Genomic DNA, 57,671 nt, shown 5'->3' with positions numbered 1-57,671 from the left:
CGACCAGCCCGATCGCGCCGTGCACCCGCCGCCAGCCGAGCGGCTCGACGGTGCCCGGCTCCCCCGGGGCCACGGCCAGGCCGAGTGCCGAGTCCAGCGCCACCGGGCCGCCCTGGAACACCACGGCGGGCGGCCCGACCAGCCGGCCCCAGCCGTCCAGCACGCTGCCCACCTCGACCGGCGTCGGTCTGTTCAGGACGACACCGAGCGCCCCCTCGGCGTCGTGGTCGAGGAGGAGCACCACCGCCCGCGCGAAGTTCGGGTCGGTGAGCACGGGGGTCGCGACGAGCAAACGGCCGGTGTGGGACCGGCCTCCGTGCGAATGGGCCGCCGTCATGCCTCACATGATCCCGCAGAACCCCCGGGGGCGGACACCGCAACACGAAGGCCGCCCGGACGGCCGCCGCCGCGCCCCGCGAACACCCGTACGGACGCACCGGCGGGCGGGACACCACCCCGAGAGAGCACCATCACGGGAGAGGCTCACGGGAACCACCGGGACGCCCACTACCATCTACTGATGGTGGACGCCCTTATGCGGTGCCGACTCGGTCACGCCGGGGGCCCGAACGCGCCCGTACGACCGGCCCACCGCCCGGCTCCCGACCCGGAGCCCCACCCACTCCTCTGGCACCCCGGATTGCGAGAACGATGACCGACGACGTCCTGCTGGTCCACGGCGGAAACCCGCTCGAAGGCGAGATCCGGGTCCGTGGTGCGAAGAACCTGGTCCCCAAGGCCATGGTCGCCGCCCTGCTCGGGCAGGGCCCCAGCAGACTGCGCAACGTCCCGGACATCCGCGACGTCAAGGTGGTCCGCGGCCTGCTCCAGCTGCACGGCGTGACGGTCCGCACCGGCGACGAGGACGGCGAGCTGATCCTCGACCCCTCGCACGTGGAGAGCGCCAACGTCGCGGACATCGACGCGCACGCCGGCTCCTCGCGGATCCCGATCCTGTTCTGCGGCCCGCTGCTGCACCGCCTCGGCCACGCCTTCATCCCGGGCCTCGGCGGCTGCGACATCGGCGGCCGCCCGGTCGACTTCCACTTCGAGGTGCTCCGCCAGTTCGGCGCCACCATCGAGAAGCACCCGCAGGGCACCTACCTGGTCGCCCCGCAGCGGCTGCGCGGCACCAAGATCGAGCTGCCGTACCCGTCGGTCGGCGCCACCGAGCAGGTGCTGCTCACCGCCGTCCTCGCCGAGGGCGTCACCGAGCTGCGCAACGCGGCCGTCGAGCCGGAGATCGTCGACCTGATCTGCGTCCTGCAGAAGATGGGCGCGATCATCACCATGGGCACCGACCGGACCATCCTGATCACCGGTGTCGACGAGCTGGGCGGCTACACCCACCGCGCGCTGCCGGACCGCCTGGAGTCCGCCTCCTGGGCCTGCGCGGCGCTGGCCACCAAGGGCGACATCTACGTCCGCGGTGCCCGTCAGCTGGAGATGATGACCTTCCTGAACACCTTCCGGAAGGTCGGCGGCGCCTTCGAGGTGGACGACGAGGGCATCCGCTTCTGGCACCCGGGCGGCGAGCTCAAGGCGATCGCCCTGGAGACCGACGTGCACCCGGGCTTCCAGACCGACTGGCAGCAGCCGCTGGTGGTCGCGCTGACCCAGGCGACCGGCCTGTCCATCGTGCACGAGACGGTGTACGAGTCGCGGCTCGGCTTCACCGGCGCGCTGAACCAGATGGGCGCCCACATCCAGCTCTACCGCGAGTGCCTGGGCGCCACCCCGTGCCGCTTCGGTGCCCGCAACTTCCTGCACTCCGCGGTGGTCTCCGGCCCGTCCAAGCTGATCGGCTCCGAGCTGGTCATCCCGGACCTGCGCGGCGGCTTCTCGTACCTGATCGCGGCGCTGGCGGCCGAGGGCACCTCGACCGTGCACGGCATCGACCTGATCAACCGCGGCTACGAGAACTTCATGGACAAGCTGCGCGACCTCGGCGCCCACGTCGAGCTGCCCAGCGAGCGCCTGATCACCGCCTGACCGGCGCACCGGCGACGGCGAGAGGCCGGGCCCCCCTGACGGGGAGCCCGGCCTCTCGGGCGTTCAAGGGGTGGTTCAGGCGCCCTTGGCGGCTTCCTTCAGCTTGGAGCCGGCGCTCACCTTGGCGCTGTAGCCGGCCGCGATCTGGATCGGCTCACCGGTCTGCGGGTTGCGGGCGGTGCGGGCAGCGCGGTGGGTGCGCTCGAAGGTCAGGAAACCGGGGATGGTGACCTTCTCGTCGCCCTTGGCGACGACCTCGCCGACGATCTCGGCGAAGGCGGCCAGAACGGCGTCGGCGTCCTTGCGGGTCACCTCGGCGCGCTCGGACAGCGCGGCCACCAGCTCACTGCGGTTCATGTGTACTCCTGTGGTCTGTTCGCTTGCGGTGTGCGGGGGCCCATCGGTGCTCCCTCCGGGGGGCACCCGGATAGGCCGCAGGTCCGCACACAGTGCTCATTCAGGCAATGCGTGGTCGCGGGCCGGGTTCGTACCCCGCGCCGCGACGCCGGTGCCGTCGAAGGCCCGCCTGCCTGCCCGGATACGAATCCTGCCCCGACCGGCCCCGAGAAAGCCAATCGGGCCCCGGCCGCGCCTCCCGAACAACGCCCGCCCGCCGGAGGTGTGACGCTCCGTCGGCTCCGGTGGTCCGGGTGCGGGCGGCGGCCGGGACGACACGCCGGAAGACCAGGGGGACGTTCCGTACTTGTCGGACACGCCTGCCCCGTGCAGGGCTACCGTACGCCCTAGGCACGACAAGCCCAAACACGCCCCTCGCCCTTGTGTCGCAAGGGTTCGGGGCGGGCTTGGGTGGGTAAGACCGGTATTCGGTCATTTGACCGATCCGCGACACGAGCCGCGCCGGTGCCGTCAGAGCTTGACGGCGGGGAAGGAAGCGGTGTCGAGCGTGCCGACGATGCCGGGGGTCGGACGGGCCTGCACGGGCGCCTCCTGAGCACCCGCCAGCGCGGCCTCGCGCACGGCGGCGGCCACCGTCTTGGCGACGTCCTTGTGGAACACGCTGGGGATGATGTAGTTCGCGTTCAGCTCGTCGTCGGCGACGGTGGTGGCCAGCGCCCGGGCGGCGGCGATCATCATCTCGGTGTTGACCGTCCGGCTCTGCGCGTCCAGCAGGCCGCGGAAGACGCCCGGGAAGACCAGCACGTTGTTGATCTGGTTCGGGAAGTCGCTGCGGCCGGTGGCGACCACCGCGGCGGTCTGCCGGGCCACCGCCGGGTCGACCTCCGGGTCCGGATTGGCGAGCGCGAACACGATCGCGCCCTCCGCCATGGCGGCGATGTCATCGCCGTCCAGCACGTTCGGGGCGGAGACGCCGATGAACACGTCGGCGCCCGCGACGGCCTCCTTGAGGCTGCCGGTGCGGCCCGAGCGGTTGGTGTGCTCGGCGATCCAGCGCAGCGAGTCGTTGAGGTCGTCGCGGCCCTCGTGGACCACGCCCTTCACGTCCGCGACGGTGGCGTGCTCGACGCCGGCCGCCAGCAGCAGCTTGAGGATCGCGGTACCGGCGGCGCCGGCGCCCGACATCACGACCCGGATGTCGCCGATCGCCTTGCCGACCACCTTGAGCGCGTTGGTGAGCGCCGCCAGCACCACGATCGCGGTGCCGTGCTGGTCGTCGTGGAACACCGGGATGTCCAGGGCCTCGCGCAGCCGGGCCTCGATCTCGAAGCAGCGCGGCGCGGAGATGTCCTCCAGGTTGATGCCGGCGAAGCCCGGGGCGATCGCCTTGACGATGGCCACGATCTCGTCGGTGTCCTGGGTGTCCAGGCAGATCGGCCAGGCGTCGATGCCGGCGAACCGCTTGAACAGGGCCGCCTTGCCCTCCATCACCGGCAGCGCGGCCGCCGGGCCGATGTTGCCCAGGCCGAGCACCGCGGAGCCGTCGGTGACCACGGCGACGCTGTTGCGCTTGATGGTGAGGCGGCGGGCGTCCTCGGGGTTCTCGGCGATCGCCATGCAGACCCGGGCGACACCCGGGGTGTAGATCATGCTCAGGTCGTCACGGTTGCGGATCGGCAGCTTCGAGGACATCTCGATCTTGCCGCCGAGGTGCATCAGGAAGGTGCGGTCCGAGACCTTGCCGATCGACACGCCGTCGATCGCGCGCAGCTTCTCGACGATCTCCTCGCCGTGGGCGACCGAGGACGCGGCCACGGTCACGTCGATCCGCAGCGCCTCCAGGCCGGAGGCGGTGACGTCGAGGCCGGTGACCGATCCGCCGGAGGACTCGACCGCCGTGGTGATCGCACTGACGGCGTTGCCCCGGGCCGGGACCTCCAGCCGCACCGTGATCGAGTTCGAGACACTGGGCACCGTCGCCATCGACGTCCTTCTTCCGTCCACTGAGGGTGTCTGCGCACCGGGCATCTCTTCAACAACTTGTTGAAGCGGCACGCAGCGCATGCTAGACCTCGATCGTCGCACCTGCCAGGGGAAAGTCAGAAATAACGTTCATTGAGTGTGCGGATCCGACAAGACCGCCCGGCTCTTCTTGCCCCCGGGGGGCGATGCGTTACATTGGACGGGACACCGGCTCGATCCAAGCCCCCGGGCCCAACCTTCGTCCCTTCGAGGGACCACTTGCCGCGAGGCGAGCATGGCGGGTCGGTGTCATCTAACGACTGAAGGCCCCTCACCTCCGGGTGAGGGGCCTTCGTGCTGCCGACGCTCCGTCAGCCGTGCAGCAGCGCGGGCACTCCCGCGGCGTCGGGCAGGTCGTCCGGGCCGGAGAGCACGGTCAGCCGCTGGGTCGCCCGGGTCAGCGCCACGTAGAGCACCCGCAGGCCGGCCTCCGACTCGCCGGCGATCCCGGTCGGGTCGGCCACCACGGTCGCGTCGTACTCCAGGCCCTTGGCCTCCAGGCTGCCCAGCGCCACCGCGCGCTCCCCCAGGCCCGCGATCCAGCCGGCCGCCTCGGCCCGGCGGTCCATCGGCACGACGACCGCCACGGTGCCGTCCACCTCCGCCAGCAGCCGCTCCAGCTCGGCCCGGGCCGCCGCGCCGAAGGCCTCCGGCGCCGGGTCCAGGACGGCCGCGAACCGCGGCTCCACGCCGACGTGGCGCACCGCGCTCGGCGACGGCGTGCCCGGCGCGGCCAGCGCCAGCACCTTGGCCGCCACCTCGGCGATCTCGGCCGGGTTCCGGTAGTTCACCGTCAGCGTGTAGCGCCGGCGCGGCTTGCCGGACAGCACCTCGTCCAACGCGGCCTGCGCCTCCTCCGGGAACGGCCAGGAGGACTGCGCCGGGTCGCCGACGATCGTCCAGGTGGCCGTCCGGGCCCGGCGGCCGATCATCCGCCACTGCATCGGGGTGAGGTCCTGCGCCTCGTCCACGATGATGTGCGCGTACTCGGTGCGCTCCACCGGCACCCTCCCCCAGCCTCCGGCCGGGGGTACCCCCACGCGTCGTCCGGCGGAGCGGTCGGCGAAGGTGGTGACCTCGTCCAGGCCGGACAGCAGGTCCACCGCGTCCACCTCGCGGACCTTCGGGCGGGCCGGCTCGCCGAGCAGCACCTGGAGCTCGTCCACCAGTGCCACGTCGTGCGCGGACAGCGCCCCCTCGCCGCGCTCGTTCAGCTGCCGCCAGGACGCCGCCAGCACCCTGGCCTCGTCCGGGGTGACGGCGCGGCGGGCGATCCGGTTGGTGTGCCGGCTCTGCTTCAGGGTGCCGAGCACCCGGCGCGGGGTCACCGCGGGCCACCAGGCGTCCAGGAAGTCCAGGAACGGCGGCTCGTCCGAGACGTACTCGTCGAACGCCTCCTTCTCCTCCTGGCGCTGCTCGCGGGCGTAGTGGTCGGCGGGCTTCGGCAGGTGCCGGGTGGCCTCCTGCCAGAGCGCGTCCAGCAGCAGCCGGCGGGCGCGCGGACGGAGCAGGTTCAGCGGGGTGCCGCCGGAGCCGATCACGTTGCCGCGCACGGCCTTCAGCCGGCCCGCGTCGAGCCGCAGCACCTCGCCGCGGGCGACCACCTTCAGCTCCTGCGGGGCGCCCAGCTCCAGCGCGGCCCGGGCGGCCCGGCGCAGCAGCTGCACCATCCGGGCCGAGCCCTTGATCCGGGCCGCCTCCGGGGTGTCGTAGGTGCCCGCCTCGATGCCGTCCACCAGGGAGCCGACCGCGCGGATCGCGACCTGGCCCTCCTCGCCGAGCGAGGGCAGCACGCCCTCGGTGTACGAGACCAGCAGCGGGGTCGGGGAGACCACCAGGATGCCCCCGGCGTAGCGGCGGCGGTCCTGGTAGAGCAGGAACGCGGCGCGGTGCAGGGCGACGGCGGTCTTGCCGGTGCCGGGGCCGCCGGTGACCAGGGTGGCCCCGGCCGCGGCGGCCCGGATCACCTCGTCCTGCTCCTTCTGGATGGAGGAGACGATGTCCCGCATCGAGTGGCTGCGGGCCCGGCCGAGCGAGGCCATCAGCGCGCCGTCGCCGACCACCGCCAGCTCCCGGCCGTCCAGGGTGGGGGTGAGGTCGGGGCGGAGCAGGTCGTCCTCGACGCCGATCACCTTGCGGCCCTTGGAGCGGATCACCCGGCGGCGGATGACCCGGCCGGGCTCCAGCGGGGTGGACCGGTAGAACGGCGCGGCGGCCGGTGCCCGCCAGTCGATCACCAGCGGGCCGTACTCGGCGTCCAGCACCCCGAGCCGGCCGATGTGCAGGGTCTCGGCGACGGCCGGGTCGGCCGGGTCGAGCGGGGTGTTGGAGGGGATGCCGTGCTCCTCCGGCGCGTCGGCCCGCTGGAGGTCTATCCGGCCGAAGAGGAAGTCCTCGAACTCGTTGTTGAGCCGCTGGAGGTGGGCGCCGGCCCGGTACACCTGGGCGTCGCGCTCGGCGAGCGCGCCGGGGGTGCCGACCTGTACGCGCTTGGCGGCGTCCTCCAGGATGTACTCGGCCTCGGCGAGCTTCTCCTCCAGGCGGTGGTACACCGTGTCGAGGTGGTGCTGCTCCCCGGCGATCTCGCGCTCGCGGACGGTCTCGTGATCGGCGGCGGTGGTGTCCGTGTTGCTCTGCTTGCTCTGCATGGCCTCGGTGGTAGCGGCGGGAGTCCGGCTCTGGGAAACGAGCGGACGGAAGATCCTACGCCCCCACCCCCGCACCGCGCCGCACCGGGACGGGAAGACGTGAAGGCCGCCCCCCGCTGAGCGGTGGACGGCCTTCACTGTGAACATGGGGTGGTGGAGATGCCGGGAATCGAACCCGGGTCCAGTGGAGTTAATTCAGGGCTTCTCCGAGCGCAGTCCGCTGTGCTTTTCTCGGCCCTGGCGGTCACACGGACAAGCCGCCAACAGGCCCAGCTGCTGTTTGATTTCCCATCCGCCCTCGCAGCCCGGGCGGACGGTTGAGTTCCCTAGATTATGCCAGGGTCCGGGTCGGGAACCCCCCGGTCTGACACCCAAGCGCTCTTAGCTGTTATTAGGCAGCGAGAGCGAACTGCTGGGAATCGCGCTTAGAGTTGGCGATTATTTTTTTGCGACACGTGGTTAACGAGATCATTGCCGCGTTCCTCGGCTCGCTTCCCCTGTTTCAACATCCCCTGTCGAAACCGATCATCCCCATGTTTTGTTGAGAAACAGCTCGGACGGCGACCGTCCGTGTTGCTTGCGCCATAGTACGTGAGGCGACGGGCGAGGGTCCAGCGGATTAACCCCGGCGTCGCCGCGGCTCAGCGCTGGCGCCGTCGGGCCGCCGCCACCGCGCGGGCCGCCTCGCGGGTGTCCTGCTTCTCGCGCAGCGTCTGCCGCTTGTCGTACAGCTTCTTGCCGACGGCGAGCGCGAGTTCGAGCTTCACCCGGCCGTCCTTGAAGTACAGCGAGAGCGGGACCAGGGTGTGGCCGGCGTCCCGGACCTTGGTCTCGATCTTGCGGATCTCCAGCTTGTGCAGCAGCAGCTTGCGCTTGCGCCGCGCGGCGTGGTTGGTCCACGTCCCCTGGGTGTACTCGGGGATGAAGACGTTGTCGATCCACGCCTCGTGGTTCTGGATGTAGGCGTAGCCGTCGACCAGGTTGGCCCGCCCCTCGCGCAGTGACTTGACCTCGGTGCCGGTGAGCACGAGGCCGCACTCGTAGGTGTCGAGGATGGTGTACTCGTGTCGCGCCTTCTTGTTCTGCGCGATCAGCTTCTGTCCGGTTTCCTTTGCCATAGCGGGGTCATTCTCGCACCCCGGGCCGGTGCCGAGCAGCCCCTTTACGCGCGGGTCCCGAGACCGGCGAGGACCCGCAGGGCCAGGGCCCCGGCGTCCTCGGAGGCGGTGGCCGGCACGTCCGGGGTCAGGCCGGTGCCCTCCGGGGAGCGGCCGGCGGGGGTGTAGTAGCGGCCGACGGTCAGCTCCAGCACCGCGCCGTCGGCGAGCCGGCTGGGCTGCTGGACGGTGCCCTTGCCGAACGTCCGGCCGCCCACCACCACCGCCCGGCTGCGGTCCTGCAGGGCGCCGGTCAGCAGTTCGGCGGCGCTCATGGTGCCGCCGTCCACCAGCACCACCAGCGGGGTGCGCTGGTCGCCGCCGGCCGGGGCGGTCAGTTCGCGGGTCCCGCCGCGCTCCTGGTACGAGCCGACCGGGCCGCCGTCCAGGAAGACCCCGGCGGTCCCGGCGGCCTCCTCGACCAGTCCGCCGGAGTTCCCGCGCAGGTCCAGCACCACCCCGGCGTGCGCGCCGCGCACGGCCGCGCGCACCTGCTCGGCCACGCCGCTGGTGAAGGCCCGCACGGTGATCCGGACGACGCCCTTGTCCAGGTGTTCGACCGCGACCTGCTGACAGTCCAGCAGGACCCTGCGCAGCCGCACCTCGCGGACCTCCCCGTCGCCGCGCTGGACGGCGAGGGTGACCTCGGAGCCGGCCTGCCGCTCGCCCTCGCGCCCGCGCAGCCGGGCGACCACCTCGGTCACCGGCAGCCGGTCGGCCTGGTCCTGGCCGATCCGGAGCAGGCGGTCGCCGGCCGCGATCCCGGCCTCGGCGGCCGGCCCGGCCGGCCGGACCTGCGAGACGGCGGTGACGCCGTCCTGGCCGCGGCCGACGGACAGGCCCACCCCGAGGTAGCGGCCGTCCAGGCCCTGGCTGAACTCGGCGTACTCCTGCGCGCTGTAGTAGGCCCCCCAGCGGTCGCCGCTGGCGCCGATCAGGTGCTCGGCCTGCTGCTCGGAGAGCGCGGCGCCGGCCGGGTCCTGGCCGGCCGCGACGGCGCCCACGGCGGCCGGGGCCGCGTCCGCGGACGGGCGGGCCGGCGGCGTGCCCGCGTCGCCCCAGGCGCCGGTGGCGGCGCCGGCCAGCAGCACGGCACCGAACACCAGGCCGAGGGTGGCCGCCTGACGTGCCCTGCGCGGAGTTTCCAGCATGGCATCGGAGTGTAGGCGCAGCGTGCCGCGCGGCGGGCCGGAACGGCCGACGGCGGAACGCCGGCGGCCCCGGACGGCGCAGTGCCGTCCGGGGCCGCCGGGGTGCCGGGGCGCGGCGCTAGACCTTCAGGTACTTCCGGAGGGTGAAGAACGCCGCGATGCCGGCCATGCCCATGCCGACCACCACCAGCAGCGGTATCACCGCCAGCACCGAGCCGAGCCCGATGAAGTGGATGAACTGCACCCGGTCGGCCAGCCAGCTGTGGACGAAGAAGTGCCCGCCGAGCAGCAGTCCGGAGGCCATGATCGCGCCGAGCAGCGCGGCGAACGCGGCCTCGGCGATGAACGGCATCTGGACGTAGAAGTTCGAGGCACCGACCAGGCGCATGATGCCGGTCTCGCGCCGCCTGCTGTACGCCGACACCCGGACGGTGTTGACGATCAGCAGCAGGGCGACGAACAGCATCAGCACCATGATCACGAACGCCGCGGTCTGCAGGCCGTTCAGCAGGCCGAAGAGGTTCTCCAGGATCTTCCGCTGGTCCTCGACCGACTTGACCCCGGGCTTGCCGGCGAAGGCGCTCTGGATGACGTCGTACTTGGTCGGGTCCTTGAGCTTCACCCGCCAGGACTGCGGGATGGCCTCCGGGCCGAGGACGGAGATGAGCGGGTTGTCCGGGTTCATCTCCTTCCAGTGCTTGTACGCCTCGGCGGAGTTCTCGAAGGTCGCGGACTGGACCACCGAGTCCATCTTGTCCAGCTGGGACTTGATCTCGGCGATCTGCGGGTCGGTCGCCGCCCCCGACTGGCACTGCGGCGAGTTGCGGGCGTCCGACTTGGTGCAGAAGTAGATGCTCACCTCGACCTTGTCGTACCAGTACCCCTTCATGGAGTTCACCTGGTCACGGACCAGGAGGGAGGCACCGGCGAGGGCGAGGGAGAGCGCGACGCTGACGACGACCGCGATGGTCATCGTCAGGTTGCGGCGGAGACCCACACCGATCTCCGACAGGACGAACTGGGCGCGCATGCGTGTAACAACTCCAGGGTCGGTACTGCTGGTCGGGCGAGACGGGCCGGCGGCCCACGGGCTCAGCGCTGGAGGATCAGTGCTGGTACCCGTAGACGCCGCGGGCCTGGTCGCGGACCAGCAGCCCCTTGTCGAGCTCGATGACGCGCTTGCGCATCTGGTCGACGATGGCCTGGTCGTGGGTGGCCATCAGCACCGTGGTGCCGGTGCGGTTGATCCGGTCGAGCAGCTTCATGATGCCGACCGAGTTCTGCGGGTCGAGGTTTCCGGTGGGCTCGTCCGCGATCAGCAGCATCGGGCGGTTCACGAAGGCCCGGGCGATCGCGACGCGCTGCTGCTCACCGCCGGACAGCTCGCCCGGCATGCGGTCCTCCTTGCCGCCGAGGCCGACCAGGTCCAGCACCTCGGGCACCACCTTGTTGATGGCGCTCTTGGGCTTGCCGATCACCTCGAGGGCGAAGGCCACGTTCTGCGCGACCGTCTTGTTGGGCAGCAGGCGGAAGTCCTGGAAGACGGTGCCCAGCTGGCGGCGCATGTGCGGCACCTTCCAGTTGGACAGCTTGCCCAGGTCCTTGCCCAGCACGTGCACCTCGCCGGTGCTGGGGCGCTCCTCCCGCAGGCAGAGCCGCAGGAAGGTGGACTTGCCCGAGCCGGACGAGCCGACCAGGAAGACGAACTCACCCTTCTCGATCTCCAGCGAGACGTTGTCCAGGGCGGGACGGTTCTGCTTGGGATAGGTCTTGGAGACGTTGTCGAATCTGATCACGGCTGCATCACGGAGGCCATCCTAGGCGGCGCCAGTCCTCGGTCGGTCCACCCCGGGCGCCCGGCCCGGGGGCGGGCGGAGGGAGCGGAAAGGGCCGCTCCCGGCTTGGGACCATACGCGAAGCCGCGCCCGGCCCGCAGGGTCGGCCCGCGACAAGAGCCGGGACTTGAGGGAGAATGCCCGGTTATGCCCCGAAAATTAGGAGGCATCTCACAGCGCGGGGGCCGGAACGGCCAGAACCTGGCAGAGTGGAGGTGGTGGCCGGGGTCGGCCGCTCCCCCGCACAGGGCACGAACAGGAACCAAAGCCCCGTCCGGTGCGTTGGCTGAAGCAGCGAGGAGGAGATCGCATGACCTGCGACCATCTGGTGTGCGCCAACTGCAACGGCCGCGTGAGCGACGGCCGCTGCCCCGTGTGCCGCGCCAACCGGGCCCGGCTGCAGGAGCAGCAGGGTCCCTTCGCCGCGCTCTCCCCCGCGATGCTGCTGGCCCTGCTGGCCGGGCTGCTCGCGGTGGCACTGATCGCGCGGCAGGCACTGGCCTGAGGACCGGGCACCCGCCCGGGGCCCGGCCCCCACGACCTGGGACGAGGAGGCCCCCGACGGTGATCCGTCGGGGGCCTCCTCGCTGCGTTCGCGACCGCGGTGGGCTCAGCTCGCGGTTTCCCGCTGCTTCCGCCAGCGGATGCCGGCCTCGATGAAGCCGTCGATGTCGCCGTCCAGGACGGCCTGCGGGTTGCCGGCCTCGAACGCGGTGCGGACGTCCTTCACCATCTGGTACGGGTGCAGCACGTAGGAGCGCATCTGGTTGCCCCAGGAGCTGCCGCTGTCCTTGAGCGCGTCCATCGCGGCCTTCTCCTCCTGGCGGCGCCGCTCGAGCAGCTTGGCCTGGAGGACGTTCATCGCGGACGCCTTGTTCTGGATCTGCGAGCGCTCGTTCTGGCAGGAGACCACGATGCCGGTCGGGATGTGCGTGATGCGCACCGCCGAGTCGGTGGTGTTGACGCCCTGGCCGCCGGGGCCGGAGGCGCGGTAGACGTCCACCCGCAGCTCGGACTCGTCGATGTCGACGTGGTCGGACTGCTCGACGACCGGGAGCACCTCGACACCGGCGAACGAGGTCTGCCGGCGGCCCTGGTTGTCGAAGGGCGAGATGCGGACCAGGCGGTGGGTGCCCTGCTCGACGGAGAGGGTGCCGTAGGCGTACGGCGCCTTGACGGTGAAGGTCGCGGACTTGATGCCGGCCTCCTCCGCGTACGAGGTGTCGTACACCTCGGTCGGGTACCCGTGCCGCTCGGCCCAGCGCAGGTACATGCGCATCAGCTGCTCGGCGAAGTCGGCGGCGTCCACGCCACCGGCCTCGGCGCGGATGTTGATCAGGGCCTCGCGGGCGTCGTACTCGCCGGACAGGAGCGTGCGGACCTCGAGCTCCTCGACCGCCTTCTTGACGGCCTCCAGCTCGTGCTCGGCCTCCACGCGGGTGTCCGCGTCGTCCTCGGCCTCGGCCAGCTCGAACAGGACGCCCAGGTCGTCGATGCGGCCGCGCAGGGACTCGACCCGGCGCAGTTCGCCCTGGAGGAAGGAGAGCCGGCTGGTCACCTTCTGCGCGTTCGCGACGTCGTCCCACAGGTCGGGGGCGGCTGCCTCCTCCTCCAGGACCGCGATGTCGGCCCGGATCTTGTCCAGGTCGAGGACGGCCTCGATCGACCCCATGGTCGTGTCGAGGTTCTTGAGCTCTTCGGAAGGATCGACGGCTGCCACGCACCCAGGGTAATGCCCCCGGGGGTGGTCATGACGACACCGGGTGCCGATGGGCGCTCACGGGGCCCTCGGGGCGGTCGAGCGGACGGCCGGACGCGCCGGGTGACCGGCGTCCGGGGAGGCGGCGGCGAAGGCGGTCCAGGCGGCGGCCGCGCCGGCCAGCAGCAGGACCACGGCCACCAGGACGGCCAGCACCCGGCGGCGGCGCAGCAGGGCCTGCCGGTCCCGGCGGTGGGCGGTGGGGGCGGTGCGCTGGGCGCGGGACTCGGCCGCGTAGGAGGCCAGCTCCTGGGCGGAGGGGCGGCGCAGGCTGGTGTGGGTGTCCCGGGTGGAGTCCGGGGCGGCGCCCGGCACCAGCGGAACGGCCGGGCCGCGGCGGCGCTTGTGGGTGCCGGGGCCGGCGTCCACCTCGGCGTAGACCGCCTCGCCGGGGGTGAGCGGCTCCTCGGCGGGGGCGCGGCCCTGCTGCGGGATGGCCAGCACCGGCAGCCCGGCCAGCGCGGGCAGCTGCTCGCGCAGCCGGTCGGCCAGCTCGGCGGCGCGCAGCCGGGAGGCCGGGGCCTTGGCCAGGCACTCGGCGATGATCCGCCAGAGGCCGTCCGGCAGGCCGGGGACGGGCGGCACCTGCTCGGTGACGTGGCGGCGCAGCACCGCGCCGGTGTGGCCGCCGCCGAACGGGGTGAAGCCGGCCAGCAGCTCGTACAGCACGGTGGCCAGGGCGTAGATGTCGACGGCGGCGCGCGGCTCCAGGCCCTCGATGATCTCGGGGGCGAGGTAGTCGGGGGTGCCGATGATCCGGGTGGCGCGGGTCCGGCGCGGGGCGTCGACCAGGCGGGCCACGCCGAAGTCGGTCAGCTTGGCGCGCGGGGCGCCGCCGGGGCCGGGGGCGGCGGCGAGGTCGAGCAGGACGTTCTCGGGCTTGACGTCGCGGTGCACGATCCCGGCGGCGTGCGCGGCGGCCAGGCCGTCGGCGACGTCCGCGATGACCGAGACGGCGGTCTGCGGGGCGAGCGCGCCGTCGCGCTCCAGCCGGGAGCGCAGGTCGGTGCCCTGGACCAGCTCCATCACCAGGGCGAGGTCGCTGCCGTCGACGACCATGTCGCGCACGCCGACCACCCGGGGGTGGTCGAGGCTGGTCAGCGCGGCGCGTTCCTGCACGAAGCGGCCGACCAGCACCTGGTCGGCGGCCAGGTCCTCGCGCAGCAGCTTGACCGCGACCGGGCCGTCCGGTCCCTCGCCGAGCCAGACCGTCCCGGCCGAGCCCCGGCCGATCACCTGGTGGACGGTGTAGCGGCTGCCGATCTTGCGTGCCAATGCTGCTCCGTGGGCGGCGGGAGCGCACCGGGACGGTCCGGTGCGCTCGGTGGGGCGGGACAACAGCGACCAACCTACGCGCCCGGACCCCCTCCGCGGGCCGCCTGAGGGGCTCGGACCGGCACTGGTGGGCGAGAAATATTGTGAATTGTCGACAAAGCGTCAATGTCGCTGTCGGGCCACGGTCACCGGTCCGGAGGGCACACCCGGGACACCGTCAGTTCTTCGCACTGCCGAAGACGCTGCTCACCCAGTCGCTCGCGCTGTTGAACCAGTCCTGCACGTTGGCCCAGTAGTGCGGCAGCGGCGTGAAGTTCCACAGCGCCACCGCGGCCACGGCCAGCACCAGCAGCACCATCAGGCAGCCCTTCAGGCAGCCGAGGCCCGGGATGTACATCCGGTTGCGGCTGCGCGGGCGCGGCTCGCGGCGGGCCGGCGCCTCCCGGCGCTGCGGGGGCTCGCGGTGCTGCGGGGGCTCGCGGTGCTGCGGCGCGGGCGGCTCGGCCCGGCGCGGCACGGCCGGGGGCGCGGGCTGCGGCGGCGCGGCCTGGTAGCCCTGCGGCGGACCGGCCGGGGGCTGCTGCGCCCGGCCCTGGGGCCGGCCGTACCCGGGCGGCGGCGGAGGGGCCTGCTCGTAGCCGCGCTGCGGCGGCTGGTTGTAGCCGCCGGGCGGCTGCGGCCGGCCGCCGGACGGCTGCCGGCCCGGCTGGCCCGGCTGTCCCGCCTGGAAGGGCGGCGGGGCCACCGGCGGGCGCTGGGCGTAGCCGGGCGGCGGGGCCTGCTGGTAGCCGCCGCCCGGGGGCGGCTGCGGCGGCCGGTAGCCCTGCGGCCCGCCCGGGCCGCCCTGTCCGGCCTGGAAGGGCGCCGGGGCGACCTGCGGGGCCTCGAAGTCCTCCGGGTCGAAGTAGCCGATCTCGGTCTGCTGGTTGCGGTCCCGGGCGGCGCGCAGCTGGGTCTGCCACGGGTGCGGCGCCTCGGGCTGCGGCGGCCCCTGCGGGACCGGCGGGACGGCGGCCGGCGGCATCACCCTGGTCCGGTCCGCGGCGCCGTACGGGGCGGCCGGCGGCGGCTGGGTGCCCATCACGGCGGTCGCGGCGGACGGGTCGTACTGCTGGCCCGGCTGCCCGGCCGGGAGCACCTGGGTGCGGTCCTCGGCCCCCGGCGTCCCGACGGCGGCTGCCTCCGCGACGCCGCCCGGCGCCCCGCCCGGGACGGCGGCCGGCTGCGGGTCCGGCAGCAGCAGCGCCCCGACCGCGAGCGCCTCGTCGACCGCCGCCGGCGAGGCGTGCACCCCGACCCCGTTGGCGACCACCCGCAGCGCGCAGGCCAGCGAGACGGCGCTCGGCCGCTGCGCCGGGTCCTTGCGCAGGCAGCGCTCGATGACCGTCCAGAGCGGGTCGGGCATGGTCGACGGGCGTTGCGGCTCCTGGGCCAGGTGCGCCTGGAGCACGGCGAGCGGGCCGTCGCCCTGGAACGGCTGCCGGCCGGTGACCAGCTCGTAGAGCATGATCCCGGCGCCGTAGACGTCCACCGCGGAGGTCTGCGGGCGGCCCTCGGCGGACTCCGGGGCGACGTAGGCCGGGGTGCCGACGAACTCGTGGGTTCGGGTGATCCCCGGGGAGTCGGCGAGCCGGGCGATGCCGAAGTCGGTCAGCATCGGGTGCATCTGCTCGGTGCCCTGCACCACGACGGAGGCGAGCAGCACGTTGGCCGGCTTGAGGTCGCGGTGGACGATGCCGTCGGCGTGGCTGGCCGCCAGCGCGTCGGCGACCTGGGCCATCAGCAGGGCGCCGGCGATCGGACTGAACGGGCCGTTGCCGCGCAGGTAGCGGGCCAGGTCCGGGCCCTCGACCAGGTCCATCACCAGGGCCAGCAGCTCGCCCTCGACGACCAGGTCGCGGACCTTGACGATGTTGGGGTGGGTCAGCCGCAGCAGCAGCGAGCGCTCGCGCAGGAAGCGCATCACCACGTCGGGGTCGGCCGCCAGCTCCTCGCGCAGCACCTTGATCGCGACCGGCTGTCCCGGCTCGCCGCCGGGCACCGCGACATCCGCGCGGACCCGTCCGCGCCAGACGGTGCCGGTGGCCCCCCGTCCGAGGGTCTCCTCAAGCAGATACTTGCTGCCGACTGGCCGCACCTGTCGCACTCCTCGCCGTGCCGCCCGCGCGGGGCGCTCCTCCGCCGGTGCGGTGAGCCTGCCGGGCCCGTGTTCCGGCCACTCTAACGGTGTCCGTTCACGTTTTTGAGGCGACCGGCGAGGGGTTCGGCACGGGTCTGCGGGACATCCTCGGGAGGGAGTCCCGGAGGCCGGGCGCCGGGCCCGCCGGGCGGCGGTTGACCTGACTCCCCGTCGCCTCCACCATGGCGATGATCGCAAGATCGTCAAATCCGGTACCGTGCGCGGACTGTCGGTGACGGATGGCAGGATGACACTCGCCACTCTTGTGGCCCAATGCCGCCGCGGCGGCCCGCGGGGCGTCGAGCACCGCCGGGCCCGCCGCACCGGCCGGGCCGCGGGAACCGGCACCAGGCCTCAGCACCAGCAGAAGGGACCGCGGGCGAGATGCAGATCCGGCTGACCGTCCTCCGACCGCGCAGCGGCCCGGCAGCCGCCGGCTCCGCCATCCCCTACGTGGACGTGCTGGTCACCGCGCCCGTCGGCACCGCGCTCGGCTCCCTCGCGGGCGCCCTCGCCGGCGCCGTGGGCGTGCGCGGCCCACGGGCCGCCACCCACGTGCACCTGTACGCCGGGGCCCAGCGGGTGGACGAGCACACCCTGCTCGGCCACCCACCGCTGCTCGACGGCGCCGTCCTGAGCCTCAACGAACCCGACCCGACCGCCGACGACCCGGACGACGCCCCGGCCGCCGCCGAGCTCCGGGTGATCGGCGGCCCCGACGCCGGCGGCGTGCACCGTCTGCACGGCCGCGAGATCCGGGTCGGCCGCTCCGCCGACGCCGACGTGCCGCTCGACGACCCGGACGTCTCCCGGCTCCACCTCGCCCTCCACCTCGGCGAGGACGGCCGGGTCACCGTCCGCGACCTGGGCTCCACCAACGGCACCACGCTGGACGGCCGGATCGTCCCGCCCCTGGCACCCGAGGAGGCCGTCCCGCTCGACGGCACCGGTCTGCTGCGGATCGGCGAGTCCACCCTCCAGGTCACCGTCCCGGATCCCCGGGACGCCTCCGGCGTGCCCACCCGCGCCGCGCTCCCCGACGGCCACGGCCACCTCCAGCTCGCCCCGCCCGCCCCGGCCCGGCCCGCCCCGGCCGTGGTCGAACCGCCCGCCGCACCCGAGCCCGCCGCCGGCCGCAGCCGCGGCCTGCTCTCGCTCCGGCTCGGCCGCGCCGCCGCCGAACCGTCCGGCCAGGAGAGCGCCGAACGCCACCACGCCGCCGTCCGCACCCGGCAGGCCGCCGCCCAGCGCGAGCGCTGGCCCGACCCCGCCACCCTGCTGCTCAACGCCCTCGGCCCGGGCCCGCGGCTCTGGGAGCGCGGCCCCGGCCACCCCGACGCGCTCACCCTGCGCCTGGGCACCGCCGACCTCCCCGGCGGCCCCGGCACCACCCCCGGCACCCTGCTGCCCGCCGTCCCGGTCACCCTCGACCTGCAGACCGCCGGCAGCCTCGGCCTCAGCGGCCCGCGCGGACGCCTCGACGCGCTCACCCGCGCCGTCGTCGCCCAGCTCGCCGCCCTGCACCCGCCCACCGGCCTCAGCCTGGTCGTGGTCGACGCCGACCCGGCCCGCACCCCCGAGGAGCGGGCCGACACCTGGGCCTGGGCGCTCTGGCTGCCGCACCTGCGCCCCACCGACGGCCAGGACTGCCGGCTGCTGCTCGGCCTCGACGACGACCAGGCCACCGCCCGCCTCACCGAGCTCACCACCCGGCTGAGCGGCCCGACCGGCCTCGGCGGCCACCCCGCCACCGTGATCGTGGTCGACGGCCGCCCGGCCACCGAGGCAGCCCGGCAGGCGCTCGACCTGCTGCTGCGCCAGGGCCCGGCCGTCGGCATCTTCCCGGTCTGCCTGGCCGAGCAGCCCGAGCTGCTGCCGCGCGGCCTCGGCGCCACCGCCCTGATCACCGGCGAGGTCGGCACCCACCTCTCGCTCGACCGGCCGGTCGCCCGCGGCCGCGAGACCCTGCACGAGGTCTCGCTGGACGCCGTCTCGGACGCCTGGGCCGAGCGGCTGGCCCGCGTCCTCGCCCCGCTGCGCGAAGCCGTCCCGGCCGCCCGCGGCCCGCTGCCCGACGCACTGCGCCTGCTCGACCTGCTCCAGCTCGACACCGTCACCCCCGCCAAGCTCTCGGCCCGCTGGTCCGCGCACGCCGGCGGCATCGGCGCCGCCACCGCCCTGCTCGGCACCACCCGGGACGAGCTCTGCACCCTCGACCTGGCCGACCCCGAGCTCACCCTCCCCTCCCCCGACCCGGGCGGCCCGCACCTGCTCATCGGCGGCGCGCGCGGCTCCGGCAAGACCGAGCTGCTGCGCACCCTGGTCGCCTCGCTGGCCGTCTCCGAACGGCCCGAGCGGCTGACCGTCACGATCATCGAGGGCCGGGCGACGCAGGACGGCCTGGACGGCTGCACCGAGCTGCCGCACGTCACCGGCCATCTGAACGCCGCCACCGACCCGCGGGCCGCCCTGCTCGCCGCGGAGGCGCTGGAGGACGAACTCGCCCTGCGCGAGCGGCTCTTCGACGGACTGGACTTCGCCTCCTGGCAGGCGGCCCGCATCCTGGACGACCGCGGCCTGGACAAGAAGCAGGCCGACGCGCCCGACCGGCCCGCCGTCCCGGTACCCGCCGTCGTCGGGGCGGCCGCCCCCGGCCCCCTGCCTCGGGTCGTCCAGCCGCGCGGCAGCGGCGACGCCCCCCGGCCCGCCGCCGCACCGCCCGCCGCGCCCGTGCCGGCCCGGCTGGTCGTCGTGGTGGACGACTACGACGCCCTGCTCGCCCCGACCTCCCCGGCCGGCCGTCCGCTCGCCCGGGCGCTGGCCGCCGTCGCCCGGCGCGGGGGCCCGCTCGGCGTCCACCTCGCCGTCACCACCGGCCGACCGGAGGAGAGCGCCGGCACCGAGGTCGACGAGGCCGCGCTGCTCCGGATCGCGCTGCGCACCGACGACCCCGCCGACTCCGACCTGCTGATCCACCTCGGCGACGCCGCCGCGCTGGCCGAGGACACCCCCGGCCGCGGCTACCTCCGGCTGCCCGACGGCGGCGTGACCGCCTTCCAGGCCGCCCGGATCAGCGGCCGCATCCCGCGCACCGCGACCCTGCGGCCGACCGTCGTCGCCATAGACCCGCTCCAGCTCGGCGCCCCGCCCGCCCGCCGGCCGGTCCGCGAACTGGGCAACGGGCCGACCGACCTGGCCCTGCTGGCCAGCGCGCTCCAGCGGGCGGCCGCCCAGTAGCGGCTCCGGCGGACCGGCTGCCCGGCGGACCAGCGGCCCCGGGCGCGGGCGCGGGCGCGGACCCGACCGGGCCCGCCGGGCGGGTCCGGCGGCTCAGGGAGCGGGGGGCGGGGAGGCGGCGTGCCGGGCGTACTCGGCGGCGGCGAGGACGGAGGCCATCAGCTCCGCGTCGAGGACCGAGGTGTCGGCCAGCCGGGTCGCCGCCGCGTGCGAGTTGAGCAGGGTCCTGGTGACCCGCAGCGCGGCCTCGGGGCGGCGCACGACGGCCCTGGTCCAGTCCGCCACGGCCCGGTCCAGGTCCTGCTCGGGCACGACCCGCTGCAGGATCGAGAGCCCGTACGCCTCGGCGGCCCCCACCGTACGGCTGGTGAGGATGATCTCCCGAGCGCGGGCGGTACCGACCTCGTGCAGGAGGCGCGGGAGCAGGCCGCCCCAGGCGACGGGCAGGCCGAGGGCGAGTTCGGGCAGCCGGAAGGCGGCGGTGTCGGCGCCGACCCGCAGGTCGCAGGCGAGGGCCAGGGCGAACCCGGCGCCGATCGCCCGGCCCTGGACCCGCGCGACGGTGACGGCGGGGCTGCCGGTGATCGCCTCGCAGACCCGGCGGGCCTTGCTGCCGGAGCTGCGGACGCCGCCGCCGGTGGGGTCCTCGGCGAGCGTCGCGGCGAGCTCGTCGCGGTCGCCGCCGAGGCAGAAGTCGGGGCCGGCGGCGGACAGGACGATGACGCGGACGGCCGGGTCCGGTGCGCCGAGGACGGCGAGGAGCTCGTCCAGCATGGCGTCGGTGACGGCGTTCCCGGTCTCGGGGCTGTTCAGCTCGACGTGCAGCACCGGGCCGCGGCGCTCGGCGCGGACGGTGCGGGCCGGGGCGGGGGCTGGGGCGGCGGCTGCGCCGGGGGCTGGGGCGTCGCCGGACTGCTCGGGCCAGGCCCCGGACGCGCCGCGGGCGTGCTCGGACCCGTCGCCCGGACGGCCGGAGCCGGTGGCTTCCGACGGCCGCGGGGGGTACGGGGAGGGCTGGGCGTGCTCGGGATGCGGGATCACCCGGGGGGAGACGTTCATGCGGCCACTCTCAGGGACGTCACGCGGTGGAAGACCATCCGGGACGCGTACTCGGGCGGGCTGATCGCCCGCAGGGTCGGGAAGCGCCGGAGCAACTGGCCGAGCAGGGTGCGCGCCTCCAGTCTGGCCAGGCCGGCACCGAGGCAGTAGTGGGCGCCGCCGCCGAAGGCGATGTGGGAGCCCTTCCGGAGGATGTCGAAGGTGTGCGGGGCCGGGTTGCGGCGCGGGTCGTGGGCGGCCGCGCCGTACATCACGTGGACCATGGTGTCCTTGGGGACGAACACGCCGGACAGCACGGTGTCCTCGGCCGCGACCCGGCTGTTGAGGCGGATCGGCGGGTCGTAGCGCAGCGCCTCGTTGATCGCGTCGTCGATGTGCTCGGGCCGTTCCCGCAGCCAGTCCCACCTGCCGGGCGACCGGAGCAGCGACCAGACCAGCGAGGACATCAGCGTCGCCGTGGTCTCCAGGGAGGCGATGGTGACGAACATCGTGAGCTGGTAGACGATCCGGTCGGTCGACGCGCGGTCGGACTCCAGCGCGTCCCAGGTGCGGATCCAGCCGGACACCACGTCGTCGCCCGGGTTCTCGCGGCGCTCCCGGACCAGGTCGGTGAAGTACCGGCGCAGTTGCACCGTCGCCGCCTCGGAGGTCGCCAACTGGCTCTTGGTGGGCAGGAGTTCCTGGGCGTACACCTGGTTGTGCGTCATCTCGAGGATGTGGTCGTAGTCGTCCGGCGCGATGTCCAGCCAGCGTCCGACGGTGTTGATCGGCAGCCGCTCGCTGACCACGGTGGCCAGGTCGGCCTCGCCGTCCTCCCGTATTCGCTCGGCCAGCCGGTCGAGCAGGCCGGCGACGTCGGCCTCGACGGCCGGCGCCACGGCCTCCAGGGTCTGCCGGTCGAAGAGGTTGCCGAGGCTGTGCCGCTGCCGGGTGTGGTCGGGGGCGTTGAGCCGGGAGAGGGTCCGGCTCATCTCCTGGGTGGCGACGGCCTGCCAGCGCCCGGTGTCGGCCTGCCGGTCCTGCCAGGCGAAGTCGGGGACGAGCCAGGCCCTGCCGCGCAGGACCTGGTTGCACGCGTCGTAGCCGGTGACGAGGTACCCGCCCCACGGGGCGGGGACGAGGTCGCCCATCGCCCGCAGCTCGTCGTAGATGGGGAGCGGGTGGGCCAGCCCCTCGGCCGACCGCAGCCGCCTCAGGAGCGGAACCGCGGCGCGGCGGTCCAGGTTCACTGGGCAGGCATCCAACATGGCGGTCACACGGACTCCTTGCGCTCGGCGGGGAAGTACGGCGGCGACCTACCCAGCAGCGGCGCGCTCAAGCGTCGAGTTGTGTTGTCCCTGTCACATACGGCGAGGAGTCTGCCGGGGCCGGCGCGCCGCACCGCGGCCGGCCGCGGACCGCAACGTCCGGAACGGCCCGGTCAGAGCCGGAAGACGTCCAGGAAGGAGCTCCACCACCCCTTCTGCTTGCGGCCGTTGGCGGGCGCGGCGGCGGGCGCGTGCGGCACCCCGGTCCCGGTGCCGGTCCCGCTCGCGAGCACCGGACCGGTGGCCGGGCGGCCCGGTTCGTGGCTCGCGACCGGTGCCTGGTGCCTGGCGGGCGCCGGGCTGAACCGCACCGGCAGCGAGACCAGTCCGCGCTGGAAGGGGCCCGGCCGCCACTCCAGGCTCTCCGCGGGCACGGCGAGCGTGACGTCCGGCAGCGCGTTGAGCAGGCACTCGATCGCGGTCAGGGCGATGAGCTGGGCCGGCGACTTGGCCGGGCAGGCGTGCGGGCCGGCGCCCCACGCCAGGTGGGCGCCCTTGCTGAGGGTCAACCGGGCGTCGGTCAGCGCCGGGTCGCTGTTGGCGGCGGCGAAGCTGATCACCACCGGACTGTCCGCGGGCAGCCGGTACCCGCCCACCTCGACGTCCTGCATCGGGAAGTGCGTCGCGTAGTTGGCGATCGGCGGGTTGTTCCACAGCACGTCGTCGAGGGCGTCCTCGACGCGCAGCCCGTAGCCGGTGCCGCCGCCGGACAGCAGCAGGAGCAGCGCGTTGCCGATCAGGTTGCGCTCGGGCTCGACGCCGGCGCCCATCAGCATGACCAACTGGTCCTTGAGCTCCTCGTCGCGCAGGCCGGCCGGGTGCTGCACGAGCCACGAGGTGATGTCGTCGCCCGGCTGACGGCGCTTCAGCGCGACCAGGTCCATCAGGCAGGCGTTCAGCTCCTCGTTGGCCTGCATCACGTCGAGGCCGTCGAAGAGCGCGGACATGCTGCGGGTCAGCCGGTCCCCGATGTCGGCCGGGCAGCCGAAGAGCTGGTTGAACAGCAGCAGGGGCAGCAGCTTGGCGTAGTCGTTGAGCAGGTCGGCGCGGCCCAGCGGGCCGAACTGGTCGATCAGGTAGCCGGCGATCCGCTCGACGTGCCGGTTGAGCCGGTTGTCGTTGAGCCGCTCCAGGCTCTCGGTGACGGCCTTGCGCAGCCGCAGGTGCTCGGTGCCGTCCGTGAACAGGCAGTTGGGCCGGTAGAACATCATCGGCAGGACGGGGCTGTCGAGCGGCACCCGCCCCTCGTTCAGCGCCGCCCACCGCCGGGAGTCCCGGGCGAACAGCCCCGGGTTCTGCAGGACCCGCAGGGCGGCCTCGTGCGAGGTGACCAGGGTGGCGTCCACGCCCGGTGCCAGCTCCACCGGGGCGACGTGGCCGTGGGCGCGTAGCTCGTCGTAGACCGCGCCGGGGTCGGACGAGAACGCGTCCCCGTACAGCGGCGTGCGCCCGCCGTGCATCGGGCAGCCCGGGGGAGGCGACTGGGGGGCGGGTCGCTGCGCAGATTCCATGGGTCGTTCCTTGGGGGTGGCCCCGGGCGGGTGCGGCCCCGGGCGGTGGTGACGGGGAAGGGAGAGGTCAGGAGGCGCGTTCGAGCAGGTGCCGGACGAGGGTCAGCAGGGCGTCGGCCGACGAGCGCTGGTCCCGCGCGTCGCAGAACACCACCGGGGTGTGCGGCAGCAGGTCGAGCGCCTCGCGCAGCTCGGCCTCGGTGTAGTCGCTCTGCCGGTCGAAGCTGTTGACCGCCACGGCGTACTCCAGGCCGTACTGCTCGATCAGGTCGATGACGGGGAAGGTGTCGGAGAGGCGGGTCGGGTCGGTCAGCAGCAGGGCGCCCAGCGCCCCCCGCGACATGTCCTCCCAGAGCTGCATGAAGCGCTGCTGGCCCGGGGTGCCGAACAGGTACAGCACCAGGTCGTCGCCGAGCGTCAGCCGGCCGAAGTCCAGGGCGACGGTCGTGGTCTTCTTGTCCGGCACCCCCCGGAGGTCGTCGACGCCGCTCGACGCCTGCGTCATCTTCTCCTCGGTGCTCAGCGGGGCGATCTCCGACAGCGCGCCGATGAACGTGGTCTTGCCGACCGCGAAGTGCCCGACGACGAGGATCTTGACGGCGGTCGTCACCGCGCCCGATACGTAGATGTCCTCAGGCGAAGCGGCGTTGAAGTCCATGCAGTACCTTCTCTAGGAGTCTCGGATCCGGGGCCTGGGCCGGAGGCGGGGTCCCCCTGCGCAGCAGCCGTCCCGCACTGATCAGGTCCGTCAGCAACAGCCTCACCACCCCCACCGGCAGCTCCAGGCGGGCCGCGACCTCGGCCACCGAGAGGTACCCGCCGGAACACAGCTTCCAGATCGCCACGGTCTCCGGGCTCGGGCGGGCCGGGAGCTCCTGCCCGGGACCGACGGTGACCAGGGTGATCAGGGAGAGGTCGTCCGCGCTGGGTAACTCACGGCCGCCGGTGATCACGTAGGAGCGGATGAAACCGCCGGAGACCCTCTGCTCCTCGCCAGGGGACGTCATGAGCCACTGTGTGTGCTCTGGCGCGGCGCCGCGGTCATCGCCCGGCCGAGCGCGCCGACCTGCTGCTGCATCCGGAAGGACATGGCCTCCATGTCGACGTCGGGGGCGGTGGAGGCCGCGAGGTAGGCCCCGCTGCCGGCGGCGATCAGGAAGATCCAGCCGTGGTCGTACTCCAGGAGGGTCTGGCGCCACGCACCACCGCTGCCCCCGACGAACGGGGCGACGGCCCGACTCAGGGACTGCATCGAGCTCATCGCGGCGGCGTTGGTCTCCGCCTCGTCCCGGCCGATCTCGCTGGACCGTTCGAGCAGCAGGCCGTCGGCGGAGACGAGGATGGCATGCCGGGCACCGCGCACCTGAAGCACATCGTTGAGCACCCAGGACAGATCAGGGCTCACTGGATCTCGGTTCCTTCCGTGGTCATGGTGTTGCGCCCGGACAGCGTCCCGCGTTGGAACGCGCCGAGGCGGGATGCCGTCTCCCGGCCGGTGGCCGGCGCCTGCTCGTCGGCGCGGCCGGGGCCGGCGTGGCGCGGGCCGGACTGGCCGGGGTCGGCGTGGCCGGGGTCCTGCGGGTGCGGGACCACCGAGACGGGGCGCCGGCGGCGCCTGGGCAGCCGTCCGTCGGCCGTCGTCTCCGGTTCCGCGACGTGGGCGACCGGCGCGAGGGGCGCCCGGTCCGGATCGGGCAGCGGGGCGAGCTGCTGTGCGGGGGCCTGCGGCTGGACCAGCACGGGCGGGTCCGCGGGCTCGGCCTGGTACCCGCCGAGGTCAGCGGCCACCGGGGGCGCGACGTCGCTGCTGAGCAGCTCGGCCGGCAGGAGCACGACGGCCCGCACGCCTCCGTACGGGGAGACCGAGTCGACGGAGACCCGGAAGCCGTAGCGGGCGGCCAGCATGCCGGAGACGGCGAAGCCGAACTTCGGCGGGTTGCCCAGGCTGGTGAGGCTGATCGGCGCGCCCGGGTTGAGGAGCGCGGCCGCGCGGTCCTTCTCCTCCTGCCCCATGCCGAGGCCGGCGTCGTCGACGATCAGGCAGACGCCGGTCGGAACGGCCTGGACGCTGACCTCCACCGGGGTGTCGGGGGCGGAGTAGTTGGTCGCGTTGGCCAGCAGCTCGGCCAGCACGATGGCGACCGGCTCGACGACCTTGCTGACGAGCGAGACGCTGACCCGGGAGTTGATCCGCACCCGGTCGAAGTGCCGGATCCGGCCCTGGGCGCTGCGGGCCACGTCGTAGATCGAGGCCACGCTCTCCCGGCGGCCCAGCCAGCCGCCGCAGAGCACCGCGATGCCCTGGGCACGGCGGCCGAACTGGCTGTTCGCGTGGTCGATCACCATCAGGTCGGCCAGGATCTGCGGACTGTCGCCGTACTTGCGCTGCACCCGGTCGATGACGACCTGCTGCTCGTCGGCCAGGCCCTGCAGCGTCCGCATCGCCGCCTTGAGGACAGCCTTGGTGTCCTCCTCCGCGTCGCGGCGGACCTCCGCCACCTCGGCGGCGTGCCGGCCCTGCAGCTGCGCGTTCAGCACGCCGAGTTCGTCGCGCTGCCTCACGGCGAGGGAGCCCGCCTCCTCAAGGGAAACGTTTCGCCTGCGCAGCGCCTGGTTCGTCCTCCAGGCCTGGAGGGCGGCTCCGACGGCTGCAAGCATGACCACGACAAGGACCCAGACAAGGGGTTCCCGCACATATGACGTCATGAAACTCTCTTCAGGTGGCATCGCGTCAGGGACGAGGTCCGGACCGCCCGGCGCGAATGGGGACTGGCGGCCTGCACTCCCCCGGAAGACACCTGTCGTTCCATCACGTCGGTGGGAGCTCTTCCGTTAACGGGACCTGTGACAACGCCTATCGCGGAGTCAGCTTACTGCAACTACTGGCGTGTCAGAACAGTTGTCATTTAGGGCAGTTGGGACCAAACTCCGCCACTTGCCGCCGTCCCGGCCGGAAACGGCGGACTTTGTGACCCGGTGTTCACCCACACCTCACGTCGGCGCCACAAGCGAACCGCCCCTGTCGGAGGGCGCGCCGGTGCCGAGAGGCGGCCGAGCAACCGCCCCGAGCCGGAGGGCGCCGGGTCCGCGCGCCCGGAGGCGAGCGGGCGAGCAACCGCCGGGGGAAAACGACGGCGGGGCCGCGTCCGAAGACGCGGCCCCGCCGGATCGGGCCCTTGCTCCCGGTCGTCAGCGCATCGACCCCGTGCGGAGCAGGGTGCGGATGACGCGCATCGCGACCGACAGGCTGGACAGCTCGTAGTTGTCCGAACCCCTTATGTCGTCGAGCGTGCTCTTGGCGCGGTTCAGCAGGGTGGCGTTGAGGTCCGCCCAGGCGGTGTACCGCTCCTCGGGGGTGGCACCCTCGGGGCCGCAGGCCAGGATGTCCGCGGTCAGCGCCGCGTGGGCCGCGAAGAGGTCCTCGCGGATGGCGGCGCGGGCCATGGACGACCAGCGGTCGGTCCGGGGCAGCTCGATGATGCGGTCGAGCAGGTGGGTGATCTGGAGGCGGTCGGCGAGGTCGTAGTACAGCTCGGCGACATCGGCGACGTCCTTGCCGGACCGGTCCGCGACCTCGGTGATGTCCAGGGTCGGGAAGGTCGAGGAGAGACCCGCGATCCGGGTGGCCAGGGCCTCCGGGACGCCCGCCCCGGCCAGCTCGTTGTAGACCGACTCGAACCAGGCGAGGTCCTCGCCGCGGAGCGGCTTGGGCAGCGAGCCCCACACCTGGTTGACCCGGTCGTGGAAGAACTCGATGGTGCCGGCGATGTCCAGCGGCTGGCGGCGGTTGTTGAGCATCCACCGGGTGGCGCGCTCGACCAGCCGGCGCGAGTGCAGCCGCATCTTGGTCTGGGCACGGGCGGGGACCTGGTTGTCCAGGGCCTCGATCTCGGACCAGATCTCCTCGAGGCCGAAGACGGCCCGCGCGGCGGTGTGCGTCCGGGCGATCTCCTCGTACGTGGCGCCGGTCTCCTCCTTCAGCCGGAAGGCGAAGGTGCAGCCACCGCGGTTGATCGTGTCGTTGACGATCAGCGTGGTGATGATCTCGCGGCGCAGCGCGTGGTTGTCGATCGCCTCGGCGAACTTCGCCCGCAGCGCGCTCGGGAAGTACTCGTGCAGCGCGGTGCGGAAGAAGGGGTCGTCGGGCAGCTCGGTGGCGAGCAGCTCGTCGGCCAGCGTGATCTTGGTGTACGCGAGCAGCACGGACAGCTCGGGCTGGGAGAGCCCGCGGCCGCCCTGCTGGCGCTCGCGGATCTGCCGCTCGGTGGGCAGGAACTCCAGCGCCCGGTCGAGCTGCCCGTCCGCCTCCAGCCGGTTGATCATCCGGGAGTGGACGTTGACCATGCTGTGCGCCTGGGCGACGGCGTTGGCCAGCACCACGTTCTGCGCGTAGTTGTTGCGCAGGACGAGGTGGCCGACCTCGTCGGTCATCTCGGCCAGCAGGGCGTTGCGCTGCTTCACCGTCATGTCGCCGTCGGCGACGATCTGGTTGAGCAGGATCTTGATGTTGACCTCGTGGTCCGAGGTGTCCACGCCGGCCGAGTTGTCGATGGCGTCGGTGTTGACCCAGCCGCCCGTGCCCTGGGGGCCGCCGGCCGCGGCGTACTCGATGCGGCCGAGCTGGGTGCAGCCGAGGTTGCCGCCCTCGCCGATGACCCGGGCCCGGACCTGCTCGCCGTTGACCCGGATGGCGTCGTTGGCCTTGTCGCCGACCTCGGCGTTGGTCTCGGCCGAGGCCTTGACGTAGGTGCCGATGCCGCCGTTCCAGAACAGGTCGACGGGCGCCTGCAGGACGGCCTTCATCAGCTCGGCCGGGGTGAGCCGGGCGTCCTCGATGCCGAGCGCGGCCCGGACCTGCGGGCTGAGCTGGATCGACTTGGCGCTACGCGGGAAGACGCCGCCGCCCGCCGAGATCAGCGACTTGTCGTAGTCGTCCCACGAGCTGCGCGGCAGCTCGAAGAGGCGGCGGCGCTCGGCGTACGAGACGGCCGCGTCCGGGTTGGGGTCGAGGAAGATGTGCCGGTGGTCGAAGGCGGCGACCAGGCGGATGTGCTCGCTGAGCAGCATGCCGTTGCCGAAGACGTCACCGGACATGTCGCCGATGCCGACGACGGTGAAGTCCTCGCTCTGGGTGTCGACGCCGAGCTCGCGGAAGTTGCGCTTGACCGACTCCCAGGCGCCGCGGGCGGTGATGCCCATGCCCTTGTGGTCGTAGCCGGCCGAGCCGCCGGAGGCGAACGCGTCGCCCAGCCAGAAGCCGTACGACTCGGCGACGCCGTTGGCGATGTCGGAGAAGGTCGCGGTGCCCTTGTCGGCGGCGACGACCAGGTAGGTGTCGTCCTCGTCGTGGCGGACCACGTCGGCCGGGTGGACGACCGCGCCGCCGACCAGGTTGTCGGTGATGTCCAGCAGCGCCGAGATGAACGTCTTGTAGGACGAGATGCCCTCGGCCAGCCAGGCGTCCCGGTCCACCGACGGGTCCGGCAGCTGCTTGGCGACGAAGCCGCCCTTGGCGCCGACCGGCACGATGACGGTGTTCTTCACCATCTGCGCCTTGACCAGGCCGAGGATCTCGGTCCGGAAGTCCTCACGCCGGTCGGACCAGCGCAGACCACCGCGGGCGACCTTGCCGAAGCGCAGGTGCACGCCCTCGACCTGCGGCGAGTACACCCAGATCTCGAACGCCGGGCGCGGGGCCGGCAGGTCCGGGATGGCCTTCGGGTCGAACTTCATCGACACGTAGGAGTGCCACTCGCCCGAGCCGTCGTGCTGGAAGAAGTTGGTGCGCAGGGTGGCCCTGATGAGGTTCAGGAAGGAACGCAGGATGCGGTCCTCGTCCAGCGAGACGACCTCGTCCAGCGCCCCGGCCAGCTCCTCCACGATGCCCTCGGTCAGCTCGGCGGCACCCTGCTGGTGGCTGGGGCTGAGCCGGGCCTCGAAGAGGTTGACCAGCAGGCGGGTGGTGTGGGTGTTGTTGCGGAGCGCGTCCTCCATGTAGTCCTGGGAGAACGTGGAGCCCGCCTGGCGCAGGTACTTGGCGTACGCGCGCAGCATCATCGCCTGGCGCCAGGTCAGCCCGGCGGTCAGGACCAGCTCGTTGAAGCCGTCGTTCTCGGCCTTGCCGGTCCAGGTGGCGGCGAAGGTCTCCTGGAAGCGCTCGCGCGCCTCGTCGGTCAGGTCGACGGCCTCGCGCAGTCGCAGCCCGAAGTCGTACACCCAGGCGGTGGTGTGGTCCGAGCGGGTCAGCGCGTACGGGTGCTCGTCGAGCACCTCCACGCCCAGGCGCTGCAGGACCGGCAGGACCTCGGTGAGCGAGATCGGGCCGCCGACCCGGTAGATCTTGAAGCGGCGCTCGTCGTCGCCCGCGCCGACCGGCTGGTACAGGTTGAGGCGGAAGTCGCCCTCGCCGTGCAGCGACTCGATCTGCTTGAGGTCGGCGACGGCGGTGCGCGCGGTGAAGTCGGCGCGGTAGCCGTCCGGGAAGGCGTTGGCGTACTTGCGGGACAGCTCGGCGGCGCGCTCCTCGCCCAGCTCCAGGTGCAGCTGGTCGTTGAAGCCGTCCATCCAGAACCGGGCGGCCTCGGCGAGCTTGCCCTCGATCCGCTCGATCTCGGCGTCGGTCAGGTGCGGCAGCTCGCTGCCGGGGGTGACCCGGACGACGAAGTGCAGACGGGTCAGCACGGACTCCGTCGACCAGACCGTGTAGTCGATCGAGGCGCCGTTGAGCTCCTGCATCAGGATGTCCATCAGGCGCAGCCGGATGCGGGTGGTGTAGCGGTCGCGCGGCAGGTAGACCAGCGCGGAGAAGTAGCGCCCGTACTCGTCCTGGCGCAGGAACAGCCGCAGCCGGCGGCGCTCCTGCAGGTAGAGCACGCTGGTGGCGATCTGGAGCAGCTCGGCGGCCGGGGTCTGGAAGATCTCGTCCCGGGGGAAGGTCTCCAGGATCTGCAGCAGGTCGCGGCCGTCGTGGCTCTCGGTGGAGAAGCCGGAGCTGGTGATGACGTCCTGCACCTTGCGGCGGACCACCGGGATGCGGTTGACCGACTCGGTGTAGGCGGCGGCGGAGAAGAGGCCGAGGAAGCGGCGCTCGCCGACGACCTCGCCGTTGGCGTCGAACTTCTTCACGCCGACGTAGTCGAGGTAGGCCGGGCGGTGCACGGTGGCGCGGCTGTTCGCCTTGGTGAGGACGAGCAGCTTCTTCTCGTGCGCCTTGGCGCGGACCGGGGCGGACAGCCGGCCGAAGGCCTCGCTGACCGGGTGGTGGTCGTCGTCGTGGCTGAGCGGGTCGGAGCGCAGGATGCCGAGGCCGGTGCCGGCGACGGCCTTGAGGACCTCCTCGCCCTCGTGCTCGACCAGGTCGTACTCGCGGTAGCCGAGGAAGGTGAAGTGGTCGTCGGCGAGCCAGCGCATCAGCTCCCAGGCCTCGCCGACCTCCTGCTCGGGCAGGCCGGCCGGGGGCTGCTCGGCGAGCTCGTCGGCCAGGCGCAGCGCGGAGTCGCGCATCTTGCCCCAGTCCTCGACGACCTCGCGGACGTCGCCGAGCACGCGGCGCAGGTTGGCCTCGATCGAGCGGAGGTCCTCGCGGTCGGTCTCGCGGTCGATCTCGATGTGCATCCACGACTCGACCAGGGCGTCGTCGGGCCACTCGGCGCCGGCGGCCTTGCTGCGGGCGCAGGCGTCGATGTCCAGGATCTCCAGCAGCTTGCCGGTGATGTCACGGCGGACGACCAGCTGGGGGTGGATCACGATGTGGATCGCGCGGTCCTGGCGGGACAGCTCGTTGGTGACCGAGTCGACCAGGAAGGGCATGTCGTCGGTGACGACCTCGACCACGGTGTGGCCGCAGGACCAGCCGTTCTCCTCGACCGAGGGGGTGTGCACCCGCACCTCGGCGGTGCCCTGCGGGCGCTTGAGCCCGAGCCGGTAGTGCGAGGCGGCCGCACCGTAGACGTCGACCGGGTCGCGGTGGACGAGGTCCTCGGGCGCGGTGTGGAGGTAGTAGTGGTGCAGGTACGCGGTCAGAGCGCCGTTGCTCAGCCCCTCACCCGGCGCCGCTCCCCCCACCTGGCTGTTCTCAGCGGCTGCTGCTGCCTTCGTGAGCAGTTCGGCCTTGGCTGCGTCCAGCTTGGTCTGCATGACTTCTTGGCTCCTGTCGCGCGCCGTTGCGTGACTCGGTGGTGTGTGGATGTGCACCGCCGGGTCTACCGCAATCCTGCCGCACCGACCGGCTGAAAGGCCTTCATGGCACGCATGAAACGCCTCTGCAGCGGGTAGGACGAGACGTTCGGCCTGCAGACACCCGACGACGCCAGCCAGCCTAACCGGATCAATCGAAGGTGTCAGGGGACAGGGAGGCACAAACCTGCAGGAAGATCCGTCCGTCCTGGACACCATGTCCAAACCGGCCGGTCGTGTTCGCCATCAGCAAGAACACCGCCCTCCCGAAGCCTCCGCCGCGGCGCTCAGCCCATGTGCGGGTAGCCGTACGCGGTCGGCGGGACGAAGGTCTCCTTGATCGACCGGGCGGAGGTCCAGCGGAGCAGGTTCTGCGCGGCGCCGGCCTTGTCGTTGGTGCCGGACGCGCGGCCGCCGCCGAACGGCTGCTGGCCGACCACCGCGCCGGTCGGCTTGTCGTTGATGTAGAAGTTGCCGGCCGCGAAGCGCAGCTCCTCCACCGCCCGGGCGATGGCGTAGCGGTCCTGGGCGATCACCGAGCCGGTCAGGCCGTAGGGCGCGCCGGAGTCGACCCGGCCGAGCACGTCCTCCCAGCGGGCGTCCTCGTAGACGTGCACGGCCAGGATCGGGCCGAAGTACTCGGTCCGGAACATCTCGTTGCGGTGGTCGGAGGAGACCAGCACGGTCGGGCGGACGAACCAGCCGATCGCGTCGTCGTACTGGCCGCCGGCCGCCAGCTCCACGGTCGGGTCGCTCTTGGCCCGCTCGATCGCGTCGCGGTTCTTCTCGAAGGCCCGGCGGTCGATCAGCGCGCCCATGAAGTTGGACAGGTCGGTGACGTCGCCGACGGCCAGCGCGTCCACCTCGGCCAGGAAGTCGTCCTTGATCCGCTGCCAGAGGCTGCGCGGCAGGTAGGCGCGGGAGAGCGCCGAGCACTTCTGGCCCTGGTACTCGAAGGCGCCGCGGATCAGCGCGGTCCGCAGGATCTCCGGGTCGGCCGAGCGGTGGGCGAGCAGGAAGTCCTTGCCGCCGGTCTCGCCGACGATCCGCGGGTACGTCCGGTAGCCGCCGATGTTGGCGCCGACGGTCTGCCAGAGCGACTGGAAGGTGGCGGTGGAGCCGGTGAAGTGCAGCCCGGCGAGGGCCGGGTCGGTCAGCGCCACCGGGGAGACCTGCAGGCCGTCGCCGGTCACCAGGTTGATCACCCCGGGCGGCAGGCCGGCCGCCTCCAGCAGCCGCATCAGGTGGTGGGCGGCCAGGGTCTGGGTCGGCGCGGGCTTCCAGACCACGGTGTTGCCCATCAGCGCGGGCGCGGTCGGCAGGTTGCCGGCGATCGCGGTGAAGTTGAACGGGGTGATCGCGTAGACGAAACCTTCCAGCGGGCGGTGGTCGGTGCGGTTCCACACGCCCGGCGAGGAGATCGGCTGGTCGGCCAGGATCTGCCGGGCGAAGTGCACGTTGAACCGCCAGAAGTCGATCAGCTCGCAGGCGGAGTCGATCTCGGCCTGCTGGACCGTCTTGGACTGGCCCAGCATGGTCGCCGCGTTGAGCGTCTCCCGCCACGGCCCGGACAGCAGGTCGGCGGCGCGCAGGAAGACCGCCGCCCGGTCGTCGAAGGAGAGCGACCGCCACTCCCGCCCGGCCGCCAGCGCCGCGTCCACCGCGGCCCGGGCGTCCTCCCGGGTGGCGTTGCCGAGCACGCCCAGCTTGGCGGCGTGGTGGTGCGGCTGGACGACCTCGATCCGCTCGCCGCCGCCGAAGCGCTGCTCGCCGCCGATGGTCATCGGCAGCGGGATCTGCTCGGCGGCCAGCTCGTCCAGCCGGCGCACCAGCCGGGCCCGCTCCGGGCTGCCGGGCGCGTAGCCGTGCACCGGCTCGTTGCCCGGGGTCGGGACCTGGGTGACTGCGTCGATGGGCATGGCGGGCTCCGCTCGTCCTGGTGACCGGGCCCAGGGACGGCCCGGCGTCAGTCCAGCCTGACGAGCGGCGGGCCGGTTCGCCCGTTCAGACACGCCACCGGCGGACGTGGTTCACGCCACGCCGGGAGCGGCTCCGGTGGTCCGGGTCCCGTGGTCGCGCGCGGCCCTGCGTCCCCGTGGTCGCGCGTGGCCGGGCGCGTCCCGTGGTCACGCGCGCCGGGTGCGTCCCCGTGGTCGCGCGTGGCCGGGCGCGTCCTCGGGGGTCAGGCCGCGATCAGCCCGGCCAGCTCGACCGCCTCGGCCAGGCTGTCCACCACCGGGACGCCGACCAGCTCCAGCTTCGCCCGGGTGTGCGAACCGCCGGTGTACAGCACCGCGTGCGCACCGGCGTTCAGCGCCGCCAGCGCGTCGTCCGCGGCGTCGCCGATCAGCACCGTACGGGCCGGGTCCACGTGCTCCCCGAGCGCGGCCAGGTGCCGGGTGAGGTGCTCGGCCTTCTGGCCGCCGGACGGGCCGCTGCGGCCGTCCACCCGGAGGAAGTGCGGGGTCAGGCCGAAGCCGTCGACCACCGGCACCAGCTTCTCGTGCTCGTACATCGACAGCAGCGACTGGCTGTGCCCGGCCGCCCGCCAGCCGCTCAGCAGCTCCACGGCGCCGTCGGTCAGCGCGCAGGCCGCGCTCAGCTCCCGGTAGTGGTCGTGGAACGCGTCGTCCAGCCGCAGCCACTCGTCGTCGGAGGGCAGCCGGCCGAGCAGCCGCTGGTAGAAACGGGGAATCGGGATCTCGTACTGCTCCCGGTACTCCTCCATGGTCATCGGTCCGATGCCGATGGTCGCGAAGGCGGCGTTGCTCGCGCCGAGCACCGCCTCCATGTCGTGGAAGAGCGTCCCGTTCCAGTCCCAGACGATGTGAATGCGCACGCAGGGAACGGTAACGCCGGACACCAACGGACCGGTAGGACGGGGCTCACGCCCGTCCCGCCCCACCCGTCGCCCCGCCCCTCGCCCCGCCCGCCGGCTCACGCCAGCAGGGAGGGGATCTCCTGGGTGGCGAACCAGAGCAGGTCGTGGTCCTCCGCGCCGTCCACCGTGAACTGCGCGTCCTGGTCACCCGCGTCGGCCGCCGCCACCGCCGCGACCGCCGCCTCGACGTCCGCGAGCACCTCCGGGTCGGCCACGTCCGCGTGCACCGCGGCCGCCTTCGCCAGCTTCACCGGGCCGGCCAGCACCACGCGGCCGAGCGAGGCCTGGTCCTGGTACTCGTCGCCGGGGAACGGCTTCACCGCGGAGTCGGCGACGTCCAGCGCCACCACCACGCGCCGGCGCGGCGCGTCCGGGTCCTCCGCCAGCAGCCGCAGCGAGGACTGGGCGGCCCGGTTCAGCGCCGCGTACTCCAGCTCCTCCAGGTCGTCGCTGACGTACCACTCGCGCAGCGCGGGCGTCACTGCGTACGCCGCGGACTGCTCCAGGGCGCCGCCCGGGTGCGCCGCCGCCAGGCCGGTCAGGGTGGTGGGCACGTACACGCGCATCGGTGGCACTCTCCGGTTCGTCCAGCGGCACAGCTTCCAGCGCCCCCAAGAATAAGCGCCGGGACGGCGCCCGTGATCACGTGCTCACTCCCGTCCGCGCTCCCCGCGCCGGGCGTACCGGGGGCCGGGGGTGTCGCGCGGGGGTCACCGCACGCCGTCCAGGGCCGCCCGGCTGGTCCGCAGGGCGCTCTCCAGCACGGCGCCGCGGCGGGCCGGGTCCATCATGTTCGGCCCCATCACCGCCAGGTCGGCCGGCGTCGGCGCGAGCAGGTGCACCCGGACGCCGCTCGCCCGCAGCAGCCGGGCCTCGCGCATCAGCTGCCTGGTCACCGCCCGGCGGTAGCGGCCGACCACCTGGGCGAGCACGCCGTGCGGGCGGTCCCGGGCACGCCACTCGCGCAATGCCGCCAGGGTGCCCCGGCCCGGCCCGGCCGGCGTGGCCGACGGCCCGCGCGGGTCCAGCCGCAGCGCCATCGGGGCGAGCACGAAGACCTCGTCCAGGCCGCGGCCGAGCATCAGGTCCGCGTTGGTGGCCGACCAGCAGCCGCCGTCCACGAACGCGGAGCCGTCGACGTGGACCGGGGCGAACCAGCCGGGGATCGCGCAGGACGCCATCACCGCGTCGGCGAGCGCCGCCGGCGGGGCGCCCGGGTCGCCGAAGACCACCCGGTGGCCGCTGCGGTAGTCCACCGCGGCCACCCGCAGGGGCGAGCCGTCCGGGAAGCCGCCCGGGCCGAGCAGCCCGCGCACCAGCTCGCCGACCGGCGCCAGTGAGCCGCGGCCGTGCGGCGCCATCGCCGAGACCATGGTCAGCAGCGGGTACCCGCGCGGGTGCCGGACGGCGTCCCGGAGCAGGCCCGGCGAGCCGATGCCGGCCCGTGGGCGCGGGGGCAGCGCGCCGCCGACCGCGGTGTCGTAGTCGAAGTCCACCCCGGCCAGCGGGCCGGCGGTGACCGGCAGGCCGCGCTGGTGGTCGCGGAGCTGGTCGGCCCGGACCCCGCCGACCAGCAGCGCGCCGAGGATCGCGCCCGCCGACGTCCCGAGCACCGCCTCCGCGTCGCCCGGCTGCCAGCCGACCGCCTCCTCGACGGCGCAGAGCGCGCCGACCGTCCAGGCCGCTCCGAGCATCCCGCCGCCACCCAGCACCAGACCCCGGCGGGGAGTGCCCTCGGCGGGGCGCGGCTCGGCCGCCCGTGTCTCGGGTACCCGTGTCGTCATGCCGGCCGCCTGTCGTCGTCGGGGCGGATGTCGCCGTCGGGGCGGATGTCGTCCCCGCCGTGCGCCCGGTCCTGAACGGCGCCTCCCGCCGCTCGCACCGGTGTTGCGGGGCCGGTCCGGGCGGGTCGCCGGTCCGGCTCCGATCGTGCGCGCCCAGCGGTCGGCCGCGCAACGCCTGGCCACGGCCGCGCCACCCGTCCCGGCGAACCCGACCGTCCCCTTTCGGGCCTTCCCACCCGCCCCCGCACGTCAACCCGATGCCACCCGGACGGCGTCACGGGCCGTTGCCCCATCGGCCGGTTCACCCGGATAGGTGAACCTTCGGGAGGGCCCCGGAGTGCCGCGGAACCCGGTTGCCGCCCCGCCCGGGGCACCACTACCAAGGACCCGTCCGTACCCGCACCACCCGTCGCCCAGGAGCCCCGATGACCCCCCGCCCGACCCGGACCGGCCCGCACCGCGCCGACCCGCGACACGACGGCGTCCACCGCACCGACGCCCGTGACGCCGACGCCCGGCACACCGATCCCCGGCACACCGACCCCCGGCACACCGACCCCCACGCCGGGCCGCCCCACGGCGTCCGCCTCGGCCGGGCCGCCGTACCACCGGCCCACCCGCGGGCCGCCTCCCGGGCCTGCCCCCACCCGTCCGCCGGCCGGCGGCCACGCCACCCCCGGGTCGCCTGCACCACCGCCACCCCGACCCCGGACCTCCGCGCCGGGCTGAGCGTCCGCTTCGCCCACCAGCTGGTCGAGGTGCTCACCGGCGCCCGGCCGTCCGGCCAGCTGATGCGCCACACCACGCTGGACGGCTACGGCCAGCTCGCCGCGCTGGTCCGCGCGGGCACCCTGCGGCGCGGCGGCGCCGCCGACCGGCCCCGGCTCGGGCCCGTGCACGACCGCTCGCCCTCGCCCGACGTGGTCGAGGCCTGCGTCCGGGTCGACCTCGGCAGCCGGCACCACATGGTGGCGTTCCGGCTGGAGCTGCGCGGGCCCGCCGGGCAGTGGCAGTGCACCGCCGTGGAGGCCCGGTGAGCGGGCCCGCCGTCCGGCCGCGCCGGGCCACCCCGCACCCGGCCACCCCGACCCGGGCCACCCCGCGACCGGCGCGCACCCGACCGGCCACCGCACGACCGACCGTCGCACCGCCGGCCACCGCAACGGCGCAGGGCGCCACCCGCGTACGGGAGCGGCGCCCTGCGTGGCGGCGGGCCGGGCGGGCCGGCCGTGCCTCAGCCCTTGCGGCGGCGGCCCTTGGCCGACTTGGCGGCCTTGCGGCGCTCGGCGCGGGTCAGCCCGTCGCCCTCGTCCTCCGGCGCGTAGTCCTCGAAGTCGCCCTCGACCACACCGCCGCCGACCTCGTCCGAGGGGGCCGTGTAGTGCAGCCGCTGCGGCTTGGGGGCCTCCAGGCCCTTGGCCTTGATCTCCGGGCGGGCGGCGTCCTTCTCCAGCTTGTCGAGCACCACCTCGGTGTCCTCGACCGGCACCTCCTCGACCTGCTGCTCGACCTGGACCTCCAGGTTGAACAGGTAGCCGACGGACTCCTCCTTGATGCCCTCCATCATCGCGGTGAACATGTCGAAGCCCTCGCGCTGGTACTCGACCAGCGGGTCGCGCTGCGCCATGGCCCGCAGGCCGATGCCCTCCTGGAGGTAGTCCATCTCGTAGAGGTGCTCGCGCCAGCGGCGGTCCAGCACCGAGAGGACGACCCGGCGCTCCAGCTCGCGCATGATCTCCGAGCCGAGCTGGTCCTCACGGGCGCCGTACTGCGCCTGGATGTCCTCCTGGACGACCTTGGTGAGGAACTCCGGGGTGAGGCCCGCGGTGCCGCCGGCCTCCTCCTCCAGCTCCTCCAGGTCCAGGGTGATCGGGTACAGCTGCTTCAGCGCGGACCACAGCTTGTCGAGGTCCCAGTCGTCCTCGAAGCCCTCGCCGGTGGCCGCCTTGACGTATGCCTCGACGGTGTCGTCCATGAAGTGGCCGACCTGCTCCTGCAGGTCCTCGCCCTCCAGGACGCGACGGCGCTCGCCGTAGATGACCTCGCGCTGGCGGTTCAGCACCTCGTCGTACTTGAGGACGTTCTTGCGGATCTCGAAGTTCTGCTGCTCGACCTGGGTCTGCGCGGAGGCGATGGCACGGGTGACCATCTTCGACTCGATCGGCACGTCCTCCGGCACGTTGGCCATCGAGAGCACGCGCTCGACCATCCCGGCCTTGAACAGGCGCATCAGGTCGTCGCCCAGCGACAGGTAGAAGCGGGACTCGCCCGGGTCGCCCTGACGGCCGGAACGGCCGCGCAGCTGGTTGTCGATCCGGCGGGACTCGTGCCGCTCGGTGCCGAGGACGTAGAGGCCACCGGCCTCCTTGACCTCCTCCTGCTCCGACTTGACCGAGGCCTTGGCCTTCTCCAGCGCCGCCGGGAACGCGGCCTCGTACTCCTCCGGCGTGTCGACCGGGGTGATCCCGCGCTGGGCCAGCTCGGCCGCCGCGAGGTGGTCGGCGTTGCCGCCGAGCATGATGTCGGTACCGCGGCCGGCCATGTTGGTGGCGACGGTCACGGCGCCCTTGCGGCCCGCCTGGGCGACGATCTGCGCCTCACGCTCGTGGTGCTTGGCGTTCAGCACCTCGTGCGGGATGCCGCGCTTGCGCAGCTCCTGCGAGAGGTACTCGGACTTCTCCACCGACACGGTGCCGACCAGCACCGGCTGGCCCTTCTCGTGCTTCTCGGCGATGTCCTCGACCACGGCGGCGAACTTGGCCGGCTCCGACTTGTAGATCAGGTCCGGCTGGTCGATGCGCAGCGGCGTCTTGTTGGTCGGGATCGGGACCACGCCGAGCTTGTAGATCTGGTGGAACTCGGCCGCCTCGGTGGTACCGGTACCGGTCATACCGGCCAGCTTGTCGTACAGGCGGAAGAAGTTCTGCAGGGTGATGGTGGCCAGCGTCTGGTTCTCGTTCTGGACCTCCACCCCCTCCTTGGCCTCGATCGCCTGGTGCATGCCCTCGTTGTAGCGGCGGCCGGCCAGGATGCGGCCGGTGTGCTCGTCGACGATCATGACTTCGCCGTTCATCACGACGTAGTCCTTGTCCGCCTTGTACAGCTCCTTCGCCTTGATGGCGTTGTTCAGGAAGCCGACCAGCGGGGTGTTCACCGACTCGTAGAGGTTGTCGATGCCGAGGTAGTCCTCGACCCGGGAGACACCCTCCTCCAGCACGCCGACGGTGCGCTTCTTCTCGTCGACCTCGTAGTCGCGGTCGATCTTCAGGCGCTGCACCAGCTTGGCGAAGTCGGCGTACCACTTGGTCGCCTGGTCCGCCGGGCCGGAGATGATCAGCGGGGTGCGGGCCTCGTCGATGAGGATCGAGTCGACCTCGTCGACCACCGCGAAGTTGTGGCCGCGCTGGACGAGTTCGTCCTTCGACCAGGCCATGTTGTCGCGCAGGTAGTCGAAGCCGAACTCGTTGTTGGTGCCGTACGTGATGTCCATCGCGTACTGGCGCTTGCGCTCGGCGGGCGTCATGTTGGCCAGGATCACGCCGACTTCGAGGCCCAGGAAGCGGTGCACCCGGCCCATCCACTCCGAGTCGCGCTCGGCGAGGTAGTCGTTGACGGTGATCAGGTGCACGCCCTTGCCGGTCAGCGCGTTGAGGTACGCGGGCAGGGTGCCGACCAGGGTCTTGCCCTCACCGGTGCGCATCTCGGCGACGTAGCCGAAGTGCAGGGCGGCGCCGCCCATGAGCTGGACGTCGTAGTGCCGCTGGCCGAGCACGCGCTTGGCGGCCTCGCGGACGGTGGCGAACGCCTCGGGGAGGATGTCGTCCAGGGTCTCGCCGTCGGCGAGCCGCTGCTTGTACTCGTCGGTCAGCGCGCGCAGCTCGGCGTCGGTGAGGTTGACGAAGTCCTCTTCGATGGAGTTGACCTGGGCAGCAATCCGCTGCAGCTTGCGAAGGATCTTGCCTTCGCCGGCGCGCAGGATCTTGTCGAAGACGGACACTTGGGCGGGCTCCTTGCCTGTATTGGCACTGGACGACTGCACGGCGGGTCCACCCCACCGCACGGGCCATCGTATGCGAGGAGTCCAATGCCCCGGGAGGTGCGTCAGCACGGTATTCCCGTGTCACTCGTGCGAGCACATGGCCTGATAGCACCGCTCACCGGGGCAAACCGGGCGGCTGTCCGGACAGTTGGGCCGCTCGGCCGGTTAATCGGCTGCTCGTATTCCCGCCCTCACGGAATAATCCGTTTATGGAAGAGCAGCACGAAGAGCAGAGCGTGGCGCGGGCCGTCGAACCCGTCGTCCTCACCACCGAGCGCCTGGTCCTGCGGGCCCCGCAGGAGTCCGACGTCGACGCGGTCCTCGCCGCCTGCCAGGACGCGGAGATCCAGCGCTGGACGGTGGTCCCCAGCCCGTACCGGCGCGAGGACGCCGAGTACTTCGTGCGCGATCTCGCCCACAACGGCTGGCGGACCGGCGAGAACCGGATCTGGTGCGTGTTCGAGCGCGGGACGGGCGCGCTGGTCGGCTCCCAGGGGCTCATCAGCTGTCCCGGCCGGCCGGGCGCCGCCGAGGTCGGCTGGTGGGCGACCAAGGAGTACCGGGGCCGCGGGTACACCGCCGAGGCCGCCGCCGCGGTGGCCCGCTACGGGCTCACGGAGCTGGGCCTGCGCCGCCTGGAGTGGTACGCCTACGTCGGCAACGAGGGCTCCCGCGCGGTGGCCGAGAAGGTCGGTTTCCGCTTCGAGGGCACCCTGCGCTCGTTCGCCGAGCAGCGCGGGCGGTTCCACGACGCCTGGGTCGCCGGGCTGCTCGCCACCGACCTCGCCGACTGAGGTCACCGGCCCCACCGCCCCGCGCCCCCGTCGCCCCCGCTGTCCCCGGCCGCACCGACCCCACCGACCTCACGACCGGCGCCGCGGCCGGTCGACCCCACGACCGGCGCCGCGGCCGGCCCCGCCCACCGGCCGCACCGGCCGGCCCCGCCGGTTGTCGGTCCCCCGGTCTAGGCTCGCCGGCATGACCGCTTCGACCCCCGCCGCGATCCCGACCCCGGCCCCCGTCACCACCCTGGGCGCCGACGACGCCCGCCGGATCGCCCTGCGCGCACAGGGCCTGCTCGGGGCGCCGGACCGCCACGGCGGGGTGCGCGGCGTGCTGCGCCACCTCGGTGCCGTCCAGCTCGACACCATCTCGGTGCTGGCCCGCTCGCACGAGCTGATCCCGTACGCGCGGCTCGGCGCGGTCGGCCGCCCGGCCGTCGAGGCGGCGTACTGGGGCGCGGGGGCGAGCTTCGAGTACTGGTCGCACGCGGCCTGCGTCCTGCCGATCGAGGAGTGGCCGCTGTTCGCGTTCCGGCGCCGCCGCTACCGCGAGCGCGGCCACCTCTGGGGCCACCAGGTCTCCCCGGAGACGTACCGGCACGTGCTCGACAAGCTGCGCGCCGAAGGCCCGCTCACCTCCACCGAGCTGGGCGGCGCCAAGAAGACCGCCGAATGGTGGGACTGGTCCGACACCAAGATCGCGGTGGAGCGGGCACTGGCCTTCGGCGACGTCGTCTGCACCGCGCGCCGGAGCTGGAAGCGCGTCTACGCGCTGGCCGAACAGGCCGTCCCCGCCGAACTGTTCGAGGCCGAGCCGACCGACGAGGAGTGCCTGCGCACCCTGGTCGCCCAGTCCGGCGCAGCTCTCGGCGTGGCCACCCGGGCCGACCTGCTCGACTACCACCGGCTGCGCGCCGACCAGTTGGACGCGGTGCTGGCCGACTCCGGCCTGGTGCCGGTCGAGGTGGCGGGCTGGGGTCCGAACGGCTCCCCCGCCGCCGCCTGGGCCGATCCGGCCGCGCTCGCCGGCACCCCGCGCGGCCGTCACCGGACCACGCTGCTCTCCCCGTTCGACTCGCTGATCTGGGACCGCGCCCGCACCGAGCGGATCTTCGGCATGGCGCACCGGCTGGAGGCGTACACCCCCAAGCACAAGCGGGTGCACGGCTACTTCGCGATGCCGTTGCTGGCCGGCGGCCGACTGGTCGGCCGGGTCGATCCGGCCCGCGAGGGAAAGACCTTGGTGGCCCGTCAGGTGTCGCTGGACTCCGCCCGGCACGTGGAGGCGCTGGCCGCCGCCCTGCGCGAGGCGGCCGCATGGGTGGGCTGCTCGGACGTGCGGGTGGAGGTGCTGCGGGACGAGGCGCTGCGCCCGGCCCTGGAGGGGCTGCTCAACGCCTGAGGCGGGCCGCGCGGCCCGGCGGCGGCCCAACGGCGCCCGGACGGCGGCCGGGCGGTGGCCGAACGGCGCCCGGGCGGTAGCCGAACGGCGGCCCAACGGCGCCCGGATGGCGGCCGGGGTCACCCTATTTCGAGGATCTTCTCCCGCATCGCGTAGACCACGGCCTCCATCCGGGAGTGCAGCTGCAGCTTCTCCAGGATGTTGCGGACGTGGTTCTTCACGGTGTTCTCGCTGATGAACAGCTCCTTGGCGATCTCCCGGTTGTTCATCCCGGTGGCCACCAGCTTCAGCACCTCCAACTCCCGGTCGGTGAGCCGGGGTGCGGGCACCAGGTCCCGGTCGTCGGAGCGGCGCTGGATCATCGACTTGAACTCGGTGAGCAGCTTGGAGGCCATCGACGGGCTGATCTGGGACTGCCCGTCGGCGACCGCGCGGATCGCGGTGGCGACCTCGTCGGTGGAGATCTCCTTGAGCAGGTAGCCGGTGGCGCCGGCCTTGATCGCCTCGTAGAGGTCGGCCTCCTCGTCGCTTATCGTCAGCATGATGATCTTGGTGCTGGGCACCACGTCCTTGATCGCGGTGCAGGCCTCGATCCCGCTGCGGCGCGGCATCCGGACGTCCATCAGGATGATGTCGGGGAGCAGGTCGGCGGCCTTCAGCACGGCCTCGGCGCCGTCCCCGGCCTCACCGATGACCTTGATGTCCTCCTCCTCCGCGAGCACGATCTCCAGCCCGCGGCGGAACAGCGCGTGGTCGTCCACCACCAGGACGCGGATCGGCTCCCCCCGGTGCGGGGCGTACTCGGGCTCCTCCCCCGGCCCCGCCGCGGGCCCCAGCCCGAAGTGATCCCCCATCCGCTCCTCCCCCGTCGCCGGTCGTCGTGCGCCAATCATTCCACGGCCGCGGCGCCGCCCGGTCACCCTCCGGCGCCGATCGCCCCGCATCGGGTGACCCCGGAAGGCCCCGCGGCGGCCGCACAGCACTCCCGCGACGCCCGCACGACGCCCCGGAAAGCCGGTGACCCCGGCGGGCAACGGCCGCCGGGGTCACCACTCCCAACACTGTTCGGACGGTCAGTCCTCGTCGTCGGACCCGCCGATCGCACCGCCCGCGCCTCCGCCCGCCGCGGCCGTGCCGTCGGTCTGCAGGTGGATGACGCCGTAGTGGTATCCGTGCCGGCGGTAGACGACGCTCGGCAGGCCGCTGTCCTTCTCCACGAAGAGGTAGAAGTCGTGGCCGACCAGCTCCATCTCGTAGAGCGCCTGGTCCAGCGCCATGGGGGCGGCCGGGTGGGTCTTCTCCCGGACCACCAGCGGGCCTTCGCCCTCCACTTCCAGGGATCCCATCATGGTCTTGCGGACGGCCCCGTTGGTCTCGCCCTCCCGCTGCGTCGTGTCCGGCAGCGCGGCCAGGGCCGCGGTCGCCTCGGCGACGCTGATGGGGGTGCGGCCGGTACCGCCCTTGTGCACCCGGCGACGGTCCGCGGACTTGCGCAGCTGCGCGTCGAGCTTCGCCGAAGCCAGGTCGAGCGCCGCGTACGGGTCGCCGGCGGCGGCCTCGGCCCGGATCACCGGCCCACGGGTACGGAGAGTGATCTCCACCCGCTCCGACCGGTCGGCCTGCCGCGGGTTGTGCTCCTTGGACACCTCGACGTCGAGGCTGATCACCTTGCCGTCGAACTTCTGGACCTTCTCCAGCTTCTCGGCCACGTGCTCGCGGAACCTCTTGGGCACCTCGGTCTTGCGGCCCTTGACGACGATGTCCACGCAGAACTCCGATCCCTCGTGCTGACGCCGATCCGGGTGCTACCGGATCGGGCTGAGACCCAGCTGGACCAGCCAATCCACTGCCGGCCCACCGCCCCGCCGCGAACGGCGGAAACGACTGGCCCTCACCTCACTTCCTCCCCACCAGGGACGGTTGAAACCCCCTGGAGCTCATCGAACACCTCACACGGGGTTTTCGCCTCCCCAAGCGGGAATACGGGTACGACCCGGTGCCGCGGGCTGGCAGTCAAGCTGTTGCACCCTGTCTACCCTCCTGCGAGTGAAACATGGGGAAATACCTGGACAACACCCCTCGTACGGCGGATTCTTTGCTCACTCTCCGTGCCGCCGCCGCCAGGAGCAGCCGTGCCGCCCACCTCCAGCCCCTCCCGCCCGCAGACCGCCCACGGGCCGTTCGGCCACGCACTGGCGGGTCTGCTGGACGTGCTGCTGCCCGCCCGGTGCGCCGGCTGCGGCGCCGACCGGGGCCAGCTCTGCCCGCTCTGTCGCAGGGCCCTGCTCACCGCCCGGCCCGGTCCCACCGCGCTGCCCTGGGTGCACGCGGCCGCCCCTTACGCCGACCCGGTCCGCCAACTGCTCCTGGCCCACAAGGAGCGCGGCGCGCTGCGGCTGGCCGGCCCGCTCGGGGAAGCACTCGCCCGGGCCGTGCGCTCCTCGCTCGGGCCGCGCGCCGGGCTGGCGCCCCTGCTGCTGGTCCCGATGCCCTCCGCCCGCGCCGCCGTCCGCGCCCGCGGGCACGACCCGACGCTCCGGCTGGCCGGCGCCGCCGCCCGGTCGCTGCGCCGGGCCGGGCTGGACGTACGGGCCGCGCCGCTGCTGCGGCACACCCGGCCGGTCGCCGACCAGTCCGGACTCACGGCCGCCGAGCGCCGGCGCAACCTGCACGGCGCGCTGACCGTCCTGCCGCGCGCCGACTGCAGGCTGACCGGCCGTCAGCCGATCCTGGTGGACGACCTGGTGACCACCGGTGCGAGCCTCGCCGAGGCCGCCCGGGCCCTGACCAGCGCCGGCCTCCCCCCGAAGGCGGCCGCCACCGTCGCGGCCGCCGTCCCGCACCGGCCGTTCGCCGGAGCGCCGGGCGGCAGCCGCACCTGAGCCCCGCCGCGCCGGCCCGCACCGGGCACCGGGCACCGGGCCCGGGCGGCAGCCGGGGCCGGCCCGGGCGTACGGGCCGTTGCTGTCGGGGGGGGGGCACCGAGGCGCCCGGGAATCAGCCCGGGGGAATCAGCCCGGGTAGAAGAAGGCGGCGGCGTGCAGGCTCGGGTTGACCTCCCGCCACTGGCTGTTCACCAGCCGGTAGATCTTGCCGTCGGAGGCCTGCCGCGCCAGCACCGGCGGCACCTGCGTCGCGGTCTCCCCGCTGAACTCCGACGCCATGGCCGAGGACATCCCCTCGCCGCCCTGCAACGGGGCGTCGCTGCTCTGCGAGCCGTCCGTGCTGATGTAGTGCAGCTGCTGCAGGCGCCCGTTCTCCTTGCCCAGCACCAGCAGCTGGTCGGACTCCGCCCACGACACCGAGGCGACCTCGGTGAGCAGCGGCGCGACCCGGCGCAGGCCGGCGATCTGCGCGCCGGGTGAGTCCTTGGTCCCCCCGTGCAGCACCAGGCCGAGCCAGAGCGACCGCGCCCCGGTGGCGTCCTTCAGCACCAGGGCGATCCGGACGCCGTCCGAGGAGATCTTGAGGTCCTGCACGCTCCTGCCGTCCAGGCCCTCGACCGGGACGGGGTAGACCTTGTTGCCGCGCACCATGAGCACCCGCCGGTTCAGCGGGTCGCGGTCCACCACCCAGAGGTCGCCGCGGCCGTCCCAGCTGGGCGAGGCGAGCGCGTCCTCGGCCTTGTCGCCCTGCCGGGGCTGGGTGGTGAGCACCGGCTCGGGCATCGCCTGCCCGCTGTCCGCGAGCGCCACCGAGTACAGCTGGTGCCCGTTCCCGCTGATCGCCGCCGCGTGTTCGCCGTCCCGGGCGACGGCGATCGGGCCGAGCGGCTGCTTGTTCGGCTGCGGCCGCCCGAGCGGACCGCGGACGGGGGAACCGTTGGTGTCCGCCCCGGCCTCCGTCAGCACGCCGTCCTCGGCGCGCTGGAAGTACTGCTTGTCGGCGGCGACCCCGGCCAGCGCCCCCGGGCCGGTGGCGGACGCCTCGCCGCGGCCGAGCTGGCAGCCGGTGCCGCGCGGGTCCTTCAGCTCGATCCGGTCCACCTGTCCCTTGCCCTGGTCGGCGAGGGTGTAGAGGAGCTGGGTGGCCATCTGCCGGCAGGCGATCGCCGGGCCGAGGTCGACGCCGTCCAGCACCACGTGGGCGGTGCGGCCCTCGTCGACGCCGACCCGGTCGACGACGGCGCCGGCCGGGAAGGCGGACCGGACCACCGGCGACAGCCAGTCGGACGGGCCGGCGACCACGGCCCTGGCGGCCGCGGTCAGCGGGTCTATTCGGCGCCGCAGGTAGATCGGGTCGGCGACCAGGACGTCGGCGCCGGCCGACGCCGCCCCGGCCGCCGTGGTCCGGGCCGACGACGGGTCCTTGGCCGCGTAGAAGAACCGGTCCACCTGGCGGTAGCTGTTGCGGAAGTTGGTCTGGTTGATGATCAGGCCGTCGGGCAGCTTGGCGATCCGCCACTCGCCGCCCTTCTCCCGGACGAAGGTGAACGGCAGCGAGACGTCCCGCTGGCCGTCCGGGTAGGTGTACGCGTGCTTCTCGTCCACCTCGGCGACGATGTTGCCGGGCACCTGCACGGAGACCGAGGTGTCGGCGTCCGTCACGGTCTGGTTGGTCTTCGGGGTGGGGTTGGAGGAGAGCACCTGGATGCCCGCCTCCGGGTCCCAGTGCGCGGCCGCGTCGTCGGTCAGGTACTTGCGCGCCGTCTCGTAGCTCTCGTCCGCGGTCAGCGCGTCCAGGAAGCCGCTCAGCAGCTCGTCCGGCTTGGCGCCCTTGGCGGGCTCCAGCGGGAAGACCCTGACCTGCAGGTTCTTGTCCGCCGAGCCCTGGGACAGCTCGACCTTGCCGATGCCACCGGAGTCCGGCATGGCCGCGCAGCCGCCGGCCAGCAGGGCGCCCAGCACCGTGCCGGCCACCGCGGCCAGCCGCGGCTCAGTCCTGCTGGTGGTCCTTCGCACGCTGCGACCCCTCCGTGTCCGTCCCGCCCGTGCCGTGTCGGGCCTCCGCCGCACCCGTCAGGTCCGGTTCCGCCGTCCGCTGTGCCACCGACGGCCGCCCCGGCGTCGGGTCCACCATGACCTGGGCTCCGATGGCACCGTACCCGGCCCCGGCGGTGCGCACGTCCGAGGGGTCGGCGCGCGGCCCCTCGGGCAGCCGGGGGGCGCCCAGGCCCGGACCGATGCTCAGCACGCCGCCCAGCCCGCTGCCGAAGCCGGCGCCGGAGCCGTCCGGGGTCTCCGGCACGGCCTGCTCCTCGGTGGCGGTCAGCGCGGTGGCCCCCGCCGGGCGGATCGCCCGCCGGTACGGCGTCCCGTAGGAGCCGAGGCCCCGGTTGTTGCGGGAGTCCTCCGGCTCCAACCGGAACGGCGCCCGGCTGATCTCGCCGCCGCGGGTGCGCGGCAGCGTCAGCCGGAAGTGCGAGCCGCCGCCGGGCTCGCCCCAGGCCTGCAGCCAGCCGCCGTGCAGGTGCGCGTCCTCGACCGCGATGGACAGGCCGAGCCCGGTGCCGCCGGTGGTGCGCACCCGGGACGGGTCGGCCCGCCAGAAGCGGTGGAACACCCGGGACGCCTCGCCGGGCTTGAGCCCGATGCCGTAGTCGCGCACGCCGACCGCGACCGCGCCGTCGGCCGAGCCCAGCCGGACCACGACGTCGCGGCCCTCGCCGTGCTCGAGCGCGTTGACCACCAGGTTGCGCAGGATGCGCTCGATCCGGCGGGAGTCGACCTCGGCCAGCACCGGCTCGCCGTCGCCACGGACCACGACCGCGCTGCCCTTGGCCTGGGCCAGCGGGTCGGCGGCCTCGATCACCCGGCCGACGATCTCGCGCAGGTCGACCGGCTCGGCGTCCAGGATCGCGGCGCCGGCGTCGAAGCGGCTGATCTCCAGCAGGTCCGCGAGCAGCGACTCGAAGCGGTCCAGCTGGCCCTGGAGCAGCTCGGCCGAGCGTGCCGCCATCGGGTCCAGGTCCTCGCGGCTGTCGTAGATCAGGTCCGCGGCCATCCGGACGGTGGTCAGCGGGGTGCGCAGCTCGTGCGAGACGTCCGAGACGAAGCGCCGCTGCACCCGGGAGAGCTCCTCCAGCTGGCGGATCTGCGCCTGCAGGGCGTTGGCCATGCGGTTGAAGGACTCCCCGAGGCGGGCGATGTCGTCCGTCCCGGTGACCTTCATCCGCTCCTCCAGGTGCCCGGCGGCGAGCCGCTCGGAGATCCCGGCGGCCATCCGGACCGGGGTCACCACCTGGCGCACCACCAGCCAGGCGATGCCGCCCATCATGATCACCACGAAGACGCCGGCGGTGGCCAGCGTGCCGGTGACCAGGCCGAGGGTGTTGGTCTCCTGGCCGAAGGAGAAGACGTAGTACAGCTGGTAGGTGTCCCCGGGGGTGGGCCCGGAGAACTGCATGCCGATGGCCAGGCCGGGCTCGGTGCCGCCCCCGCCGTCCGGGGCCCGGTGGATCACCGTCGGCTGGTCGAAGATGCCCGCCTCGGTGGAGACCCTGGCCCGGAGGGTCTCCGGGATGCTGTTCGGCAGGATGTCGCCGGAGTAGCGCGGCCCGAGACCGGTGTCCCGCGCCTGGACCGGCTGGCCGTTGGGCAGCATGGCGATCACCGAGTAGACGCTCTGCCCGCTGGCCGCGAGGTCGCCGACCTGCCGCAGCAGCCAGGCACCGAGGTCCCCGGTGGTCGGATCGGTGGTCGAACCGACCTTGAGCCGCAGGTCCTTCGCCTCGTCGATCTTCTTCAGCTCGGCCTGGAAGCCGGACCTCGCCTGGCTGCGCGCGGAGTCCTTCTTGGTCTCCAGCAGGCCGTTGCGGACCTGCGCCACCACCACCACGCCGAGCACCAGCACCACGACGACGGAGAGCAGCAGGGTGGCCGCGACCACCCGCAACTGGATCGAGCGGCGGTACAGCGCCACCAGCCGGTGCAGCGGGCGGCGCAGCTGACGGGTCACCGGTGCGAGCAGGGGCGCGAAGCCGCGCCGGCGGCGGCTCCGGGTGGTCGAACTCAGCACGTCCCCGCGCACGGCGGCGCCCCCGTCGGTCGCGGAACCCGACGGGGTCTCGTCAGCCTGGTACGTCACGTCAGCTGGGCCCGGCCTTGTAGCCGACGCCACGGACGGTCACCACGATCTCGGGGCGCTCCGGGTCCTTCTCGATCTTGGAGCGGAGCCGCTGGACGTGCACGTTGACCAGGCGGGTGTCCGCGGCGTGGCGGTACCCCCAGACCTGCTCCAGCAGCACCTCGCGGGTGAACACCTGCCAGGGCTTGCGGGCCAGCGCGACCAGCAGGTCGAACTCCAGCGGGGTCAGCGGGATGCCCCGGCCGTCCCGCTTCACCGAGTGGCCGGCCACGTCGATCACCAGATCGCCGATGGTCAGCTGCTCGGGCGTCGGCTCCTCGGCGCGGCGCAGCCGGGCCCGCACCCGAGCGACCAGCTCCTTGGGCTTGAACGGCTTGGTGACGTAGTCGTCCGCGCCCGACTCCAGCCCGACCACGACGTCCACCGTGTCCGTCTTGGCGGTCAGCATGACGATCGGGATGCCGGACTCCGCCCGGATCTGGCGGCACACGTCGATGCCGTCCCGGCCGGGCAGCATCAGATCGAGCAGGACCAGGTCGGGCTTGGTCTCCCGGAACGCGGCTAGCGCCTTGTCCCCATCCGCGACGAAAAACGGCTCAAAACCCTCACCACGCAGCACGATGCCGAGCATCTCGGCCAGTGCGGAGTCGTCATCAACGACGAGGACGCGTCCCTTCATGCCTCCATCTTCTCATTACCGGATTGTGACCTGCCGCACAGCAGTCCCTTTGCTCCAGAACGGCCAAGTCCCCGCCCGGTGAATTCCGGCCATACCGGACGAATGTCCTGGCGCGAACCGATCCGCGAGCCCCCGCGGCGACCCACCGGGCGCCCGCCGGGCCCCCGTTGCCGTTCAGCAACCGGATACCCCTGGGGCCCGTCCGAGCACCATGGCACGATGGGCGCTGCGCGCGGGTGAAGATCCACCCGGCCCCGCCAACCCTGACGCCCCTCCGAGGAGCAGTGATGACCGACACTCCGGGCTGGGCCTCGCCCAGCTCGTCCGAGCCGCCCCGCGACGAGGTCCGGCCCCCGGCCGACGCACCCGCCGCCGTGCCCGGGCAGTCGGTACCACCCCACGGCGCACCCGCCGCGCCCCCGGCCTGGGGCGCCGGCGGCCCGCAGTACGGCCAGTACGGCGCCCCGGGCCCGTACGGGCAGCCCGGCCCCTACGGCTGGGGCGCCCCGGTCAGCCCCAAGCCCGGCATCATCCCGCTGCGCCCGCTCGGCGTCGGCGAGCTCCTCGACGGCGCGGTGTCGACCATCCGCAAGCACTGGCGCACCACGCTCGGCCTCTCGCTGGGCCTCGCCGTCGTCGAGCAGGGCGGCAGCCTCGCCGCCCAGCTCGCCATCAACGGCGACACCGGTGAGTTCACCCGGGTCGTCTCCGGCCTGGTCTCCCTGCCCTTCAGCCTGCTGATCGGCGTCGTCGCCTCCGCCCTGCTCACCATGGTGGTCAGCCGCGCGATCCTCGGGAAGTCCGTCACCGTCGGCGAGGCGTGGCGCGAGGCCCGGCCCCAGCTGCTGCGGATGTTCGGGCTCAGCCTGCTCACCGGCCTGATCCTGGGCGGCATCCTGCTGCTCGGCTTCACCCCGCTCATCGGCTACCTCGTGGCCGGTGCGGACGAGCCCGCCATCGCCGGCCTCCTGATCGTCGTCGGCCTGCTCAGCCTTCCTGTCGTCGCCTGGATCTGGATCCAGCTCAGCCTGGCCGCCCCCGCGCTGATGCTGGAGAAGCAGGGCATCCTGGCCGCACTCTCCCGCTCCCGCCGGCTGATCCGCGGCGCCTGGTGGCGGCAGTTCGGCATCAGCCTGCTCGCCTGGGTGCTCACCTTCGTCATCGCGGTGGTGATCGCCACCCCGTTCGCCATCGTCGGCATGGTGCTGGGCTTCGACAGCCTGGTCGACCAGGCGGGCACGGCCGACCCCACCGTCCCGTCCAGCATGCTCGTGATGAACGCGGTCGGCGCCGTCCTCGCCTCCACCCTCACCATCCCGTTCGGCGCCGCCATCACCGTCCTGCGCTACGTCGACCAGCGGATCCGCCGCGAGGCCCTGGACATCGAGCTGGCCCGCGCCGCCGGCCTGCCCGAGTACGGCGGCACCGGCTGGGGCGACCAGGCCGACCCGAATCCGGCAAGGCTCTGAACCGGATGCCGAACTGGGGGGAGACGGTGCCGGCCGCGGGCGGGGCCCCGGTCACCGTTCCGCGCGACCCGGCCCGCGACGCCGTCCGCGACGAGCTGCTCAAGGCCGACTACCACCGGCACGACCCGAGCCTCCAGGAGCGGATCTACGACTGGGTCATGGACCGGATCGACGACGCCCTCGACGCCATCGCGGGCGACGGCACCACCGGAACCACCGCCCTGGTCCTCTTCCTGGTGGTCGCCGTCCTGTTCGGCGGCGCCCTCTGGTGGCGCCTCGGCGCACCCCGGCGGGCCGCCCGCACCACACTCGACGTCTTCGGCGCCGCCGGACCGCGCAGCGCCGCCCAGTACCGGGCCGACGCCGAACGGCACGCCGCCGCCGGCCAGTGGACCGAGGCCGTCCGCGAGCAGATGCGCGCCATCGTCCGGGCCCTGGAGGAGCGCGCCCTGCTCGACACCCGCCCCGGCCGCACCGCCGACGAGGCGGCCACCGAGGCCGGCCGCGTCCTGCCGGCCCACGCCGCCGCCCTCACCACGGCCGCCCGCGCCTTCGACGACATCGCCTACGGCGAGCGCACCGCCGACCAGGGTGCGTACCACCTGCTCCGCGAGCTCGACCAGGCCCTCGAACGCGCCCGCCCGGCCCTCGCCGCGGCCCCGGGAGGAGCGGCATGACCACCACCGCCCCCGGACCGGCCGCACCCCCCGTGCCGCCGCCCCCCGCCACCGCCCCGGGCACCCCGCCCAAGGCCGCCCCCAGCAGCCTCGCACCCACCGGCCGGGGCCTCTGGCTCCGCTCGCGCTGGTTCCTGCTCACCGCCGCCCTGGTCGTGCTCGCCGCGGTCGTGCTCGCCGGCTTCGGCCAGGAGCGCCGCTACCCGCCGCTCGACCCGCGCTCCTACGACCCCTCCGGCAGCCACGCGGTGATCGCCCTGCTCCAGCGCGAGGGCCTCAAGGTCGACATCACCACCACCCTCCCCGCCCGCGCGGGCGCCCACGACACCCTCGTCGTCCCCGAACCCGACCTGCTCGGCCCCGACCAGCTGCGCGCCCTCGCCGCCGCCAAGCACTCCCGGCTCGTCCTGCTCTCCCCCGGCCCCGCCGCCCTCAGCGCGCTGGTCCCCGGCGTCCGCCCCTCCGACGAGGACGGCGGCCCGCCGTACGCCCGGGTCCGCAGCACCGAGGCCCAGTGCTCGCTCACCGAGGCCGTCCGGGCCGGCAGCGCCCACCTCGGCGGCCTGCTCTACACCACCGGCAGCCGCGGCGAGGGCTGCTACCCGCGCGGCCACGGTTACCCCCTGGTGGCCGTGCCGACCGGCAAGGACACCGAGGTCGTCGTCCTCGGCAGCGGCGACTTCCTCCGCAACGAGCTGGTCAAGAAGGACGGCAACGCCTCGCTCGCCCTCGGTCTGCTCGGCTCGCGGCCCGACCTCACCTGGCTGCTGCCCGACTACTCCGCCCCGCTCCCCGACGGCGGCGGCCACAAGACGTTCACCGACTACATCCCGGACGGCTGGCGCTGGGCCGCGTACCAGCTCGCCGTCGCCGCCCTGCTGGCCGCCTTCTGGCGCGCCCGCCGGCTCGGCCCGGTCATCAGCGAGAACCTGCCCGTGGTGGTCCGCGCCGCCGAGACCACCGAGGGCCGCGCCCGCCTCTACCACCGGGCCAAGGCCCGCGGCCGCGCCGCCGACGCCCTGCGCCGGGCCGCCGTCCACCGCCTCGCCCCGGCCCTGGGCGTCCCGCCCGGCGCCGGCGCACCCGACCCCACCGCTCTCTGCGCGGCGATCGCCGACCGCCTCCCCGAGCAGCCCGCCGGGGACGTACGGGCCCTCCTGTACGGCCCGCCCCCGACCGACGACGCCGCACTGCTGCGGCTCGCCGACGACCTCGACGCCCTCGAAAGGCAGGTACGGAAGCCGTGACCGAACAGGCCACCGCCCAGCTCCGCATCACCCCCGGCCCGGCGACCGCCGACACCCCCGCCGCCACGACCGACCCCCGGCAGGCGCTGACCGCCCTGCGCGCCGAGATCGCCAAGGCCGTGGTCGGCCAGGACGCCGCCGTCACCGGCCTCGTCGTCGCCCTGCTCTGCGGCGGCCACGTGCTCCTGGAAGGCGTCCCGGGCGTCGCGAAGACCCTGCTGATCCGCACCCTCTCCACCGCGCTCAGCCTGGACACCAAGCGCATCCAGTTCACGCCCGACCTGATGCCCGGGGACGTCACCGGCTCGCTGGTCTACGACGCCCGCACCGCCGAGTTCTCCTTCCAGCCCGGCCCGGTCTTCACCAACCTGCTGCTCGCCGACGAGATCAACCGCACCCCGCCGAAGACCCAGGCCGCCCTGCTGGAGGCCATGGAGGAGCACCAGGTCACCGTCGACGGCGAGCCGCGCGCCCTGCCCGTCCCGTTCCTGGTCGCCGCGACGCAGAACCCGGTCGAGTACGAGGGCACCTACCCGCTGCCCGAGGCCCAGCTCGACCGCTTCCTGCTCAAGCTGATCCTGCCGCTGCCCGACCGGGACCAGGAGTACCAGGTCCTCGCCAAGCACGCCTCCGGCTTCGACCCGCGCGACCTCGCCGCCGCCGGCGTCCGCCCGGTCGCCGGCCCCGAGCACGTCGCCGCCGCCCGTGAGCAGATCGCCAAGCTCACCGTCTCGCCCGAGGTGCTCGCCTACATCGTCGACCTCTGCCGGGCCACCCGGCAGTCCCCGTCGCTCTCCATCGGCGTCTCCCCACGTGGCGCCACCGCCCTGCTCGCCGCCTCCCGCGCCTGGGCCTGGCTGGCCGGCCGCGACTACGTCACCCCCGACGACGTCAAGGCGCTCGCCCTGCCCACCCTGCGGCACCGCGTCGCGCTGCGCGCCGAGGCCGAGATGGAGGGCGTCACCGCGGACTCGGTGATCCAGGCCGTCCTGGCCCAGACGCCCGCGCCCCGCTGACCCGCCGGTCACGCGAGACCTCCTCCATCGCATCGAAGCGTCACCACCGCTGGGACCGCCTCAGCCGCTTCAGCCGCTGAGCACTTCGACCGCTTCGACCGCTTCGACCGCTTCCACCGCTTCGACGAAGGAGCGCACCGCATGGCCCTCACCGGGCGAACCGCCCTGCTCGCCGCACTCGGCGCGCTCGTCGTGGGCCTGCTCCTGCCCTCCTGGACCGGCATCGCCGCCGTCACCGGCGCGGTCCTGCTCGCCGTCGCGGTCGACCTGGTGCTCGCCGCCCCGGTCCGCAGCCTGCGGATCACCCGGGGCGGCGACACCACCGTCCGCCTCGGCGAACCCGCCTCCGTCGAACTGACCGTCACCAATCCGGCCGGCCGCCCGCTCCGGGCCCGCGTCCGCGACGCCTGGGCCCCGTCCGCCTGGCAGCCCGGCACCGGCACCGCCGCCTCCCGGCACGTCCTGCGCGTCCCCGGCCGGGAGCGACGCCGGGTCACCACCGTGCTCGTCCCGAGCCGCCGCGGCGACCACCACGCCCGCAAGGTGACGATCCGTTCCCTCGGCCCGCTCGGCCTGGCCGGCCGCCAGGGCTCGCACCTCGTCCCCTGGACGATCCGCGCCCTGCCGCCGTTCAACAGCCGCAAGCACCTGCCCTCCCGGCTCGCCCGACTGCGCGAACTCGACGGCCGAACCTCCGTGCTGACCCGCGGCCAGGGCACCGAGTTCGACTCCCTGCGCGAGTACCTGCCCGGCGACGACGTCCGTTCCATCGACTGGCGGGCCAGCGCCCGCCGGCACACCGTCGCCGTCCGCACCTGGCGCCCCGAGCGGGACCGCCACATCCTGGTCGTCCTCGACACCGGCCGCACCTCCGCCGGCCGGGTCGGCGACGCCCCCCGGCTGGACGCCTCGCTCGACGCCGCCCTGCTGCTCGCCGCACTCGCCACCAAGGCCGGTGACCGGGTCGACCTGCTCGCCCACGACCTGCGCAAACGCGCCTCGGTGGCCGGCCGCTCCCCCAACGAGATCCTGCCGGCCTTCACCAACGCGATGGCCGTCCTGGAGCCCGCGCTCTACGAGACCGACATGCGCTCGCTGGTCGCCACCGCCCTGAAGATGGCACCGCACCGCTCGCTGATCGTCCTGCTCACCGGGCTCGACGCCGCGCCCGTCGAGGACGGCCTGCTGCCGTTGCTGCCGCTGCTCACCAAGCGTCACGAGGTCGTGCTCGCCTCGGTCGCCGATCCCCACCTGGACGAGCTGGCCGCCGGCCGCGGCACCGTCGAGGCCGTGTACGGCGCGGCCGCCGCCGAGCAGACCCGCGCCGACCGCCGGCTGACCGCCGACCGGCTCACCCGCGCGGGCGTCACCGTCCTCGACGCCCCGCCGAACGCCGTCGCACCGGCCCTCGCCGACACCTACCTCGCCCTCAAGGCCGCCGGCCGCCTCTGAACCTGACGGACCGGCGGCCTCCTCACCGCCTACCCGCCTCCTGGCGTCACCGGCGCCCGCCACCGGCCGGAGCGGTCAGCAGCACCAGGCCCAGGGCGAGAACGGCCAGCCCGCCCCAGGAGACGGCCGGCAGCCGCTCGCCGACCACGGTCACGCCGAGGACCGCCGCGACGGCCGGCTCGGCCAGGGTCAGCGTCGTCGCGACCGACACCGCGGTGCGCCGCAGGCCGCGCCCGAACAACCGGTACGCCAGGAAGACGGTGAACAGGGCCAGGTACAGGGCGACCGCCGCACCGCGCGGGACCGCCAACCAGTGCGGGCCGGTGAACAGCACGAGCGGCAGGACGAGCAGCGCGGCCGCCCCGAACAGCACCCCCATCACCGCGTCCGAGGAGTACCCGCCGCGCGCGATGAGCCTGCCGCCGATCAGCGAGTACGCCGCGTAGGACAGCCCGGCACCGGTGGCCAGCGCGACGCCCGCCAGGTCCACGGGCTGGGCGTGACCGGCGAGTTCGGGCCCGAGCACCAGCAGGGTGCAGCCCAGGACGGCCGTGGCGGTGGCAGCGGTCCACCGCGTGGTCGGCCGGCCGTCCCCGGCGAGCCAGGCCAGCAGTCCGGCGAAGACCGGCGCACTGCCCAGCGCGATCACCGTCGTCACGGCAACCCCGGTACGCGCCACCGCCGGATAGAAGGTCACCGGGTACCCCGCCACCGCCAGGGCGCCCAGACCGAGCAGCCAACGCTCGGAGGTCGTGCAGGCACCGGGCAGCGAGCGGGCGCCCCGGGAGGTCAGGAACAGCAGCAGGCCGCCGACAGCCAGACCGGCACAGCCGATGGCTGCCGGCGGCGCCCCGGCCGGCGCCATCGAGCCGGCGCTCCCGGTCGTCCCCCACAGCACGGCGGCGATGAGGATGGGCACGGGCCCGCTCAGCAGGTCGGCCCGGCCCGTCTGGCGGGACGGGACGACCGGGCGGGTGGAAACATCAGCATGGGTGCGGTTCGGCACAGTCGTGGTCTTCCGTCGTCGAATGCGTCGCCGAGTGGCGTCGGGAACGGGATTCGAAACGGGCGCACGACAGGACCCCTGGCCGCCCTGCGGGCCGGCCGGGACTGCGGATCAAACCACCATCAGCGTCTGCGCCCGTCAGGCGCAGAGCGGTGGCAGAACAACGTGCCAGTAGGTGTTCACCCGGAAATCGTACCTGAGGCACAACGCAAAGAACCCCCACCCGGGATCCGGGTGGGGGTTCTCTGTGAATGATTGTTCGGCGGCGTCCTACTCTCCCACAGGGTCCCCCCTGCAGTACCATCGGCGCTGTGAGGCTTAGCTTCCGGGTTCGGAATGTAACCGGGCGTTTCCCTCACGCTATGACCACCGAAACACTATGAAACTATCGGCCGCACCCACCCACACGGGCAGGGGTCGTTGTTTCAGAACAACACAGTGGACGCGAGCAACTGAGGACAAGCCCTCGGCCTATTAGTACCGGTCAACTCCACCCCTCACAGGGCTTCCATATCCGGCCTATCAACCCAGTCGTCTACTGGGAGCC

Annotated in this window: 42 protein-coding genes, 2 rRNA genes and 1 other RNA gene (1 of these 45 running past the window's edge); 12 read left to right on the top strand and 33 right to left on the bottom strand. The window is 73.5% G+C overall.

Features of this window, described 5'->3' with window-relative positions; genetic code table 11:
* A protein-coding gene (locus tag ACFVHB_RS07555; protein ID WP_380316621.1) for a YqgE/AlgH family protein crosses the window boundary here: on the bottom strand, window positions 1-337 show its 5' portion. It extends 248 nt beyond the left edge of the window; only the first 337 of its 585 coding nucleotides appear in the window; its start codon is at window positions 335-337; the stop codon falls past the left edge of the window.
* Between the two features lie 314 nt (window positions 338-651).
* Between ACFVHB_RS07555 and murA the strand changes: the two genes are divergently transcribed.
* Window positions 652-1,992 (top strand): UDP-N-acetylglucosamine 1-carboxyvinyltransferase, encoded by a 1,341-nt coding sequence (gene murA, locus ACFVHB_RS07550; RefSeq protein WP_380316618.1) that lies wholly within the window; start codon window positions 652-654, stop codon window positions 1,990-1,992.
* 75 nt (window positions 1,993-2,067) lie between these two features.
* Here murA and ACFVHB_RS07545 read toward each other — a convergent pair whose 3' ends face one another.
* From ACFVHB_RS07545 to ftsE, 8 genes are all read right to left on the bottom strand, one after another.
* Entirely contained in the window at window positions 2,068-2,349 is a 282-nt protein-coding gene (locus tag ACFVHB_RS07545; protein ID WP_030059737.1) for an HU family DNA-binding protein, read from the bottom strand.
* A 510-nt stretch (window positions 2,350-2,859) separates the two neighbouring features.
* Window positions 2,860-4,332 carry an NAD-dependent malic enzyme gene (locus ACFVHB_RS07540; RefSeq protein WP_380316615.1) on the bottom strand — a complete coding sequence of 491 codons (1,473 nt, stop codon included), beginning with the start codon at window positions 4,330-4,332 and terminating at the stop codon, window positions 2,860-2,862.
* 350 nt (window positions 4,333-4,682) lie between these two features.
* Complete coding sequence (locus tag ACFVHB_RS07535; RefSeq protein WP_380316612.1) at window positions 4,683-7,019, bottom strand: HelD family protein; 2,337 nt, start codon at window positions 7,017-7,019, stop codon at window positions 4,683-4,685.
* Between the two features lie 151 nt (window positions 7,020-7,170).
* Window positions 7,171-7,552, bottom strand: a transfer-messenger RNA (tmRNA) gene (ssrA, locus tag ACFVHB_RS07530).
* Window positions 7,553-7,660: 108 nt separating this feature from the next.
* The gene (gene smpB, locus ACFVHB_RS07525; protein WP_350741094.1) at window positions 7,661-8,137 is read right to left on the bottom strand and encodes an SsrA-binding protein SmpB; all 477 of its coding nucleotides are present in this window, start codon (window positions 8,135-8,137) and stop codon (window positions 7,661-7,663) included.
* A gap of 44 nt (window positions 8,138-8,181) precedes the next feature.
* Window positions 8,182-9,327 (bottom strand): S41 family peptidase, encoded by a 1,146-nt coding sequence (locus ACFVHB_RS07520; RefSeq protein ID WP_380316609.1) that lies wholly within the window; start codon window positions 9,325-9,327, stop codon window positions 8,182-8,184.
* A gap of 118 nt (window positions 9,328-9,445) precedes the next feature.
* Window positions 9,446-10,357, bottom strand: coding sequence for a permease-like cell division protein FtsX (gene ftsX, locus ACFVHB_RS07515; RefSeq protein WP_380316606.1), 912 nt, complete (start codon window positions 10,355-10,357; stop codon window positions 9,446-9,448).
* Between the two features lie 76 nt (window positions 10,358-10,433).
* Entirely contained in the window at window positions 10,434-11,123 is a 690-nt protein-coding gene (gene ftsE / locus ACFVHB_RS07510; protein ID WP_148644607.1) for a cell division ATP-binding protein FtsE, read from the bottom strand.
* 349 nt (window positions 11,124-11,472) lie between these two features.
* Here ftsE and ACFVHB_RS07505 point away from each other — a divergent pair, with 349 nt between their 5' ends.
* On the top strand, window positions 11,473-11,667 hold the full coding sequence (locus ACFVHB_RS07505) for a hypothetical protein (RefSeq protein WP_030059729.1): 195 nt from the start codon (window positions 11,473-11,475) through the stop codon (window positions 11,665-11,667).
* Between the two features lie 105 nt (window positions 11,668-11,772).
* On the opposite strand, the gene prfB is transcribed toward ACFVHB_RS07505, so the two are convergent.
* The 3 genes from prfB to ACFVHB_RS07490 form a co-directional block, all read right to left on the bottom strand.
* Entirely contained in the window at window positions 11,773-12,882 is a 1,110-nt protein-coding gene (gene prfB / locus ACFVHB_RS07500; protein WP_380316602.1) for a peptide chain release factor 2, read from the bottom strand.
* A 57-nt stretch (window positions 12,883-12,939) separates the two neighbouring features.
* Window positions 12,940-14,196 carry a serine/threonine-protein kinase gene (locus tag ACFVHB_RS07495; protein WP_380316599.1) on the bottom strand — a complete coding sequence of 419 codons (1,257 nt, stop codon included), beginning with the start codon at window positions 14,194-14,196 and terminating at the stop codon, window positions 12,940-12,942.
* A 217-nt stretch (window positions 14,197-14,413) separates the two neighbouring features.
* Complete coding sequence (locus ACFVHB_RS07490; protein ID WP_380316597.1) at window positions 14,414-16,333, bottom strand: protein kinase; 1,920 nt, start codon at window positions 16,331-16,333, stop codon at window positions 14,414-14,416.
* Between the two features lie 426 nt (window positions 16,334-16,759).
* On the opposite strand from ACFVHB_RS07490, the gene ACFVHB_RS07485 reads away from it, so the two are divergent.
* Window positions 16,760-19,612 (top strand): FtsK/SpoIIIE domain-containing protein, encoded by a 2,853-nt coding sequence (locus tag ACFVHB_RS07485; RefSeq protein ID WP_380316594.1) that lies wholly within the window; start codon window positions 16,760-16,762, stop codon window positions 19,610-19,612.
* A 93-nt stretch (window positions 19,613-19,705) separates the two neighbouring features.
* Here ACFVHB_RS07485 and ACFVHB_RS07480 read toward each other — a convergent pair whose 3' ends face one another.
* The 12 genes from ACFVHB_RS07480 to ACFVHB_RS07425 form a co-directional block, all read right to left on the bottom strand.
* Window positions 19,706-20,671, bottom strand: a complete 966-nt coding sequence (locus tag ACFVHB_RS07480; protein WP_380316591.1) for an enoyl-CoA hydratase/isomerase family protein — start codon at window positions 20,669-20,671, stop codon at window positions 19,706-19,708.
* On the bottom strand, window positions 20,668-21,801 hold the full coding sequence (locus tag ACFVHB_RS07475) for a cytochrome P450 (protein WP_380316903.1): 1,134 nt from the start codon (window positions 21,799-21,801) through the stop codon (window positions 20,668-20,670). The genes ACFVHB_RS07480 and ACFVHB_RS07475 overlap by 4 nt, the downstream gene beginning before the upstream one ends.
* 290 nt (window positions 21,802-22,091) lie before the next feature.
* On the bottom strand, window positions 22,092-23,489 hold the full coding sequence (locus tag ACFVHB_RS07470) for a cytochrome P450 (RefSeq protein WP_380316588.1): 1,398 nt from the start codon (window positions 23,487-23,489) through the stop codon (window positions 22,092-22,094).
* 67 nt (window positions 23,490-23,556) lie between these two features.
* Window positions 23,557-24,147, bottom strand: a complete 591-nt coding sequence (locus ACFVHB_RS07465) for an ATP/GTP-binding protein (protein WP_380316585.1) — start codon at window positions 24,145-24,147, stop codon at window positions 23,557-23,559.
* Complete coding sequence (locus ACFVHB_RS07460) at window positions 24,122-24,496, bottom strand: DUF742 domain-containing protein (protein ID WP_380316583.1); 375 nt, start codon at window positions 24,494-24,496, stop codon at window positions 24,122-24,124. The genes ACFVHB_RS07465 and ACFVHB_RS07460 overlap by 26 nt, the downstream gene beginning before the upstream one ends.
* The gene (locus ACFVHB_RS07455) at window positions 24,493-24,894 is read right to left on the bottom strand and encodes a roadblock/LC7 domain-containing protein (protein ID WP_380316580.1); all 402 of its coding nucleotides are present in this window, start codon (window positions 24,892-24,894) and stop codon (window positions 24,493-24,495) included. Before ACFVHB_RS07455 ends, ACFVHB_RS07460 begins: the two co-directional genes overlap by 4 nt.
* Complete coding sequence (locus tag ACFVHB_RS07450; RefSeq protein ID WP_380316577.1) at window positions 24,891-26,195, bottom strand: ATP-binding protein; 1,305 nt, start codon at window positions 26,193-26,195, stop codon at window positions 24,891-24,893. Before ACFVHB_RS07450 ends, ACFVHB_RS07455 begins: the two co-directional genes overlap by 4 nt.
* A gap of 483 nt (window positions 26,196-26,678) precedes the next feature.
* Window positions 26,679-31,625 (bottom strand): NAD-glutamate dehydrogenase, encoded by a 4,947-nt coding sequence (locus ACFVHB_RS07445; RefSeq protein ID WP_380316574.1) that lies wholly within the window; start codon window positions 31,623-31,625, stop codon window positions 26,679-26,681.
* Window positions 31,626-31,951: 326 nt separating this feature from the next.
* On the bottom strand, window positions 31,952-33,577 hold the full coding sequence (pruA, locus tag ACFVHB_RS07440) for an L-glutamate gamma-semialdehyde dehydrogenase (protein WP_380316900.1): 1,626 nt from the start codon (window positions 33,575-33,577) through the stop codon (window positions 31,952-31,954).
* A gap of 269 nt (window positions 33,578-33,846) precedes the next feature.
* Window positions 33,847-34,503, bottom strand: coding sequence for an HAD family hydrolase (locus tag ACFVHB_RS07435; RefSeq protein ID WP_380316571.1), 657 nt, complete (start codon window positions 34,501-34,503; stop codon window positions 33,847-33,849).
* A 98-nt stretch (window positions 34,504-34,601) separates the two neighbouring features.
* The gene (locus ACFVHB_RS07430; RefSeq protein ID WP_380316568.1) at window positions 34,602-35,111 is read right to left on the bottom strand and encodes a DUF6912 family protein; all 510 of its coding nucleotides are present in this window, start codon (window positions 35,109-35,111) and stop codon (window positions 34,602-34,604) included.
* Between the two features lie 144 nt (window positions 35,112-35,255).
* Entirely contained in the window at window positions 35,256-36,329 is a 1,074-nt protein-coding gene (locus ACFVHB_RS07425; RefSeq protein WP_380316565.1) for a patatin-like phospholipase family protein, read from the bottom strand.
* Window positions 36,330-36,754: 425 nt separating this feature from the next.
* Here ACFVHB_RS07425 and ACFVHB_RS07420 point away from each other — a divergent pair, with 425 nt between their 5' ends.
* Window positions 36,755-37,366 (top strand): Rv3235 family protein, encoded by a 612-nt coding sequence (locus ACFVHB_RS07420; protein WP_380316562.1) that lies wholly within the window; start codon window positions 36,755-36,757, stop codon window positions 37,364-37,366.
* Between the two features lie 197 nt (window positions 37,367-37,563).
* Here the strand turns inward: ACFVHB_RS07420 and secA are convergent, their stop codons facing one another.
* A complete protein-coding gene (gene secA, locus ACFVHB_RS07415) occupies window positions 37,564-40,326 on the bottom strand; it encodes a preprotein translocase subunit SecA (protein WP_380316559.1) in 2,763 nt (920 codons plus the stop codon).
* Window positions 40,327-40,577: 251 nt separating this feature from the next.
* On the opposite strand from secA, the gene ACFVHB_RS07410 reads away from it, so the two are divergent.
* The gene (locus ACFVHB_RS07410) at window positions 40,578-41,162 is read left to right on the top strand and encodes a GNAT family N-acetyltransferase (protein WP_380316556.1); all 585 of its coding nucleotides are present in this window, start codon (window positions 40,578-40,580) and stop codon (window positions 41,160-41,162) included.
* Window positions 41,163-41,346: 184 nt separating this feature from the next.
* Window positions 41,347-42,552, top strand: coding sequence for a winged helix-turn-helix domain-containing protein (locus ACFVHB_RS07405; protein ID WP_380316553.1), 1,206 nt, complete (start codon window positions 41,347-41,349; stop codon window positions 42,550-42,552).
* Window positions 42,553-42,671: 119 nt separating this feature from the next.
* On the opposite strand, the gene ACFVHB_RS07400 is transcribed toward ACFVHB_RS07405, so the two are convergent.
* Both ACFVHB_RS07400 and hpf read right to left on the bottom strand, forming a co-directional pair.
* Window positions 42,672-43,406 carry a response regulator gene (locus ACFVHB_RS07400; RefSeq protein WP_380316550.1) on the bottom strand — a complete coding sequence of 245 codons (735 nt, stop codon included), beginning with the start codon at window positions 43,404-43,406 and terminating at the stop codon, window positions 42,672-42,674.
* A gap of 219 nt (window positions 43,407-43,625) precedes the next feature.
* A complete protein-coding gene (gene hpf, locus ACFVHB_RS07395; RefSeq protein ID WP_380316547.1) occupies window positions 43,626-44,318 on the bottom strand; it encodes a ribosome hibernation-promoting factor, HPF/YfiA family in 693 nt (230 codons plus the stop codon).
* 366 nt (window positions 44,319-44,684) lie between these two features.
* On the opposite strand from hpf, the gene ACFVHB_RS07390 reads away from it, so the two are divergent.
* Window positions 44,685-45,434: a ComF family protein gene (locus ACFVHB_RS07390; protein ID WP_380316544.1), complete on the top strand. Its 750-nt coding sequence runs from the start codon at window positions 44,685-44,687 to the stop codon at window positions 45,432-45,434.
* A 129-nt stretch (window positions 45,435-45,563) separates the two neighbouring features.
* Here the strand turns inward: ACFVHB_RS07390 and ACFVHB_RS07385 are convergent, their stop codons facing one another.
* Genes ACFVHB_RS07385 through mtrA form a run of 3 tightly spaced genes read right to left on the bottom strand, consistent with a single transcriptional unit; the run spans window position 45,564 to window position 50,257 of the window.
* Window positions 45,564-47,453, bottom strand: a complete 1,890-nt coding sequence (locus ACFVHB_RS07385) for an LpqB family beta-propeller domain-containing protein (RefSeq protein WP_380316541.1) — start codon at window positions 47,451-47,453, stop codon at window positions 45,564-45,566.
* Complete coding sequence (gene mtrB / locus ACFVHB_RS07380; RefSeq protein ID WP_380316538.1) at window positions 47,428-49,578, bottom strand: MtrAB system histidine kinase MtrB; 2,151 nt, start codon at window positions 49,576-49,578, stop codon at window positions 47,428-47,430. Before mtrB ends, ACFVHB_RS07385 begins: the two co-directional genes overlap by 26 nt.
* 1 nt (window position 49,579) lies before the next feature.
* Window positions 49,580-50,257, bottom strand: coding sequence for an MtrAB system response regulator MtrA (gene mtrA, locus ACFVHB_RS07375; RefSeq protein ID WP_030061806.1), 678 nt, complete (start codon window positions 50,255-50,257; stop codon window positions 49,580-49,582).
* Between the two features lie 287 nt (window positions 50,258-50,544).
* Between mtrA and ACFVHB_RS07370 the strand changes: the two genes are divergently transcribed.
* The 5 genes from ACFVHB_RS07370 (at window position 50,545) to ACFVHB_RS07350 (ending at window position 56,118) form a co-directional block, all read left to right on the top strand.
* A complete protein-coding gene (locus tag ACFVHB_RS07370) occupies window positions 50,545-51,726 on the top strand; it encodes a hypothetical protein (RefSeq protein ID WP_380316534.1) in 1,182 nt (393 codons plus the stop codon).
* A gap of 5 nt (window positions 51,727-51,731) precedes the next feature.
* Entirely contained in the window at window positions 51,732-52,403 is a 672-nt protein-coding gene (locus tag ACFVHB_RS07365) for a DUF4129 domain-containing protein (protein ID WP_380316531.1), read from the top strand.
* On the top strand, window positions 52,400-53,650 hold the full coding sequence (locus ACFVHB_RS07360) for a DUF4350 domain-containing protein (protein ID WP_380316529.1): 1,251 nt from the start codon (window positions 52,400-52,402) through the stop codon (window positions 53,648-53,650). The genes ACFVHB_RS07365 and ACFVHB_RS07360 overlap by 4 nt, the downstream gene beginning before the upstream one ends.
* A gap of 26 nt (window positions 53,651-53,676) precedes the next feature.
* A complete protein-coding gene (locus ACFVHB_RS07355) occupies window positions 53,677-54,666 on the top strand; it encodes an AAA family ATPase (protein ID WP_380316897.1) in 990 nt (329 codons plus the stop codon).
* Window positions 54,667-54,807: 141 nt separating this feature from the next.
* Entirely contained in the window at window positions 54,808-56,118 is a 1,311-nt protein-coding gene (locus ACFVHB_RS07350; protein ID WP_380316526.1) for a DUF58 domain-containing protein, read from the top strand.
* Window positions 56,119-56,164: 46 nt separating this feature from the next.
* Here ACFVHB_RS07350 and ACFVHB_RS07345 read toward each other — a convergent pair whose 3' ends face one another.
* The 3 genes from ACFVHB_RS07345 to ACFVHB_RS07335 all read right to left on the bottom strand — a co-directional run.
* The gene (locus ACFVHB_RS07345; RefSeq protein ID WP_380316523.1) at window positions 56,165-57,037 is read right to left on the bottom strand and encodes a DMT family transporter; all 873 of its coding nucleotides are present in this window, start codon (window positions 57,035-57,037) and stop codon (window positions 56,165-56,167) included.
* A 344-nt stretch (window positions 57,038-57,381) separates the two neighbouring features.
* Window positions 57,382-57,498, bottom strand: a 5S ribosomal RNA gene (gene rrf, locus ACFVHB_RS07340).
* An 80-nt stretch (window positions 57,499-57,578) separates the two neighbouring features.
* Window positions 57,579-57,671: ribosomal RNA gene (locus ACFVHB_RS07335) — 23S ribosomal RNA — on the bottom strand; the annotation flags it as partial.

Source organism: Kitasatospora sp. NPDC127111, assembly GCF_042677465.1.
Lineage (GTDB): Bacteria > Actinomycetota > Actinomycetes > Streptomycetales > Streptomycetaceae > Kitasatospora.
The sequence above is the reverse complement of the archived record's forward strand: the minus strand, read 5'-3'. Positions and strand labels throughout refer to the sequence as shown.

What these genes read in the sequence shown, in the direction of transcription:
- murA (WP_380316618.1), top strand. Translation starts at nt 652, where the DNA reads ATGACCGACGACGTCCTGCTGGTCCACGGCGGAAACCCGCTCGAAGGC.
- ACFVHB_RS07545 (WP_030059737.1), bottom strand. Translation starts at nt 2,349, where the DNA reads ATGAACCGCAGTGAGCTGGTGGCCGCGCTGTCCGAGCGCGCCGAGGTG.
- ACFVHB_RS07540 (WP_380316615.1), bottom strand. Translation starts at nt 4,332, where the DNA reads ATGGCGACGGTGCCCAGTGTCTCGAACTCGATCACGGTGCGGCTGGAG.
- ACFVHB_RS07535 (WP_380316612.1), bottom strand. Translation starts at nt 7,019, where the DNA reads ATGCAGAGCAAGCAGAGCAACACGGACACCACCGCCGCCGATCACGAG.
- smpB (WP_350741094.1), bottom strand. Translation starts at nt 8,137, where the DNA reads ATGGCAAAGGAAACCGGACAGAAGCTGATCGCGCAGAACAAGAAGGCG.
- ACFVHB_RS07520 (WP_380316609.1), bottom strand. Translation starts at nt 9,327, where the DNA reads ATGCTGGAAACTCCGCGCAGGGCACGTCAGGCGGCCACCCTCGGCCTG.
- ftsX (WP_380316606.1), bottom strand. Translation starts at nt 10,357, where the DNA reads ATGCGCGCCCAGTTCGTCCTGTCGGAGATCGGTGTGGGTCTCCGCCGC.
- ACFVHB_RS07505 (WP_030059729.1), top strand. Translation starts at nt 11,473, where the DNA reads ATGACCTGCGACCATCTGGTGTGCGCCAACTGCAACGGCCGCGTGAGC.
- ACFVHB_RS07485 (WP_380316594.1), top strand. Translation starts at nt 16,760, where the DNA reads ATGCAGATCCGGCTGACCGTCCTCCGACCGCGCAGCGGCCCGGCAGCC.
- ACFVHB_RS07480 (WP_380316591.1), bottom strand. Translation starts at nt 20,671, where the DNA reads ATGAACGTCTCCCCCCGGGTGATCCCGCATCCCGAGCACGCCCAGCCC.
- ACFVHB_RS07475 (WP_380316903.1), bottom strand. Translation starts at nt 21,801, where the DNA reads ATGGGCGACCTCGTCCCCGCCCCGTGGGGCGGGTACCTCGTCACCGGC.
- ACFVHB_RS07470 (WP_380316588.1), bottom strand. Translation starts at nt 23,489, where the DNA reads ATGGAATCTGCGCAGCGACCCGCCCCCCAGTCGCCTCCCCCGGGCTGC.
- ACFVHB_RS07465 (WP_380316585.1), bottom strand. Translation starts at nt 24,147, where the DNA reads ATGGACTTCAACGCCGCTTCGCCTGAGGACATCTACGTATCGGGCGCG.
- ACFVHB_RS07460 (WP_380316583.1), bottom strand. Translation starts at nt 24,496, where the DNA reads ATGACGTCCCCTGGCGAGGAGCAGAGGGTCTCCGGCGGTTTCATCCGC.
- ACFVHB_RS07450 (WP_380316577.1), bottom strand. Translation starts at nt 26,195, where the DNA reads ATGACGTCATATGTGCGGGAACCCCTTGTCTGGGTCCTTGTCGTGGTC.
- ACFVHB_RS07445 (WP_380316574.1), bottom strand. Translation starts at nt 31,625, where the DNA reads ATGCAGACCAAGCTGGACGCAGCCAAGGCCGAACTGCTCACGAAGGCA.
- ACFVHB_RS07430 (WP_380316568.1), bottom strand. Translation starts at nt 35,111, where the DNA reads ATGCGCGTGTACGTGCCCACCACCCTGACCGGCCTGGCGGCGGCGCAC.
- ACFVHB_RS07425 (WP_380316565.1), bottom strand. Translation starts at nt 36,329, where the DNA reads ATGACGACACGGGTACCCGAGACACGGGCGGCCGAGCCGCGCCCCGCC.
- ACFVHB_RS07420 (WP_380316562.1), top strand. Translation starts at nt 36,755, where the DNA reads ATGACCCCCCGCCCGACCCGGACCGGCCCGCACCGCGCCGACCCGCGA.
- ACFVHB_RS07410 (WP_380316556.1), top strand. Translation starts at nt 40,578, where the DNA reads ATGGAAGAGCAGCACGAAGAGCAGAGCGTGGCGCGGGCCGTCGAACCC.
- ACFVHB_RS07405 (WP_380316553.1), top strand. Translation starts at nt 41,347, where the DNA reads ATGACCGCTTCGACCCCCGCCGCGATCCCGACCCCGGCCCCCGTCACC.
- ACFVHB_RS07400 (WP_380316550.1), bottom strand. Translation starts at nt 43,406, where the DNA reads ATGGGGGATCACTTCGGGCTGGGGCCCGCGGCGGGGCCGGGGGAGGAG.
- mtrA (WP_030061806.1), bottom strand. Translation starts at nt 50,257, where the DNA reads ATGAAGGGACGCGTCCTCGTCGTTGATGACGACTCCGCACTGGCCGAG.
- ACFVHB_RS07370 (WP_380316534.1), top strand. Translation starts at nt 50,545, where the DNA reads ATGACCGACACTCCGGGCTGGGCCTCGCCCAGCTCGTCCGAGCCGCCC.
- ACFVHB_RS07365 (WP_380316531.1), top strand. Translation starts at nt 51,732, where the DNA reads ATGCCGAACTGGGGGGAGACGGTGCCGGCCGCGGGCGGGGCCCCGGTC.
- ACFVHB_RS07360 (WP_380316529.1), top strand. Translation starts at nt 52,400, where the DNA reads ATGACCACCACCGCCCCCGGACCGGCCGCACCCCCCGTGCCGCCGCCC.
- ACFVHB_RS07350 (WP_380316526.1), top strand. Translation starts at nt 54,808, where the DNA reads ATGGCCCTCACCGGGCGAACCGCCCTGCTCGCCGCACTCGGCGCGCTC.